Source organism: Geopseudomonas sagittaria (assembly GCF_900115715.1).
GTDB lineage: Bacteria > Pseudomonadota > Gammaproteobacteria > Pseudomonadales > Pseudomonadaceae > Geopseudomonas > Geopseudomonas sagittaria.
This window is the reverse complement of the sequence record NZ_FOXM01000002.1, coordinates 226829-284499: the sequence shown is the minus strand read 5'-3', so window position 1 is coordinate 284499 and position 57671 is coordinate 226829. Positions and strand designations below refer to the sequence as shown.

Here is a 57671-nt window from a genome sequence, read left to right as displayed (position 1 = left end):
GTCGGCGAACTCGCCTTCGTCTGCCTGCTGCTGGTCCTCGCCGCCGCCGTGGCCGTGCAGGCCTACGGTATCGCCGGTTTCAGCGGCATCAGCTCGCCGGGAGCCTTTCCCCTCGGCATCAGCGCCATCCTGCTGCTGGCCGGCGGGCGCATCCTGCTCGACACCCTGCGCCGGCCGGACTCCGGCGCCGGCAACTGGCTCGCCGCCGCGCGGCAGTTCTGCGCGCAGCATTTCCCGCGGCGCATCCTGGTGTTCACCGTGCTGGCGGTGGCCTACCTGGCGAGCATCCAGTGGGCCAGCTTCTACGTCAGCACCTTCGTGTTCCTGCTGCTGTCGATCCTCTACCTGCGCAGCGGCCGGCCGCTGCTGGCGCTGCTGACCAGTGCCCTGCTGGTGGGCCTGATCTACCTGCTGTTCACCCTCGCCTTCAGCGTCTACCTGCCTTGAGGAGCTCACCATGAGCGAAACCTTCTCCTATCTGTTGATGGCCTGGTCGGACCCGAACCTGTTGCTGCTCACCGCGCTGGGCACCTTCGCCGGCATCTACATCGGCGCGATTCCCGGCCTGTCGGTGACCATGGCGGTGTCGATCCTGGTGTCCTTCACCTTCTCCTGGGAGGTCAACAGCGCCCTGGCGCTGATCGTCGGCATCTACATCGGCGGGGTGTACGGCGGCTCGCGCAGCGCCATCCTGCTCAACATCCCCGGCGCGCCCTCCTCGGTGGCCACCGCCTTCGACGGCTACCCGCTGGCCAAGCTCGGCGAGGCCGGTCGCGCCATCGGCCTGAGCACGGTGATGTCGGTGATCGGCGGCCTGGCCGGCGTGCTGGTGCTGGCCAGCGCCGCGCCGGTGATCGGTGACATGGCGCTGAAGTTCGCCCCGCGCGACTACTTCCTGATCGCCGCCCTCGGCCTGCTGCTGGTCGGCAGCCTGGCCGAAGGCTCGCTGGCCAAGGGCGTGTTCGCCGCCGCGCTGGGTACGGTGATCGGCCTGGTCGGCATGGACCCGGTCACCGCCCAGGGCCGCTTCACCCTCGATCAGGTCGAGCTGATGGGCGGCATCCACTACGTGGTGGTGATGATCGGCCTGTTCGGCGTCGCCGAAGCCTTCTACCAGCTGCACAGCCTGGACGTGCCGGCGGTGCGCCAGCAGGTGACCAAGATCGTGCCGTCGGTGGCGATGGTGCTGAAGTTCCTGCCGCTGTCGCTGCGCACCGCGGTGATCGGCGTGCTTGTCGGCGCCCTGCCCGGCGTCGGCGGCGACATCGCCGCGCTGATGGCCTACGACCACGCCAAGCGTACGGTGAAGAAACCCAGCCGACCGTTCGGCCAGGGCGCCTACGAGGGCCTGGTGGCGCCGGAAACCGCCAACAGCGCGGCGGTCGGCGGCGCCTACGTGCCGATGCTGACCCTCGGCATCCCGGGCGATGCGGTGACCGCGGTGATCATCGGCGCGCTGGTGATCCACGGCCTCAACCCCGGCCCGATGCTGATGGTGGAAAGCCCGCACATCTTCTGGTTCACCGTGGGCAACCTGGCGCTGGCCAATATCTTCCTGCTGGTGTTCGGCCTGATGGGCATCAAGCTGTTCGCCAAGCTGGTCGAGCTGCCCAAGGCCATGCTGATCCCGCTGATCCTGGTGCTCTGCGTGGTCGGCACCTACTCGATCAACAGCAGCATGACCGAGGTGTACTGGATGCTCGGCTTCGGCCTGTTCGGCTACTTCCTCAAGGTCTTCGGCTTCCAGATGGGCCCGGTGATCCTCGGCGTGATTCTCGGCCCGATGATGGACAACTCCTGGCGCCAGGCGATGGCCTCGGTCGGCGACAACCCCGCCGAACTGCTCAGCGAACTGGTCAGCAACCCGGTGTCGCTGATCCTCAGCGTCGGCATCACCCTGATCCTGCTCGGCAAGACCCCCGTGTCGGGCTGGCTGAAGAAGAAGTGCAAGTGCACCCCGGTCACCCACTGACCCATAAACAACCGATCCGAAAACAACAACAAGCGGAGTAACTCCCATGCTCAAGAAACTGCTCGTCGGCCTCACCCTCGCCGCCAGCGCCGCCGGCTTCAGCCTCGCCGCCCATGCCGCCTACCCCGAGCGCAGCATCCAGGCGGTGATCCCCTGGGGCGCCGGCGGCGCCACCGACAACGTGATGCGCAGCCTGACCCCCTACGTGGAGAAGGAGCTGGGCGGCAAGGTGATCCTCAACAACCGCCCGGGCGGCACCGCGGTAATCGGCACCAGCTACGTGCTCGGCCAGCAGCCCAACGGCTACACCCTGCTGCTCGGCGCCGAGAACCCGCAGCTGTATCCGGTGCTCGGCCTGGCCAAGTTCGACTACAGCGCGCTCTACCCGATCAACCTGATCGGCCAGAACGTCGCGGTGATCGCCGTGCATGCCGACAGCCCGTGGAACAACATGGCCGACCTGATGGCCGCGGCCAAGGCCAACCCCGGCAGCCTGCGCATGGGCGGCGCCGGCGCCGGCGCCCTGCCGAGCACGGTGCACGCGATGATCAGCGCGGTGGACCAGCTCGAGGTGCGCGAGGTGACCTTCGGCGGCGACGGCCCCGGCATCACCGCGCTGATGGGCAAGCACATCGACTTCATGCCGCTGAGCCTGGCCGCCGCCAAGGAGCTGATCCGCACCGGCAAGCTCAAGGCGCTGGCGGTGGTGAGCACCGAGGAGATCGCCGAGCTGCCAGGCGTCGAGCCGATCAGCAAGACCCTGCCGGGGATCGCCGACTACCTGCCGTGGGGACCGTTCTGGGGCGTCTGGGTGCACAAGGACACGCCCGATGACGTCAAGCAGAAGCTGACCAGCGCCTACGCCAAGGCGGTGGCCACTCCGGAGTTTCAGGCCTTCCTGAAGAACTACGGCGCCAAGTCGCTGAACCTCAGCGGCGACGAGGCCAGCCAGTTCCTCAACCGCTGGCAGTCGGTCACCACCTGGTCGATGTACAAGGCCAAGGCGATCGAGATCGCGCCGGACAGCGTCGGCATCGCCAAGCCCTGATCCACCACCAACCGCCAGGCCCGGCACTGCGCCGGGCCTGGCGCACTCCCCTCCTCGCCAAGCCGCCCTCTCGGAGAACCACGATGCCTGCAAGTGCCCTGCCCTCTACGCTCGAATGCGATGTCCTGGTCATCGGCTCCGGCGCCGCCGGTCTGTCGGCCGCGGTGACCGCCGCCTGGCACGGCCAGCAGGTGGTACTGGTGGAGAAGGACCCCGTGTTCGGCGGCGCCACCGCCTGGTCGGGCGGCTGGATGTGGGTGCCGTGCAACCCGCTGGCGCGCCGCGCCGGGATCGTCGAGGACCCGGAGCTGCCGCGCACCTACCTGAAGCACGAGCTGGGCGACAAGTACGACGCCGCGCGCATCGACGCCTTCCTCGCGGCCGCACCGCGCATGGTCGAGTTCTTCGAGCGACACACCGCCCTGCAGTTCGCCGACGGCAACCAGATCGCCGACATCCACGGCGACAGCCCCGGCGCCGGCACCGGCGGCCGCTCGGTGATCGCCGCGCCCTACGACGGCCGCGAGGTCGGCGAGCTGATCCACCGCCTGCGCAAGACCATGCGCGAGACCTCGTTCGTGGGCATGCCGATCATGGCCGGCAAGGACCTGGCCGCGTTCATGAACGTCACCCGCTCGCCGGCGGCGTTCGTCTACGCCGGCAAGCGCTTCGGCCGCCACCTGGTCGATCTGGCCCGCCACGGCCGCGCCATGCAGCTGGTCAACGGCGTGGCGCTGGTCGCCCGCCTGGCCAAGTCGGCCGCGGATCTGGGCGTGCAACTGATCGAGTCGGCACCGGCCCGGCGCCTGCTGCTGGAGGACGGCGCGGTGCACGGCGCGATGGTGGCGACAGTCAGCGGCGAGCTGAGCATCCACGCGCGCAAGGCGGTGGTGCTGGCCGCCGGCGGCTTCCCCAACGACATCGAGCGGCGCAAGGCGCTGTTTCCGCGCACGCCCACCGGCCACGAACACCTGGCCCTGCCGCCGCTGGGCGCCTCGGGTGACGGCTTGCGCCTCGGGGAGTCGGCCGGCGGCCAGGTGGCTACCGACCTGGTCTCGCCGGTGGCCTGGGCGCCGGTATCGCTGGTCATGCACAAGGACGGCAGCAGCGGGCACTTCCCGCACATCATCGAGCGCGGCAAGCCGGGGATCATCGGCGTGCTGGCCGACGGCAGGCGCTTCGTCAATGAGGCCAACGGCTACTACGACTACACCGCAGCGATGGTCGCCGCGGTGCCGCCGGAGCAGGAGGTCGCCTCCTGGCTAGTCTGCGACCACCGCTTCCAGCGCCGCTACGGCCTGGGCATCTCGCGCCCGGCGCCGGTGCCGCTCGGCCCCTGGCTGCGCAACGGCTACCTGAAGACTGGCAAGACCATCGAGGAACTGGCGCGCGCCTGCGGCATCGACCCGGCCGGCCTCGCCGCCACCGTCGCCGACTACAACCGCCATGCGCGTAACGGCGAGGACCCGGCGTTCGGCCGCGGCTCCACCCCCTACAACCGCAAGCAGGGCGACGCCAGCCAGCAGCCCAACCCATGTGTGGCGCCCATCGAGCACGGGCCGTTCTATGCGGTGAAGGTGCAGCCCGGCTGCTTCGGCACCTTCGCCGGGCTGAAGACCAACGCTCACGCCCAGGTGCTGGATGGCGAGGGCCAGCCGATCGCCGGCCTGTACGCCGCCGGCACCGACATGGCCAGCATCATGGGCGGCCACTACCCGGCCGGCGGCATCAACCTCGGCCCGGCGGTGACCTTCGGCTACATCGCCGGCCGGCACATCGCCGGGGCCAGCGCCTGGGAGTGACGGCCCGGGCGCCAGGGCAAGCGCCTTATGACGCCTCCCGCTCCCCCGCCGGATAAGGCCACAGCACGCAGGCGACATCGGCCAGGACCTGGCCCCTGGCGAGGATTTCCTGCTCCGACCAGGCCTCGGCATCATGCAGGTCGCGGCTCAGGTTCTGCGTGCTGCACTTGAGCAGCTCCGCCTTCTTCACTTCCCACGGCGAGCGGGACAGCGTCGGGTTCAGGCTGCCGGCGACCAGCGTCAGGTTGCCCAGGGTGTGCTTGAGGCGGTCGCGCTGTTCGGTGAAGGCCTGCTTGCCTTGCGGGTTCTTGTGCAGGGCTTTCGGCACCGGCCAGTGCTCGTCCCACTTCTGCGGCAGGATGTGCTCGATGGCCAGCGCGGACGACGGGTTGTCCGGCTCGCTTTCTGCGTTGCCGAGCGCGCCGTCCAGTGCTTCCAGCACGGCACGCACCCGGTACTGCGGCCACCACTGGTACAGCGGATGGTCGAGGATCGCCCGCTTGAGGTCGGCATCGGTCGGGAAGCGCGCGCCCTCGCCTTCGCTGGCCAGCAGGAACTGCTCGACCGCACGGACGGTGATGCTGCCCTGGTTCTCCAGATGACGGATCAGGTCGAGGAACGGGCGGTGGTAGTTCTTGCTGGTCAGCCCGCAGATCATGCGGCGGAACAGGAACGACTCGAGCACGTTGAGGATCGCTTCGAACTCGTCCTCCTGCTGCGGACGCAGATGCTGGCTGCACAGCAGCAGGAGCGGCTGGATGGTCGAGGTGTCGAGCGCGTCCAGGCGGTTGAGGAAGCGCGCCAGGTGCGAGCCCGGTTCAGGGCTTGCGAACTCGCGGAAGTGTTCGGCATAGCTGCTGAGCAGCGCCAGGTGCTCGCGGGCGCTGACGGCCTCGCCGATCAGGCACGAGCGCCAGTCGTCGGTGTACTGCACGTAGTGCTTGTACTCGTCGAAGATGTGCACGAAGCGCACGTCCCGGCGCATGGCAAGGGTCAGGAAATGGCGGATGAAGACGTCGATGCGCGGCCGGCTCTCGCGGCCCTGGCGGATTTCCTCGCGCCAGAACTCGCCGTCGAATTGCGCCCAGTGCGTCCGATACAGCTCGTCGATATCGTCGCCCTCGCTCTGGGCGCGGCGGAACAGCAGGTTCTTGATCAGGTCGGCCGGCAGCAGCTGGGTGCCGCGGGCGTTGAGGGTCTCGAAGATCACCTGAGCCTCGTCGTGCTCGCCGAGCTCGATCACCACGCACTGCAGGCCCTTCTGCGCCACCGCCCAGAGCGCCTCGAGGCGATCCTCCGGATCCAGGTAGGGCCGCTCCGCGACCGGCTGCTGCAGCCAGGCACCGAGCTGCTCGTGGAAGTACAGGTAGGCGCCGACGATGCCCTGCTCGCGGTCGACGGCCTCGCCCTCCTCCTGCAACTGCGCCAGCAGCGCCTGCGGGCTGCCGGCCTGATGCACCTGGGCGTACGCCTTGCGATCGAAGTTGGTCGGCAGCAGCTTGTAGACCTCCTCCGGGTTGTCGACCATCGCCGCCCGGTTGGAAACCAGCGACTCGAAGCGCTCGAAGTAGCGCTTGCTGTCCAGGCTGCGGCACAGATCGCGCACGGCGATCAGCAGCAGCTGCAGGGTGGTGAAGCGCTGCTGGCCATCGATGACCTGCCTGAGCTGCACCCAGCCGGTGGCGTTGAACACCTGCTCGAGCACCACCGCGCCGAGGAAGTGCGGGCGCAGCATGTGGCCGCCCAGCGCCTGGTCGAGCAGACGCTCGAAGTCATCCCACAGCGGCTGCCAGTTACCCTCGCGCCGCCACACGTAGGGGCGCTGGAACAGCGGGATCTGGTAGCACACGGTGGGCTCGAAGATGCGCATCAGGGGACGGCTGTTGGCTTCCATGACCTGGTTCCTGCAGAGAGATTCGAGAATCGACTGGCCCGGATCATACACATCATTAATTGGCCTGCATCACCCCTGCGCTCGTCGGGCACGACGACCCGGCCGATGAACGGCGTGTCGACCCGGTCGGCATGGCGCCACCCCACTGGTCGTGTCGCAAGGCGCTCGATGATGCCCGGCTAGACGCGCTCGTCCGGGATGGCGAGCTCAGCGCAACGCCCAGCCCCCGGCATCGGCCGCTGCAAGCGGCGGGCCGGAGGCACGCGGAAGCGGACGAACGGACGTGCCTGCGAAAGCAGGGCCACCCCATTCTGCTAGCGTTACCGCTAATGGAACTCTTGCAGGGTCACTGGACGGCCCATGCCAAGCACGGTGCCCTGCATCTAAAACTCATGATGGATCCCGATTCCTGATTCTGGGAGGCATCCCATGAAGACATTGAATAGCCGATCGATACTGTTGAGCTGTTGTGCCGTTGCCATGATCTCGGCCGTGTCCGTCACGTCCGTGGTCATCGCGCAAACCGAAACTCCACCGCCGCTGATGGTGATGAAAGGGGTCAAGGAGGTGAAGACCCCCGAGTTCAAGCAATATCAATACGGGATGCCCTTGGACATTTCCAAGGTGGTCAAGGTCGAGTACTTCATTCCCGACCAGGCAAAGACCTTCTGCGGAGTCATTCCCGCGGCCATGACCTACCAGGATTCCAAGGGGGACATGCAGGGACTCGTCTACCTGTATCCGGAGACTTCCGGCTGCACCCACTAGGACATGAAACGCACGGCTACGACCGGCGCAGCTTCGGCTGCACCGGTCGCTGATGCGTGATTAATGCAGCACGCCACGCCACCATCACTGTGGGCAGTCTTCCCCCTGACTGACCTCCTCCTCACAGCTGGAAGCCCAGCAACTGCAGCATCCCCTCGGCCGCATCGCGGATCAGCCCCGGCGGCGTCGCCACGTAGGTGCTTGCCGTCGTTCTTTCCTGCTCGAACCACGCGGCGAAGCGGCGCACGTCCGTGCTCTGGTGAAACGCCAGCATCAGCTCGTAGTTGAGGAACAGGCTGCGGCTGTCGAAATTGGCGGAGCCGCTCAGCGCCAGCACATCGTCGATCACCGCCAGCTTGCCGTGCATCATCGCCGGCGCCAGCCAGATGCGCCCGCCAGCCGCGGCCAGCGCGCGCAGCGAGCGGCCGCGGGCCAGGTCGGACAGCCGGTGATTGGAACGCGCCGGCAGCAGCAGATCGACCACCACCCCGCGGCGCGCGGCCAGGCACAGCGCCATCAACAGGGCCGACTCGGGAACGAAGTACGGCGTGGCCAGGGCGATGCGCTGGCGGGCCCGGTAGGCCGCGGTGACCAGCAGCGCATAGACCGTGTCGTCGGCCTGGTCCGGGCCGGAGGCGACCAGCTGCGCCCCGTCGGGCACGGGCGCGGCCGGGGGCAGCTCGGCTTGCGGGGCCTGCGCGGCGACGGGCGAGCGCGCCTTGGCGAAGGCCCAGTCGCGCTCGAACAGGGCGCTGGCCTGGCCGATCAATGGCCCGCGCAGGTCGAAGCTCAGGTCGCGCCACGGCGGCGAGTCGGGTCCACCGGCGAAGTATTCCGCGGCCAGGTTGCGCCCACCGCACCACAGGCGGCTGGTGGCCAGGCCCGCGTCGGCGATCAGCAGCTTGCGATGGTTGCGCAGATTGGTCGGCGAGCGCAGTGGGGCGTGCAGCGGCGGCGCGAACAGCGCCAGCTCCCCGCCGGCGGCGGTCAGACGGCGCAGGTTCGGGCGCCGGGCCATCAGGATGCCCATGCCGTCCAGCAACAGCCGCACGCGCACGCCTGCCCGGGCTTTCTGGCAGAGCCGGTCGAGCACCGCCTCGCCGAGGCTGTCGCGGCCGATCAGGAAGGTGCACAGATCGATGGAGACTTGCGCCGCGTCGATGGTGGCCAGCAAGGCGTCGCCCGCCTGGCGACCGCCCGCATGCACGTTCAGGTCGCCGTAGCGCGCCGGCGCGGGCTGGCCGAGCGCCATGATCGTGTCGACGGCCCAACCGTCGCCACCGCTCCCCCCCGGCGGAACGGGCGCTGTGCTCGAAGACGGGCGAGACAGCTTGCGGGTGCCGAACAGCAGGAAGGCCGGCAGCGCCAGATAGGGCAGCAGCAGGATGAACAGCATCCAGGCCAGCGCCGCCACGGGATGCCGGCGCTGGCGCATCACGTGCGAGTTGATGACGTAGACAAGCACGGTCACCACGGTGATCAGCCCATCCAGCGTCAGCCAGTGGATGAGGGACATGTCGGAGAGCATGGAGCACACCTCACGATGGCGCTCCCTGAAGTGTCGTCGGTCGTGGCGGAACCGCTAGCGCGAGCCCCGCCTGCGGCTCCGCGGCTCGACGGATCGACTGCTGGCGCCTACCAGTGCTTGACCAGCAGCTGGATGCCCGCCAGCAGCATGCCGGCGCGGGCGATGCGGTAGAACCACAGGTGGTTGACCTTGTCCTGCAGCCAGACCCCCGCCCACACGCCCAGCGGCACGAAGGGCGCCAGCATCAGGCTGATCAGCAGATTGTCGCTGGAGAACTGGCCGAGCATGCCGTAGGGCACCAGCTTGACCGCGTTGGTGAGCAGGAAGAACACGTTGATGGTGGCGATGTAGCGCACCTTGTCCAGCTGCTGCGGCAGCAGGTGCATCATGATCGGCGGGCCGCCGGCGTGGGCGACGAAGCTGGTGAAGCCGGCCAGCGAGGAAAACAGCGTGCCCGTGCCCTTGGCCGGCGGCATGCCCGGCGTCGCCTTGGGCGGGCGGATCAGGTTGGCCAGCACGAAGGCCACGGCGATGCCGCCGATCAGCAGGCCGATCACCCGCTCGTTGAGCATGCCGAAGGTCAGAGAGCCGATCAGCACGCCGATCAACGCGCCGGGCAGCATGATCTTCAGGTTGGCCACGTCCCACTTGCCGTAGTAGGCGCGCAGGCCGACCAGATCGGCCACGCAGAGGATCGGCAGCATCACCGCCGCCGCCTGGGTCGGCGCCATGCCCAGCGCCAGCAGCGGCACGGCGATGCCGCCCAGGGCGCCGCCGAAGCCGCCCTTGGACAGGCCGGTGAGCAACACCGCGGGCAGGCCGAGGAGGAGAAATTCGGTCAGCGACATCGTGACAGTTCCATTCGAGGCAGAGGATGGTGGGGGGCGCGGGCCTATTTCAGCAGAGAATCGCGCGCAGCGGCGCCGGCGCTGGCCGATAACCGCACACTGCGTGCTTCAATCCAGTACCGGCCTGAGCAGCGCCTGCGCCTCGTAGAGCGGCAGCAGGTAGCGCAGGCGCATCTCCTCCAAACTCAACCGCGAGGCGTGGGTGGTGATCGACAGGGTCGCCTGCAGCCGCCCGCCGCGGCCGTACAGCGGCACCGCCAGCACGCGCATGCCCACCTCGTATTCCTGATCGACCAGCGCGTAGCCCTGCGCGGCGATCTGCGCCAGCTCGGCGCGGATCGCCGCCTCGTCGGTGCGGGTATGCGGGGTGAGCTGGCGGCGCGGCACCCGCGCGAAGTAGTCGGCCAGCTCCGCCTCGGGCAGCTGCGCCAGCCACACCCGGCCGCTGGCGGTGCAGTACAGCGGCGCCCGCGAGCCGGGACGGATCGACAGCGAGGCGATGTGGCTGTAGCGGCTGCGCACCACGTGGACAATGTCGTCGCCGTCGCGCAGGCCCACGGCGACGTGCTCCTGGGTGGTGCGCGCCACCTGCTCGACCACCGGACGCAGCATGCGCGGCAGCTGCGCCGAGTCGACGTAGGCCTGGCCGATGCGCAGCGCCTTGGCGGTCAGCCAGTACTGGCGGCCGTCGCTCTCGGCGAAACCCTCGTGGACCAGGGTCAGCAGGAAGCGCCGCACCGCGCTGGGCGTCAGTCCCGACAGCCTGGCCGCCTGCGGCACGCTCAGGCGCGGCTGCTCCTCGCTGAACAGCTGCATCAGCGCCAGGCCCTTCTGCAACCCGGCGATCAGGTCGCGCGGGTGGATCTGCGCTTGGCTCATGGACACTCCTCGGGAATTTTCGCCAGTTAGCGCGATTATCGCAGTGTCGATGCGATTAACAACCGAAACGACCGATCAGCGCGTTGTTGGCCCGGCGAGCCCCTCGCAATACTCACCGCACAACAAGCACAACAGCTGGAGGTCAGCATGATCCGCGGTTCGACCGAACTGGTAGCCATCGTCGGCTCCCCCATCGCCCAGGTGAAGTCCCCGGAAAACTTCAACACCTGGTTCGCCCAGCACGGCAAGGACCTGGCGATGATCGCCATCGACCTTGAGCAGCAGGCGCTGGACGATTTCCTCGCCACCCTGCGCGGCTGGCGCAACCTGCGCGGCTGCGTGGTCACCGTGCCCTACAAGCAGGTGCTGGCCGAGCGGCTGGACGGCGTCAGCGCCCGCGCCGCGGCGCTGCGCTCGGTCAACGTGATCCGCCGCGAGGCCGACGGCCGCCTGCTCGGCGACAACGTCGACGGCGACGGCTTCCTCAACGCCGCCCGCCAGCACGGCTTCCAGGGCCACGGCCAGCGCGCCCTGGTGGTCGGCGCCGGTGGGGTGGGCAGCGCCATCGCCTGGGCGCTGGCCGAGGCCGGGGTCGCCGAGCTGACCCTCGCCGACGTCAGCGGCGAGCGCGCCGAAGGCCTGGCGGCGCTGCTGCGCGACGCCTTCCCGCGTCTGGCCGTGCACACCGACTTCCCGTCGCTGGCCGGCTTCGACCTGGTGGTCAACGCCTCGCCGGTGGGCATGGGCGGCAGCGGCGAACTGCCGCTGCCCCTCGCCCAGCTGCAGACCCTGCGCGCCGGCGCCCTGGTGGCGGACGTGGTGACCGCGCCGGAGATCACCCCGCTGCTCGAGGTCGCCCAGCGCATGGGCTGCACGGTGCAGACCGGCGCCGAGATGGCCTTCGCCCAGCTCGGCAACCTCGGCGCCTTCATGGGCGTCACCCCGCAGCAGATCTGAGCCAGCCAGGGAGCAACCCGTCATGACCTCCGCAATCCCCTCCTCCGTTACCCCGGCCAGCGCCGTCCACGAATACGACCTGGTGGTGCTCGGCAGCGGCGCGGCCGGCTTCGCCGCCGCCACCACCGCCGCCTGCCGCGGCCTGCGCGTGCTGATCGTCGAGAAGGCCAGCACCTTCGGCGGCACCTCGGCGATCTCCGGCGGCGCCGTGTGGATCCCCGGCAGCGACCAGGCGCGCGCCGCCGGCATTCAGGATTCGCCCGAGGCGGTGCGCACCTACCTGAAGAAGGCCATCGGCGCCGGCTACGACGCCGAACTGGTCGACGCCTTCATCGAACGCGGCAGCGAGGCGCTGCGCTACCTCGAACAGCACAGCGAGCTGGCCTACGCCCTGCGTCCGCTCTCCCCCGACTACTACCCGGACGAAGACGGCGCCACCGACCGCGGCCGCGCCCTGGAGATGGTCGAGTACGACGGCCGCCGCCTCGGCGAGCGCTTCAGGGACCTGAAGGTGCCGCCGCAGGGCATGCTGCTGTTCGGCGGGATGATGGTGAACCGCGTCGACATCCAGCACTTCCTCAACTTCCGCCGCTCGCCCAGGTCACTGTGGCACTGCCTCAAGCTGATGGCGCGCTACGGCCGCGACCGCCTCCGGCACCCGCGCGGCACCCGCCTGACCGTCGGCAACGCGCTGATCGCCCGGCTGGCCACCACCGCCTTCGCCAAGGGCGTCGAGCTGTGGCTGGACTGCCAGACCGAGAGCCTGATCGTCGAGGACGGCGCGGTGCGCGGCGTGCAGCTGCGCCGCAACGGGCGCAGCGAGCGGGTGCTGGCCCGCGGCGGGGTGGTATGCGCCACCGGCGGCTTCGGCGCCGGCACCCAGGCCGCGACCGAGCGCCCGCAGAGCGCGGCGGCGCACTGGAGCATGTCGCCGGAAACCAACACCGGCGACGGCCTGCGCCTCGGCGCGGCGGTCAACGCCGCCAGCGGCAAGGACCTGGCCGCCAACTTCTTCTGGGCGCCGGTGTCGGTGCTGCGCCGCCCGGACGGCAGCCTGGAGCGCTTCCCGCACCTGGTCACCGACCGCGCCAAGCCGGGGATCATCGCCGTCGACAAGAGCGGCCGGCGCTTCGTCAACGAGTCCAACTCCTACCACTGCTTCGTCGAGGCGATGTTCCAGGGCCACGCGCCCTGCTGGCTGATCGCCGACGCCGAGGCCCTCGGCAAGTACGGCATGGGCCTGGCCCGACCGAAGCCGGTCGACAACTCGGCGCTGCTTGAGGCCGGCTACCTGCACCGCGCCGACACCCCCGAAGCGCTGGCCCGCGCCATCGGCGTCGACCCGCAGGGCCTGCGCGCCACCCTCGAACTGCACAACAGCGATGCCCGCAACGGCGTCGACCGCCAGTTCGGCAAGGGCGGCAACAGCTACAACCGCCACCTCGGCGACCCGCACCAGCAGCCCAACCCCTGCCTGGCGCCGCTGGAGAAGGCGCCGTTCTACGCCATCCGCGTCGACACCGGCGATCTGGGCTCGGCGCGCGGCCTGCGCACCGACCGCCACGCCAACGTGGTCGACCTCGACGGCGTGCCCATCCCCGGCCTGTACGCCGCCGGCAACGACATGAACTCGATCATGGACGGCACCTACCCCGGTCCGGGCATCACCCTCGGCCCCGGCATCACCTTCGGCTACATCGCCGCGACCCATATCGCCGAGCACCTGTTGCCTGCAAAAGCCTGACTTTTCGACGGAGAATCCACCATGTACTACGAACTGCGCACCTACACCATCAAGCCGACCCGCCTCGCCGAGTGGCTGGCGCTGTACCAGAGCGACGCCCTGGCGGTGCAGACCGAGCACCTCGGCCGGCTGGTCGGCTTCTTCACCACCGAGTTCGGCGAGGCCAACCAGGTGGTGCACATCTGGGCCTACGAGAGCCTCGACGACCGCGCCGCGCGGCGCGCCAGCATGGCCGCCGACCCGCGCTGGGCGGCCTTCGCGCGCAAGAACCGCGAGCTGGACGCGGTGGAGCGCCTGGAGTCGCGGCTGATGCGGCCGACCGGTTTTTCGCCGCTGCAGTGAATCCGACAGGGCAACCCAGGGCAATCGGGCCATGTCTCGGGCTGGCAGCGAATCGCCCCCCTCTCCCGCTGGCGGGAGAGGGCTGGGGTGAGGGTGGATATGCCTCGGCCTCCAGCCCTCACCCCCGGCCCCTCTCCCGAACCGGGAGAGGGGAGAAAAGCAGCACGTCCGCTGGCCGGAAAGCCCGGATTACCCCCTGACTCCATACAGCCCGACTGTCCTGCCGGGCGGCGAAGTTCCGTTACCCCACGACAACAACAAGAGGCAGAACATGCAGACGCCCGACAGAATCGAATGCGACGTGCTGGTGATCGGCTCCGGGGCTTCCGGCCTGGCCGCCGCAGTGACCGCCGCGCACCACGGCCTCAAGGTGGTGGTCGCCGAGAAGGAGGCGCAGCTCGGCGGCACCAGCGCCTGGTCCGGCGGCTGGCTGTGGATTCCGCGCAATCCGCTGGCGGTCGCCGACGGCCAGCTTGAGGAGCCCGGCGCGCCCGAACGCTACCTGTGCGAGCAGCTCGGCCGCGATGCGCTGGACGAACGCCAGCGCGCCTTCCTCGCCCACGGCCCGGCGATGGTCGAGTTCTTCCAGCGCCACACCGCCGTGCAGTTCCAGTCCGGCAGCCGCATGCCGGACATGCACGCCGGCCCCGGTGCGATACTGGGCGGCCGCTCGCTGTGCGCCCAGCCGTTCGACGGCCGCCGGCTCGGCGAATGGATCGACAAACTGCGCCCGCCGCTGGACCTGATCAGCCTGGCCGGCATGGGCATCGCCGGCGGCACGGATCTGGCCCACTTCCTCGACGCCACCCGCTCGCCGCGCTCGGCGCTGTACGCCGCCGGACGCCTGCTGCGGCATTTTCGCGACCTGCTGCGCCACGGCCGCGGTATGCACCTGGTCAACGGCAACGCCCTGGTGGCGCGCCTGCTGCGCAGCGCGCTGGACCTCAAGGTCAGCCTGCTCAGCGAAGCGCCGGTACGCCGTCTGCTGCAGCGCGACGGCCGGGTGGTCGGCGCCCTGCTCGACCAGTCCGGCACGCCCACCGAGATCCGCGCCCGCCGCGGCGTGGTACTGGCCTGCGGCGGCTTCCCCCACGACCGCGCGCGCATCGCGCAGCTGTTCGCCCACGCGCCGGACGGCACCGGCCACCATTCGGCCGCGCCAGCCTGCAACAGCGGCGACGGCCTGCACCTGGGCGAGGCGGTCGGCGGACGGGTGGCCGACGACCTGGTCCACGCCGGCGCCTGGGCGCCGGTGTCGCTGGTGCCGAGGAAAGACGGTAGCACCGGCGCCTTCCCGCACCTGATGGAGCGCGCCAAGCCCGGCTTCATCGCCGTGCGCCACGATGGTCGGCGCTTCGTCAACGAGGCCGACTCCTACCACGCCTTCATGACCGCGCTGTTCGCCGCCACCCCGCCCGGCGAGGCAGCGGAGGCCTGGCTGATCGCCGACCGCCGCGCGCGCAACCGCTACGGCATCGGCGCGGTGCGGCCGTTCCCCTTCCTCGACCGGACCTGGCAGCGCAACGGCTACTTGAAACGAGGCGACAGCCTCGCCGAGCTGGCCAATCAGTGCGGCATCGACCCGCAGCAGCTCGCCGCCAGCGTGGCGCGTTTCAACCGCCACGCCGTCCGCGGCGAGGACCCGGATTTCCAGCGCGGCGCCTCGCCCTACAACCGCGCCCAGGGCGAGGCGCGGCATGTCCCCAACCCATCGCTGGGTGCCCTGGAGCAGGGTCCGTTCTACGCCGTGAAGCTGGTGCCCGGCAGCCTCGGCACCTTCGCCGGGCTGCGCACCGACGCCTGCGCGCGGGTGCTGAACGCCGGCGGCCAGCCGATCGCCGGGCTGTTCGCGGTGGGCAACGACATGGCCAGCGTGATGGACGGCCACTACCCCAGCGGCGGCATCACCCTCGGCCCGGGGATGACCTTCGGCTATCTGGCCGGACTGGCGCTGGCCGGTTTGCGGCCAGCGACGGACGCCAATAGACCTTCGGCTATAGCCAATCCCTGCTCAGGTTAAAATGTACTAACCGGTTAGGTTTTGTTCGATAGTCGAACGGATGGGCGTTTATCGGATTGACCCCGGCCGGCGCGAATCTCACCATCTACCCCAGACCGGATGCTCCCTTGCCTGCTGCAGATCTCCATCCGGCCGAGTCAGCCGTAGCTGATCCATAACAATTTCAAGAATCGGGTAAACGCTCATGTCCAACTCCACGGCTCGCCCAGTCGTATCGCCGCAGACGTTCGCCTCGGTGCACCCCCACGCCGGTGTCGGCGAGAAGATCCGCGCCGCCCTCGCCGTCGGCAAGATGCGCTGGGGCATGCTGGCCCTGGTGTTCTTCGCCACCACCCTGAACTACATCGACCGTGCCGCCCTCGGCGTGATGCAGCCGATCCTCGCCAAGGAGATGAGCTGGTCCACCATGGACTACGCCAACATCAACTTCTGGTTCCAGGTCGGCTATGCCGTGGGCTTCCTCCTGCAGGGCCGCTTCATCGACAGGGTCGGCGTCAAGCGCGCCTTCTTCCTCGCCGTGCTGCTGTGGAGCCTGGCCACCGGCGCCCATGGCCTGGCCACCTCGGCGGTCGGCTTCATGATCTGCCGCTTCATCCTCGGCCTCACCGAGGCGGCCAACTACCCAGCCTGCGTGAAGACCACCCGCCTGTGGTTCCCGGCCGGCGAGCGCGCCCTGGCCACCGGCATCTTCAACGCCGGCACCAACGTCGGCGCCATGGTCACCCCGGCGCTGCTGCCGCTGATCCTCTCCGTGTGGGGCTGGGAAGCCGCCTTCGTCGGCATGGGCGCGCTGGGTATCGTCTGGCTGGTGTTCTGGGCGCTGAACTACTACAACCCGGAAGAGCACCCGAAGGTCAGCAAGGCCGAACTGGAGTACATCCAGAAGGACGTCGAGCCCGAGGCGACCAAGGTGCCCTTCTCGCAGATCCTGCGTCGCCGCGGCACCTGGGCCTTCGCCGTGGCCTACATGATCACCGCGCCGGTATTCTGGTTCTACCTGTACTGGCTGCCGCCGTTCCTCAACCAGCAGTACGGCCTGGGCATCAGCGTCACCCAGATGGGCATCCCGCTGATCCTGATCTGGCTGACCGCCGACTTCGGCAGCATCGGTGGCGGCATCCTGTCGTCCTTCCTGATCGGCCGCGGGGTCAACCCGATCCGTGCCCGTCTGGTGTCGCTGCTGATCTTCGCCGTGTGCATCTGCTCGGTGGTGTTCGCCGCCAAGGCCAGCGGCCTGTGGGTCGCGGTGCTGGCGATCTCCCTGGCCGTGGGCGCCCACCAGGCCTGGACCGCCAACATCTGGAGCCTGGTGATGGACTACACGCCCAAGCACCTGATGAGCACCGTGTTCGGCTTCGGCGGCATGTGCGCGGCGATTGGCGGCATGTTCATGACCCAGATCGTCGGCTACGTGCTGACCGTCACCAACAACAACTACGCCGTGCTGTTCACCATCATTCCGACCATGTACTTCCTGGCGCTGACCTGGCTGTACTTCATGGCGCCGCGCAAGCTGGAAAGCTGATCCGCCTTCCCGCAACCGCCAACACCGATGCCGCGCACCCGCGCGGCATCGGTGTTTCTGCCTGGTGGAAAGCTTCGCTTCAGAACAGCTGCATCTGCCCGTCCACCAGACGCCGGAAGTCGCTGTGCACGAAGGGCAGGATGGCATCCGCCACCGGCTGCAGCTGGCGCGTCACGTAGTGGTCGTAGTCGATGGGCGCCTGGCGGGACTCCAGGGGCTCGGGGCCGGCAGTGGTGATCACGTAGCTGATCCAGCCACCGCGCTGGTACTGCAGCGGGCGCCCGTGACGGGCGTTGAACTCGTCGGCCAGCCGCGCCGCCTTCACATGCGGCGGCACGTTGCGCTCGTAGTCGTCCAGGCGCCGGCGCAGCCGCTTGCGGTAGATCAGCAGCTCGTCCAGCTCGCCGGCCAGGGTGCGGCGCACGTAGTCGCGCACATAGTCCTCGAAGGGTTGGCGCCTGAAGATGCGCTGGTAGAGCTCCTGCTGGAACTCCCGGGCCAGCGGCGACCAGTCGGTGCGCACGGTTTCCAGGCCCTTGTAGACCATCTCCTCGCTGCCGTCGGCGCGCCGCACCAGGCCGGCGTAGCGCTTCTTGCTGCCCTCCTCGGCGCCGCGGATGGTGGGCATCAGGAAACGCCGGTAGTGGGTCTCGTACTGCAGCTCGAGGGCGCTGTCGAGGCCGAACTCGGCTGCCAGGTGCTCGCGCCACCACTGGTTGACGTGGCGCACCAGCTCGCGGCCGATGCGACTCGCCGCTTCCTCCTCGTGAGCGCCGCCCAGCCAGACGAAGGTGGAGTCGGTGTCGCCGTAGATCACCTGGTAGCCGCGCGCCTCGATCAGCTCGCGGGTGCGGCGCATGATCTCGTGCCCGCGCATGGTGATCGAGGATGCCAGGCGCGGGTCGAAGAAGCGGCAGCCGCTCGAGCCGAGCACGCCGTAGAAGGCGTTCATGATGATCTTCAGCGCCTGCGCCAGCGGCTGGTTGCCGTCGCGCTTGGCAGCGTCGCGGCCCTCCCAGACCCGCGCGACGATGGCTGGCAGGCAGTGCCGGCTGCGCGAGAAGCGCGCGCCGCGAAAGCCCGGCACCGAGTGCACGTCGTCGGGCTGGCGCAGCCCCTCGATCAGGCCGACCGGGTCGATCAGGAAGGTGCGGATGATCGACGGATACAGGCTCTTGTAGTCCAGCACCAGCACCGACTCGTAGAGACCCGGGCGCGAATCCATGACGAAACCGCCGGGACTGGCTTCCGGCAGGCGCTCGCCGAGGTTGGGCGCGACGAAGCCCAGGCGGTGCATCAGCGGCAGGTACAGGTGGGTGAAGGCCGCCACCGAGCCACCGCTGCGGTCGGCGGCCAGGCCGGTGACCGTGGCCCGTTCGAGGAGGAACGGCAGCAGCTCGGCCCTTTCGAAGATGCGCGTCACCAGCTCGCAGTCCTTGAGGTTGTAGCGCGCCAGCGCCGGCTTGTCCTCGGCGAAGCGGCGATCGATCTCCGCCATCCGCTGGTAGGGATTGTCGATCGCCTTGCCCTCGCCCAGCAGCGTTTGCGCCACGTTCTCCAGGCTGAACGAGGGGAAGTTCCAGGTCGCCGAACGCAGCGCCTCGATGCCGTCGATGATCAGCCGCCCGGCGGCCTCGGCGAAGAAGTGGCCGTTGCGGCTGCCATGCTCGCGCCAGGCCATCTCGTCGCCGCCGCGCCCCAGGCGCAGCGGCACCTGCAGGCGCTGGGCATGCTCGCGCAGCACGCGCAGGTCGAACTGCACCAGGTTCCAGCCGATGATGGCGTCGGGGTCATGCCGCGCCAGCCAGGCGTTGAGCCGCTCCAGCAGCTCGGCGCGGCTGGCGCAGTACTCCAGGTCGAAATCCAGCGCCGTCGCCTCGCCATTGGCCGGGCCGAGCATGTACACCTGGCGCTGGCCGCAGCCCTCCAGGCCGATGGAATACAGCTCGCCGCGGCTGTTGGTCTCGATGTCGAGGGAGACCAAGCGCAAGCGCGGGCGATAGTCCGACGCGGGACGGAGCTGGGCATCCAGCAGCACACCACCCTCACCCGGCGTACCGCTGAAGGACAGCGGCGCGGTGATGAAACGCTCCATCAGGAAACGCTCGGGCGGACGGATGTCGGCCTCGTAGACATCCACGCCGCCGCCACGCAGGGCCTTTTCCAGGCGCAGCAGCTGCGCGTACTGGCGGCAGTAGAGGCCGAGCACCGGACGGTGATGGAAGTCGCGCAGGCCCAGTTCGCGCAGCTCGGTATCCGCCTCGCCCTTGAGCAGCTGCTCGGCGCGCTGGCGCTGCTCGGCGGGCACGAAGGCCACCGCAGTCTGCACGGGCACGCGCACGCGGCGCGGGCCGGCGTCGGTCGCCAGCCAGAACTCGACCTCGCTGCCCGCCGGCGTGTCGCGCCAGTGCCGCGTCAGCACGAAACCCAGTTGCCCTTCCACGCCGATGACCTTGAGAAAACCCTGAGATGGGAATTCTACGTGCTCGACGGTGGTGCGGCGAACTGGTGCGGCTGCTGATGTCAGCGGTGGAGCCGGGTGCAAGGCACATCCCGGGCGGGCCGGCTGGCCGTATGTAGAAGCGAGCTCAAGCGGTCAGGGGATGCCCGCCTTCAGCCAAGAGCAGCCATGGGGCAGACCCAGTGCAATGACCGATCTCGCTCGAATGGACTTGCCAACAGTGGCTGCTCGGCACGTGGCTAAAATCGGGCGATTGAGGTGCCGCGAGCGTACTTCTTCTGCAGGATCATCGATGCTTCGTTGTAGGCAGTCTGGAAGGCTTCGCCGCCGATCCACTTCACTGCCGTGTCTTCGTCTTCATCGTGGAAGATCCCGCGATAGACGATCAGCAGGCCCATCATGAAGTCCATGGCAGCGTCTTCCGCTTCCTCAGCGACCACCAGCTCCAACACCGGGTACTGCAGGAACACCAGGCACATCGCGAGTAGGCTGATGCCTTCGCCGACTTTCATCGCCTGGAACAAGTCGTCGAAGTGCGCCGGATCGAAACCGTTCTCTTCGATGTCTTTGAAGTCGAAGGTGCTCAGGTCGATTTCGACATCATCGAATGGCTCGTTGACCAGCGGATTGGCCAGCAGCGGATGGACGACATTGGCCTTGGCTTTGCCCGATCGGTTCTGCTTGGCCTTGGCTTTGGCCTGCTGGGCACGTTTTTGCTGTTTATCCGGGGAGGCCATGGAGGCGAGTTCCTTGTTCGATGCAGCCATGTTCATGGCTCAGGGTAATCGGGCACAAATTGTATTGAGTCTTGGCCAGGTTCGTCGGCCAAGGGGGCAGATTTTTGTGCTCTAAACGTTTGCTTTCGGCCCGTTGCTACTGGCAACTTCGAGTCGAGTGCCGCCGGTCATGGCAAGCCAGCGTTGCCCCAAAAGCGGTGACTCACAGGCAACCATACCCCGGCCTGATCCTGCCTGTTCCGCACATTGTTGGGGTCCGCCATCAGTGGCATAGTGACAGCATACCGGTGTGCCCGCGCCCTCTCCTGCCGCAGGTGCCGGAGCCCCTGCCCTGACCGGCAGGCCTCTTCGCGCAGACCGTCGGCACGCGGTAGGAGGTTTGCGATGAATGACCCATCCGCCCATTACCCGGGACGCTGGTGGCACGGCTTGGCCGATGGCCGAATCCAGTGCGACCTCTGCCCGCGCGACTGCAAGCTGCGCGACGGCCAGCGTGGCGCCTGCTTCGTGCGCATGCGCGAAGGCGAGCAGGTGGTGCTGACCACCTACGGCCGCTCTTCCGGCTTCTGCATCGACCCCATCGAGAAGAAGCCGCTCAACCACTTCCTCCCCGGATCGGCGGTGCTGTCCTTCGGTACGGCAGGCTGCAACCTCGCCTGCAAGTTCTGCCAGAACTGGGATATCAGCAAATCGCGGGACATGGACCGCCTGATGGATCAGGCCAGCCCGCAGCAGATCGCCCTGGCAGCGGAGAGCTCGGGCTGTGCCAGCGTGGCCTTCACCTACAACGATCCGGTGATCTTCGCCGAATACGCCATCGATACGGCCATCGCCTGCCGCGCGCGCGGCATCCGCACGGTGGCGGTGACCTCCGGCTACATCCACGCCGAACCGCGCCGCGAGTTCTTCGCGGTGATGAACGCGGCGAATGTCGACCTCAAGGCCTTCACCGACGACTTCTACTTCAAGCTCACCGGCGCCCATCTGCAGCCGGTGCTGGATACCCTGGTCTATCTGCACCACGAGACCGACGTCTGGACGGAGATCACCACCCTGCTGATTCCGGACTACAACGATTCGGACTGGGAGATCGAGGCCCTGTGCGCCTGGGTACTCAAGGAACTGGGGCCGGATGTACCGCTGCACTTCACCGCCTTCCACCCCGACTTCAAGATGCTCGAAACCCCGCGCACCCCGCCGGCGACGCTCAGGCGCGCCCGGCAGATCGCCCTGGCGCAGGGGCTGCACTATGTCTACACGGGCAATGTGCACGATGCCGAGGGCGGCACGACCTTCTGTCCGGGCTGCGGCGCGCCGCTGATCGAGCGTGACTGGCACCGCATCCTGCATTACCGGCTGACCGCCGAGGGCCGCTGCCCGCAGTGCCACACCGCCATCGCCGGGCGCTTCGACCAGCAGGCCGGCGCGTTCGGCCAGCGCCGGATTCCGCTGCGGCTGAATCCTCAGCCCTGAGCGGATGGGCGTCCTATCGATGGGCGGCAGCGGCGCGGGAACCTCGGAAGCTACTCCCGATCTGCTGCGCTCGGCCCTGCTGCACTAAAAAATGCCTGACCTTCGCTCGCGACGAGCGTGAATAGGCTCCAAGGCTCAGCGCCGAGGCAGCGCTGCACCGGGGGACAGTTCGGCGAACGCGATCGGCCAGAACCGGCCATTGGTCACCGTATCTGCCTTGCATACACACTGCATCCAACTATGCTGAATCAATGCAGTCAACGGTCATCTGTTTCCGGCCACAAGCGGAAATTTGCCAGCGCCTACACCTTCGAAAAACTCGCGTCGGCATTAGCTCCGGAGCAACTCGCCGCTTCAATCCAGGTTGACCCATATCACCTGCATGCAACGTAGGCGTCTACGTCCATTGCACACGTGTTGCTACCGATGCCCACCTTATTGGGTGGCCTGGCACGGGCATTAACCGCGTTTGAGTCGAGAGTGGGCGATACCACAGCCGGAGAAAGTACATGGCATACGAACTGTCCACGGATGTCTTCAAGTTCGTCGCGCTCCGACCAATTCAGCTCGCGACGCCGATGGAGGACGCGCGCACCACGATTCGGGACGGCCGTGCCTTGAAGCCGGAAGGCCTGCGGAACCTGCGCGTACTGGCCCGCGAACTGACGACCATCCAGGGCGCCCTCGCCAAGTGGGCGGCACTGGATCTGGCGCCGTTGCAACACCTCGCCGACCACCATGCCCCGCTGCGCGACGCGATCACGGCGCTGGAGGATGGGCAGACGCTGGACGTCGGGGCATCGGCGGTCGTCGCAGCGATGGCGTCTGCGCGCAACATGCGCATCGCCGATGTGTGGGACGCCCTCTACATCGCCGACCGGACCGGCACGGACGCGGGCCCACGTCTGGAAACGCCCATCGCGGCGCTGCGCGTCATGCACGTGTGCGAACGTCTTGCAGCAGCGGCATCCATTCCCGCGGACGAGGCTGCGAACGCGTTGTCGGTCTCGCCGACGATCCCGCTTGTGTTCCGCCAGGCCTCCCCGGCACCGCCGCCCGCCAAGCCCGACGCCCCCCCGCCCGCTGCGCCCACGAGCGACCGCAGGGATCGACTGCGTGCCTTCGCCGATGAGATCGGAGCGACGGAACGGCTGCTGTCCAGACTCGCGACACCCGGGCTGCCCATGACGACGCATGCGTCCTGCGACGACGACGGTGCGGACAACTGGACGCGCCGACGTGCCACGTTCGGAACCACGCGTCCGATCCAGGCCGTCCTGTCGAACCGCTACTCGGCGCTGGAAGGCACCGTCCTGGACAAGCTGGGCATCGGCACGCAAGCGCCGGTGCCCGCAGCCGCGATGGCGCTGCAGACCCATTTGAACGCGTTGAACGACATGGCCTTGCCGTTGGTCGACGATGCGGAGTTCGTGGGATTCCTGCGCGAGAACAAGACCAGCCTGACACCGATCCAGTCCGTGGCCGACATCACCGCGGTGGATGACATCAGCACGTACACGCAGGCGCAGTCGCCGGGAACGGCGGACGATGTGGACGTCAGTGGACTCATTCGCCCCCTTGGCATTGGCGATCTGAAGGTCGTCAAGCAGACCCTGCTCGGCTACTACGACGGGGAAGTCGCGCACATCGAGAATGTGCTGAAAGGCGAGGCGAAGGAGCGATCGCACCGGAAGCTGGATCGCAGCGAGATCACTGCATTCAATTCCGAGGAGACGACGACCGAAACGGAGCGCAACACGCAATCGACCGATCGCTACGAGGTGAAGCGCGAAGCCGAACAGATCATCAAGGAAGACATGTCGATCAAGGCCGGCCTGACGGTTACCGCGAGCTTCGGCCCGGTGGTCACGACGGCGACGGGCGATTTCGCCTACTCGACGTCGAAGCAGCAATCGGAGAAAAGCAGCTCGAACTTCGCGCGCGAGTTGGTCGATCGCTCGGTCAGCAAGGTGCAGACCAAGGTACGCACGGAGCGCACGACCAAGACGATCTCCGAAGTGGAGGAGATCAACAAGCATGTCCTGAACAATGTCGGACAAGGGAACGCACATGTCGTCGGCATCTACCGCTGGGTCGACAAGCGCTTCCGCGCCCAGGTGTACAACTACGGCAAGCGGCTGATGCTGGAGTTCGTCGTGCCGGAGCCGGCGGCGTTCTATCGCGCCGCACAGAAGCGGGACCTCAGCGCCCTGCTCGGCATCCAGCCGCCGCCACCACTCGTCAACGACCTCGGCAAACCGCTCGGCGTCAAGGACATCACGCCGACCCTGTATCGACGGTATGTCAGCCGCTACCAGGTGGCGGGCGTCAGCGCACCGCCGCCCTTGTTCGCCTTCGTCGGCACGACGATCGCCAAGGAAGGCATGCCGCTGGCGGCGGACAAGGCCACGGCCAACACGACGAAGGAATTCACCGTTCCGGAGGGGTACGTCCTCAGCTACTACAGCGCCACGGTCACGGCCTTGTGGCGGAACCACGCCAAGATGACGGTGCAGATCGGGCGCGACGAGTACGTCGTCCTCGATCAGGTGCATCCCAACGGTGCGCCGTTGACGCACATGCTGCTGGGCGCTCCCGACGAGATCACCCTGATCGCCGGATCGGTTCCCGTCAGCGTGGGCACGTACGACATCCTCGCCTATGCCGTGAACGTCCAGGGTCTGTGCAGCCTGACGGACGAGCACCTGCTCGGGTGGCAGCACCAGACTTACGACAAGATAGTCGCCGCCTTCCAGGCGCAGCAGACCGCCTACGAACAGAAGTTGGCGCAGGCTTCCGCGGTCCAGGGCATCGTTATCGAGGGACGCAATCCGGGAAGCAACCGTGTCGTCGAGCAACTCGAACTGAAGAAGCTGTGCATCACGATGATGACCGGGCAGCATTTCGGTGATTTCAATGCCATGACCGATCCGTCCAACCAGCCGAAGAAGCACCCCGAGGTCGATGTCCTGCAAGCATTGGAAGACGGACCGATCATCCAGTTCTTCGAGCAAGCCTTCGAATGGGAGCAGATGACCTATCTGTTCTATCCATACTTCTGGGGACGCAAGCAGAACTGGGTCGATGTCAGTCAACTCACCAGCACCGACCCCCTGTTCGAACGATTCCTGTGCGCCGGTGCAGCACGCGTGCTGGTCCCGGTGCCGATGCAATACAAGGATGCCGTGCTGTTCCTGCTACAGAGCGACAAGCCCGACCTGGCCGATCGCATCTGGCGCGGCGGAGAACGGCCCACGCTGGACGACCCGCTCTATCGCTCCCTCGCCGCGGAGTTGCGGGACCAGACCGACGACCTGCAGGGCGCCACGCCCGAGGGAACGCCGTGGGAGTTCACGCTTCCCACCACGCTCGTGCATCTACAGCCCGACGGAACGCTTCCGGTGTTCCCGTAGCAGGCGGCCGGAGGACCCATGGCTTGCGGCGACATCAACTGGTGGCGCGCCCCCGATTTGAAGGGGCTGCTGGCGCGGCATGGCCAGATCGAGCATCTGATCATCCAGTTCGACTTTCTCGTGCAGTTGCTGAGAGACCCGCGCGCGGAGTTCTCGATCCCACGTGCAAGCAAGACCGAGCCCGGCAAGAGCACCGGCTACGCGGACATCGTCGCCATCGCCAGCAACGAGATCTGGGAGATCAAGCCCAAGCACCTGGAAGCAGCCGCCGTCAACGATGCAGCGCATTACGTGGGGTTCGCGAAACTCGGCTGTAGTCCGGACTGGCTGCCCGGCAAGAGTTATCGCGTGAGCGATTGGGCCAAGGCGGAATACGGTGCGGAAAACGTCGTGTACCGCGCCGAAGCCGAGGGCATGCGCTACGAACTGGTGTGCGAACAGGGCGCGCCCGGAGCCGCGATCTACCACTGGCGCGTCAACGGCAAGGAACAGGGCGCGCTCGACAACGCGATGGGCTGGGCCGTGCGCGGCAAGGTCGTCTTCGATTACTTCGGAGGCCAGAGGCCCGCCCCGATCAAAGACCAGCGCGCGCCCAACAACATCCCACCGATCAAATTCAAACCGCCCGTGCTGTCGCCGGATGCGTGCATACCCATCCTCCAGCCGCTGCTGGCGACACTGCAGAAAACCATGACGAAGACCTGCACGCAGTACGTCATGGAAGGGGGCGGCATCGCCGTGTTGCTGGAGGAGGCGGCGGTCAATGCGATCTACGGGGCGGCCAACGTCGCGCGTGCCGTCGAAAGCATGCGTGTCCAGACCAACCCGCAAGTAGAGTTCGCACGCGCGCTTCAACTCGCGCTCGGTGGGGCCGGAACGAGTTACGGCATTCCGTTTGCAATGTGGTTGCTTGGCTACGCCGTGGTCGTCGCATGCGAATTCGGTGCGCCCGCGGCCGCACCCGCCGCCACCCCTGCGGCCGGGGGGGCGGCCGCCCCGGCGGGCGCAGAACTGCTGGCCATGTACACGACTGCGATGCGAAGCATGGCGGCGCGCGTGGTCACGACTGCGAGCACCACGCTCGTGGCCGTGGCCGTGCCACGCCTCAGTCAGGCCGCTGCGGGAAAGCCCGCCGCCGTCGATCTGTTCCCCGTCAAGTTCCACCCCCTCAAGCCCCGAGAAATGGCATTGGCACGCACGGGGCAGATCTACAATCTGGGGGGGGCTGATCACTACATCGTGGGGCTGGCGAGTCCATTCGGCTGAAGCGGAAACGCCACGAGCAGCTGCCCCCGTTCAGCCGTGACAGGCTCTGCGCATAGCGTGCAGTGGCCGCGTGAGAGGCTCTCGACTGGCAAAGTCGGATGGCTACCAAGAAGTGCTAGCGCAGCAGGACAGGGCGGAGCCCCGCGCTAACTGGTTTCGCAACCGCACCACGGAGTAGGCTGACCGATGTCTGCTATGAGTCTATTCTGTTGAAAAACTCACTAGCCGAATCACAGCTCGAGCAACCTGGACACGAGAGTTCGGACAGGCTCAGCAAACTTTGCGCTGGTCGTCTGAAGGCGCGGACCGGAACTGTCAGCTTCGGGTCGGCAGCAGCCCCTCTCCCCACGGCATGCCCCGCATGCCGTGGCCAATGCCTCACCCCCTCACGTAACGCAGCACCGCCTCGCAGATCATCTCCTTGTGTCGCGCACGGGTTTCCGGCTCGCTGAAGTCGACCTGGTGGATGGTGGCGAAGGTGTGGCGGTTGGAGACGCGGAAGAAGCAGAACGAGCTGATCAGCAGGTGCAGGTCGCGCGGTTCGATGCCGGGGCGGAAGATGCCGGCGGCCACGCCGCGGTCGAGGATTTTCGCCACTTCGGCGAGGATCGATTTGTTCAGCGAGCGAATCACCTGCGACTCGGCCAGGTGCACGGCGTTGTGGATGTTCTCGATGCTGACCAGGCGGATGAAGTCGACGTTGCTGTCGTGGTGCTCGAAGGTGAATTCGACCATGCGACGGAGCGCCGCCTCCGGGTCCAGCTGGTCGAGCTTGAGCGCCGCTTCGGTGGCGCGGATGTCGCCGTAGAGCTTCTCCAGCACGGCCAGGTAGAGCTGTTCCTTGCTGGTGAAGTAGTAGTAGATCATCCGCTTGGAGACATTGGTGCGCTCGGCGATGGCATCCACCCGCGCGCCGCTCAGACCGTGTTCGGCGAACTCGGCGACGGCGGCGAGGAGGATGTCCTGGCGGGTCTTCTCCGGGTTGTTCTTGCGCGGCTGGCGCCCTTCACCGGAAGCGGCGAAGGGCTTGGGGATGGCTGACGACATGGCTGGCAAGCTCGTTGGCAAAGGTATGGTGCGATTATCTGTTGCCGCCCCGCGTGTGGGAAGCCATGCCCCGTGCATGGGCACGGCCTGACGCCATCACAGTTTGGGGCTGCGCCGCCCCGAACGCGCCTGCGCCATCGCCGAGAGGCGCACGGCGACGTTGGCCGCGCCGTAGCCGGCGTAGTCCTTGCGCTGCAGGATCTCGAAGAAGAAGCGCTCGGCGAACGGCTCGGTGTAGACGTGGAACAGCTCGCCGCCCTGGGCGTCGCGGTCGTAGAGGACGTTGAAGTAGGCCAGCTGGCTGAGGAACTCGTCGTCGAAGTCGAAGCGCGCGGCGAGGTCGTCGTAGTAGTTCATCGGGATGTCCAGCAGCGCCACCCCGGCTTCCTTGGCCTGCTCGACGGCGACGAAGATGTCGTCGCAGTCGAAGGCGATGTGGTGCACGCCGGAGCCGCGGTAGGTGGACAGCGAGTGGGCAATCGCGGTGTTGCGGTTCTCCGAGATGTTCAGCGGCAGGCGGACGCTGCCGCAGCGGCTGCGCAGGGCGCGGCTCTTGACCAGGCCGTAGGGGTCGGGGAGCACCACCTCGTCGTCGGCGGTGAAGTCGAACAGGCTCTTGTAGAACAGCACCCAGGAATCCATGCCCTCGGCCGGCAGGGCCATGGCGACGTGGTCGATGCGCTTGAGGATGCCGAGGTCGGCGCTGTCCTTGAGGTCGAAATCGGTCTCGTAGATGCTCTGGCCCTGGGCATCGCGGTCGGCCAGGTAGATCAGGCTGCCGTCCGGTGCACGCACCGCGGGGATCTCGCGCTCGTTGGGGCCGACCAGGCTGCGGTACGGCTGGCCACCGAACTGGCTGGCGCGTTCCAGCGCCTGCTTGCCGTCGCGCACGCGCAAGGCGGTGGCGCACAGCGACGGGCCGTGGGCCTCGAAGAAGCTGTGGGCGAAGGAGTACGGCTCGGCGTTGAGCACCAGGTTGATGTCGCCCTGGCGCAGCAGGCTGACGTTCTTCGAGCGGTGGCGACCGGCCTCGACGAAGCCCAGGCGGCTCAGCCACTGGCCGAGCTGGGCGCCGTGCGCCTCGTCGACGGCGAATTCGAGGAATTCGATGCCGTCGTAGCGGCTGGCCGGCGGCGGCGCGAACAGCACGCCGGGCTCCACCGGCTGATGCTGCTCTTCGAGCAGCAGGCGGGTCTTCTCCTCGAGGTAGAGCAGCGAGCGATGGCCATCCACCGCGGTGCTGCGCGGCGGCGCGGCGCGGAAGCCGTCGTTGAAGATCTCCAGCGACAGCGGGCCGCGATAGCCGCTCTTGAGGATCGGCGCGAGGAAGCCGGCCAGGTCGAAGTCGCCCTGCCCCGGGAAGCAGCGGAAATGCCGGCTCCACTCCAGCACGTCCATGTTGAGGATGGGCGCGTCGGCCATCTGTACGAAGAAGATCTTGTCGCCGGGAATCTCGGCGATGGCGCTCGGGTCGCCCTTGAGCGACAGGGTGTGGAAGCTGTCGAGCAGCACGCCCAGATTGGGGTGGTCGGCGGCGCGCACGATGTCCCACACCTGCTGCCAGGTGTTGACGTGGCGGCCCCAGGCCAGCGCCTCGTAGCCGATGCGCAGGCCGCGGGCGCCGGCGCGCTCGGCCAGCAGATGGAGGTCGTCGATGAGGATCTGCCGCTCGCCGAGGGCGTCGGCGGCGGCGTTGCTGCACACCAGCACCAGGTCGGTGCCCAGCTCCTGCATCAGGTCGAACTTGCGCTCGGCGCGGTCGAGGTTGCGCGCCAGGCGGTCGCGCCGGCAGCCCTCGAAGTCGCGGAACGGCTGGAACAGGGTGATCTCCAGGCCCAGGTCGGCCGCCAGCTTGCGCACCTCGCGCGGACTGCCGCCGTAGTAGAGCAGGTCGTTCTCGAAGATCTCCACGCCGTCGAATCCGGCGGCGGCGATGGCTTCGAGCTTTTCCGGCAGGGTGCCGCTGAGCGAGACGGTGGCGATGGAACGATGCATGCGTCCTCCTGGGATGAAGGCGGTCGGTGCAGCGCAACGGCAAGGCGGGCGCACGCCGACGGGATGGGGTGAATCGAGTATCGGGCAGCTCTCCGGCAGCGGCAATAAAAATGTACTAACCAGTTAGTTTTTCGTTCGATTATCGAACAAATCCCCTTCCAGCCAATTGACCCGCCCTCGCCGCGCCCGCCACCATGCAGCCATCCGACGGGCCGTCACGCCACGGTTTCCGCCCGGTGCAGCCGCATTTAACGACAACAACAAGATCGAAGCCGCCATGCCCCGAACCCCCGATGCCAGTCCCTGCCACCCCTGCAGGTGAATCACCCGATCTTCCCGACTGCGCTGCTCCGTGAGCCGCACGGGATCGCTCGCCCATGAAAACGGAGAACAACAACAATGATGTCCCGCACCCCTCTCGCCCTCGCCGTCGCCACCGTCGCCAGCCTGTCCGCCCTGTCCCTGCCGGCCGTGGCCGCAGGCTTCATCGAGGACAGCAAGGCTTCGCTGAACCTGCGCAACTACTACATCAACCGCGACTTCCGGCATGCCGACAGCAGCGCGCAGAGCCGCGCCGAGGAGTGGACGCAGAGCTTCATCCTCAACTTCCAGTCCGGCTACACCCCGGGGCCGGTCGGCTTCGGCGTCGATGCCCTCGGCCTGTACTCGGTGAAGCTCGACGGCGGCGAAGGCACCCGCGGCACCCAGCTGCTGCCGATCCACGACGACGGCAAGCCGGCCGACGACTTCGGCCGCCTGGCGGTGGCCGGCAAGGCCAAGCTGTCCAACACCGAGCTGAAGGTTGGCGAGATGATGCCGGTGCTGCCGATCCTGCGCTCCGACGACGGCCGTTCGCTGCCGCAGACCTTCCAGGGCGGCATGCTGACTTCCAAGGAGATCACCGGCCTGACCCTGCACGGTGGCCAGTTCCGCCAGAACAGCACGCGCAACGACGCCAGCATGGAGGACATGAACGCCTTCGGCGCCACCTCCGACCGCTTCAACTACGCCGGCGGCGAATACCGCTTCAACCAGGAGCGCACCCTGGTCGGCGTCTGGTACGCCGAGCTGCAGGACATCTACAACCAGCAGTACTTCAACCTGGTGCACAGCCAGCCGGTCGGCGACTGGACCCTGGGCGCCAACCTCGGCTACTTCATCGGCGGCGAGGACGGCAGCGAGCAGGCCGGCGAGCTGGACAACAAGACCGCCTCCGGTCTGTTCTCCGCCAAGTACGGCGCGCACACCTTTTACGTCGGCCTGCAGAAGGTCAGCGGCGACAACGCCTGGATGCGCGTCAACGGCACCAGCGGCGGCACCCTGGCCAACGACAGCTTCAACGCCAGCTTCGACAACCCCGACGAGCGCTCCGCGCAGGTGCGTTACGACTACGACTTCGCCGCCCTCGGCGTGCCCGGCCTGACCAGCATGGTGCGCTACATCAAGGGCGACGACATCGACGTCAACGCCAGCATCGACGACGGCAAGGAGTGGATCCGCGACGTCGAGCTGGCCTACGCCGTGCAGAGCGGGCCGCTGAAGTCCCTCAACGTCAAGTGGCGCACCTCGAGCATCCGCAAGAGCTGGGTGAGCAACGGCACCGACTTCGACGAGCACCGTCTGATCGTCAACTACCCGCTGAACATCTTCTGATCGTCAGCGGTACCGGCCGCTGTGGCAGCGGCGGCTGTCTCCACGGAATAGTTCGTCCCACTTCGCCCGTCCCCGTGACGGGCTTTTTTTGTCCGGGCTTCCTTGGCGGAAAACCACGACATCGCCTCCGGCACACCTGCCCGGCAAAGGTCATGGCCAGCCCCCCAGAAGCTGCGAGGAAATCCGCACGGCTCGCACAGCAGGTCAGGCCTTCCCCTGCCTGCCGGGATAACGGAGCGTCCCGGTGACGATGTGTCGGCTGCTTGCGGGTTGGCACCACCAGGCATCGACCTCCGGCAGCAGCGCCAGGAAGGCCCGGACCGCCTCAGCGGGCGTCATCGCCGCCCGGCCCCACAGCCGTGAAAGCCGCGACTGGTTCTCACCGAATGCCCTGACCGGAAATGGCCACAGGGTTCGGCCTGGCGACAGCGTACCGAGGAGCAACGCGCCGCCGCGCGCCTCCAGCTCCGCCAGCCCCTGCGGCGGCTCGATGAACAGCTGCACGCCGAACGCGGCGCTGCGCCTGCGGTTGAAGAGGATCGCGATGGTCTCCCGCCCGGTCAAAGCCTCGCGCTTGAACTCGTAGCGGATGGTATGGCGATCGAACGGGATGCCGGGAGCGCGGTAACCGGCGGCCACCAGCGCGGGTGTCAGCACTGCGGTCAACTCGGCACAGAGTTGCTGGAAGGGACTGGGCATGGCTTGAGTCACGGCTCCTGATGGCGGACCTCACGAGTCGTACGCAGGCGCCGGGTCAAGCAACCTAGCTGGCCGGCTTTTCTGCTGGCGCATAGGGCACGACCCTGTCCTGTTCGGCCGGATCGTTGCGCGCGACGATAGCCCGGGCGGCCTCGCTGGCACTGAGATTGATCGCCTCGTGCGGCACGCCAGGCGGGATGAACAGGAACTCGCCGGCCTCGCTGACGATCTCGTTCTCCAGCGCCGCTCCCCATCGCGTGAGGACGCGGCCTTCGAGCACGTAGATGCCCGTCTCGTAACCGATGTGGAGGTGCGGTTCGGCTCGCCCACCCGGCGGGATGACCACCAGGTGCATGGACAACCCCTGCGCACCGACCGTCTGCCCCGAGATGCCGACGAAATAGGGAAGATGCTGCCGGGTCATGACCTCGGTATCGGGCCTTAGCCCTTGAACCCGGTACTCGTCTGCTGCCATGGCATGTTCCTCCCGCAGCGCGAAACGCCTGGGGCCGTACTACCCCCGGCAGTTGCATCACCCGCTGCCCAGGTTCCTGGCCAGCGGGGGCATCGCTTGGCGATTTAGATCTCGACTCAGCGTATCGGTGGCGACTGGTACCCCTCTTCCCCCACCTCAAGCTCCACACGGCTGAGAATCTTCAAAGCTACCTGCTGATTGAGCTCACGCTTGACAGCGTCTTGCAGAGCCTTGATGTCTTCAGGACTTAAAACATTGGAACCTGCAACCAAGCCACGCACCATCCAGGACTCTCCTGCAAGCGCCGCATCGATGGCCTGCACATAGAAGTGTGGCTTCTCCATGATCAAGCGAGTCAGCAGGCTTTCGATCTGTGTCTGTATCTGCCGCTGCCCCTCGTCAAGAGCACCGTAGTGTGCCGCACCTAGAATCACAGGCCCCTTGGCACTCACCTCACTAGTCGAGATGCGCCGAATACCCACTCGAATATCGCTATTTTGCAGACGTTCCTGAAGGAATTTCTGAAAGTTCTCGACTCTTTCCGCACTGGGCTCACGCGGACTCTGGATGGCCATCACCAGCACCGGACCGGAATCGAGCTCAACCAGACGAATGTCGTCAAGATGTATGTGATCCTGATCCTCCATAGCCTCGCGAGCAACCTGCTCTGCCTGCTGGAGCAGGGCCATGGTGGAGGTCAGCGGGACATCACTTACCTTGCCATCGCGGTTCAGATAGGGGCGGATATTGGTCGAGCCGGCGGCGCTAATATCCTTCGTGACCTTGCAGCGCATGAACAGCTGCACTGGTCGCCCGAGCTGCGCAGAAAGATGCTCTTCGATTACCTTCACCGTTTGCGGCTCGAGAACCTGCGGGGTATCCACGGAAGCGATGATGCTCACCCCCGTCGTTGTGGGATTGAGCTCCACGCTGGTCAAGGCGGTATTGGGCAAATGAGCGAGCTGTTCGTCTAGCACGCTGTTGACTACCCGATTCACGCGCAGATCATCGATCAGAGTGAAAAGATAGCCAGTTAGCAGCATAGCAACCAGAGTCAGACTTATTACTGCCACGGGGAAACGCCGGACGAGTCCCCGCCAGCCCGAAAAAAAACCCGCTTGTTTCTCACTCATCACAAACCTCGGCCCCAACGGCTCAGAATCTATCGAATACCTCAGCACCTGGCCTGGCCTGTAAACCATCGCTATTCCCGGCTGGCGGTGAGGTTTCAGCTGGGGCTGCCGGTTCAGCTAGAGCTGCCTGCTCAGCTGGGGCTGCCGACTCAGCTGGAGCTGCCAGCTCAGCGGGAGCTGCCGACTCAGCTGGAACTGTCAGCTCAGCTGCAGCTGCCGACTCAGCTGGAGCTGCCAGCTCAGCAGGAGCTGCCGGCTCAGCGGGAACTGCCAGCTCAACGGATGCTGCCGGCTCAGCTGCGACTGGGGCTGCCGGCTCAGCTGGGCTTACGGGTGGAGCAGGCTGAGGAGCGCACTCGACCGCACCCTTGCGGGTAGCAGACAGCTGGGAAGCCGGCAGGCGCCAGATGAGCAGACCATTATCGACCCAACCCTGTATTTGGCCGTCCGGGGTGCGAATTCGGGCGTAGCCACGCTGAACATCGCTACGGAGTACTTTTTGATGGCGAGTCAAGGTGGCCAGCACTCGTGAGCCACGCTTGGGAGCACTGTAAACCTTCATACCTGGCCGACTTGCATAGTAGGGCAACTCGGCGGAAGTCGGTGCCTGGACCCGGGCCGGCTCCGAGGCCCGGGCCGGTTCCGGGGGCGGCGAAAGAAACTGTTGCCCGGTGGAACAGCCACTAATGCCAACCACGCAAACCAGCATGACCGGAAAAAGACGGATCAGGCAGAGCCTGTAGCATGGTAGGAGCATGATCCTTGGTCTCGAGAAAAGGTTATCCGAGTCTAGATGCTTGCAAGCCATCGTGTTGCCAAGGACCATCCTCGTGTACATGGGGTGCGCCGGCGATACCAGAGGCGTTCCGTCGGCTGGCGCGGTCTAGGCGGCGTCAGCAGTGCCGGCTGCCCTACAGCGGCGGCCGTCTCCACGGAATAGTTCGTCCCGCGGTGCCCATCCCCGTGACGGGCTTTTTTGTCTGGGCCGGAGCGCCATTCCAAACCAGCGGCGGCAGTCCGCCGTGGCCTGGACGTTGGTTTCCAGAGGTGCCCTGTAGTAGGGTCGACCTCCCGAACGACCAACGGCTGGGGGTTTTCCTCGGCAGCCCGGAGAGTTGGCTTTCCGTGCACATTCTTATTCGATTTCAGGGAGGAGCGTCATGGCTAGCAAAGAAGAAGTCGCCGCGTTCATTGCCGCCGAGTTTCCGCAGACCAAGTGCAGCGTGCAGGAGGTTGGCGATGGCGGTGCCACGGTGTCGCACCAGATAGGTCATGGCGAACTGCGCCCGGGCGGAACGGTTTCCGGCCCGGTGCTCATGAGCATCGCCGATGTCGCGCTGTACGTGGCGATCCTCGGCGAGATCGGCATCGTTCCCATGGCGGTAACCACCAGCCTCACCATCAACTTCCTGCGCAAACCAGCGGCGGACAAAAGTATCGTGGGCGTCTGCAAGCTGATCAAAACGGGCAGGACACTGGTGGTCGGCGAGGTCTACCTGTACTCGGAAGGCTCCCGCGACGCCGTGGCGCATGTGGTCGGGACCTATGCCATTCCGCCGCGCGAGGAATAGTCGACACCTGCCAGTTACACGTGGCGGGCATCGCCCCTGCGCGGGCATTCGATCTCGCCCAACCCCGGCCGCGCTCGCTCAGCCGCGCGTCAGGTCCGCACCTGCAGCACCACCCGGCCGCGTGGCGGGCAGGTTTCCATGAGGCGGTGGGCCTCGACGACCTGCTCGAAAGGGAACACCTGACTGATCTGCGGACGCAGCAGGCCGTCGCCGGTCAGCCGGTCGATGTCCTGCAGGGCGCGGGCTACGGCGGCGCGGTCCTGGGGGATGCCCAGTTCCTCCCTGCCGGTGAAGTTGCCGATGCAGTGGACGAAGAAGCGGATGTTCTTCTGGAACGCGGCGCAGGCCGGGAAGTGGGTGTCGTTGCCGCCCTGCAGGCCGAACAGCACCAGGCGTCCACGCGGCGCCAGGGCATCGCCGAGCAGGCTCATCTGCGGACCGCCGAGCGAGTCCATCACCACGTCGACGCCGCGGCCGTCGGTGAGCTGGTTGACCCGGGTGACCAGGTCCTGTTCCTCGGTGAGGATCACCCGCTCGGCGCCCAGTTCGAGCAGGTAGTCGCGATCCTCGGCCAGCTCGGTGGCGGCGATCACCCGGCCACCGAGGGCCTTGGCCAGCTGCACGATGTACGGCCCCCAGCACTGGCTGGCGGCGGTGACCAGCACGCTCTCGCCCGGCACCAGCTGCGCCAGCTCGACCAGGCCGAACCAGCCGGTCAGCGCCGGCAGGTAGTGCCCGCAGGCCTCCACGGCGCTCAGCAGCGGCGGATAGCGATGCAGCGACTGGCGCGGCAGCACCACCTCCTCGGCGTAGCCGGGGTAGTGGTTGGCGTTGTGCCCGGGGAAGCTGGCGACCCGGTCGCCGATCGCCAGGTCGTCGACGCCCTCGCCCACCGCCAGCACCACGCCGGCCAGCTCGTGGCCGATGCCGGCCGGCAGCTGGGCCGGCGTGCTGGCCAGGTTCTGCCGCCAGAGCACGTCGTACCAGCTAACGCCGATCGCCTCGACGCGCACCAGCACCTCGCCGGCGGCCGGCCGCGGGCACGGCCGCTCCTCGATCTTGAGTACCTCGGCCGCGCCGAACTGGTGAAACCGGATGATGCGGGACATCGCCTACCTCGCCTGCAACTTCTGTGACCCGGACTTTAGCCGGGCTCGTCCGGCGATACCACCTGCATGCGGACGATAGTCACCATGCCCGCCACTGATGGCAGCGCACCGCTCGCATATTCGCGGCCCCGGTATTAGCCTGATGCGTGCTCCACTCGAACGGAACCCCGAATGAACCGCAACGACCTGCGCCGCGTCGATCTCAACCTGTTGATCGTCTTCGAGACCCTGATGCACGAGCGCAGCGTGACCCGGGCGGCGGAAAAGCTGTTCCTCGGCCAGCCGGCGATCAGCGCCTCGCTGGCCCGCCTGCGCAGCCTGTTCGACGACCCGCTGTTCGTGCGCAGCGGCCGCAGCATGGAGCCGACCGCGCGGGCGCAGGAGATCTTCGCCCTGCTCACCCCGGCGCTGGACGCCATCTCCACCGCGGTCAGCCGCGCCGCCGACTTCGACCCGGCGACCAGCACCGCGGTGTTCCGCATCGGCCTGTCCGACGACGTCGAGTTCGGCCTGCTGCCACCGCTGATCAAGCGCCTGCGCGCCGAGGCGCCCGGCGTGGTGCTGGTGATCCGCCGCACCAACTACCTGCAGATAGCCGGCCACCTGACCTCCGGCGAGATCTCGGTGGGCGTCGCCTACACCGAGGAGCTGCCGGCCAACGCCAAGCGCAAGGTGCTGCGCCGCGCCTGGCCGCGCCTGCTGCGCGCCGACAGCGTGCCGGGGCGGCTCGGCCTCGACGAGTTCAGCGCCCGCCCGCATGCGCTGGTGTCCTTCGCCGGCGACCTGGGCGGCTACATCGACGACGAGCTGGCCAAGCTCGGCCGCCAGCGCCGGGTGGTGCTGGCCGTGCCGCAGTTCAACGGCCTGACCGCGCTGCTCGCCGGCACCGACATCGTCGCCACCGTGCCCGACTACACCGCGGCGGCGCTGACCGCCGCCGGCGGTCTGCGCGCCGAGCCGCTGCCGCTCGACTGCGGTCCCTACGAGTTGCACATGGCCTGGCGCGCCGCCCAGGACCACGACCCGGCCGAGCGCTGGCTGCGCTCGCGGATCCAGATGTTCTGCGGTGACCCCGACAGCCTGTAACCCGCGCTCCAGGACCCAGCCGCCCCGCCACCATCACTACCGCTGATAATTGCTTTCGCCCCATTCGATTCGTCGATGGGGAGGCCACGCCACAGACTTCGCTCCTATCCACAATTGCGAGCGGCGGAGTCACCCATGGCCCATTTCATCCCCCTGTCCCTGCGCCTGCCTGTGGCCCTGGTCGCCCTGCTGATGCTCGGTGCCTGCGGCCCGGCGGCGGACAGTCGCCAGGCCGCGGCGCCGGCCGAGGTCAGCGTCGCCGCCGTCATCCAACAACCGGTCACCGAGTGGGACGAGTTCACCGGGCGCCTGGAGGCGCCGGAGTCGGTGGAGGTGCGCCCGCGGGTGTCCGGCTACATCGACCGCGTGGCCTTCACCGAAGGCAGCCTGGTCAGCAAGGGCGACCTGCTGTTCCAGATCGATCCGCGCCCCTTCCAGGCCGAGGTCAAACGCCTGCAGGCGCAGCTGCAGCAGGCGCGCGCCACGCACACCCGCCTGGCCAGCGAGGCGCGCCGCGGCGAGCGCTTGCGCGCCAGCAACGCCATCTCCGCCGAGCTGGCCGAAGCCCGCACCAGCGCCGCCGCCGAGGCCCAGGCGGCGGTCGCCGCGACCCAGGCCGAACTGGACAACGCCCAGCTCAACCTCGGCTTCACCCGCGTCAGCGCGCCCATCGACGGCCGGGTCAGCCGCGCCGAGGTCACCGCCGGCAACCTGGTCAACGCCGGCCAGTCGCTGCTGACCTCGGTGGTCTCCACCGACAAGGTCTACGCCTACTTCGACGCCGACGAGCGCGCCTTCCTCAAGTACCAGGAACTGGCGCGCCAGGCCGGCGGCGACGCCCGCGGCGCCAGCCCGGTGTACCTCGGCCTGAGCGGCGAGGACGGCCATCCGCATGAAGGCCGGCTGGACTTCCTCGACAACCAGGTCAACCCGCGCACCGGCACCATCCGCGGCCGCGCGGTGTTCGACAACCGTGAGGGCCGCTTCACCCCCGGCCTGTACGCGCGGCTCAAGCTGGTCGGCAGCGCCAGCTACGCCGCCACCCTGATCCAGGACGGCGCGGTGGGCACCGACCTGGGCAAGAAGTTCGTCCTGATCCTCGGTGCAGACAACCGCGTGGCGTACCGCACCATCGAGCTGGGGCCCAAGCTGGAGGGCCTGCGCATCGTGCGCAGCGGCCTGGCCAAGGGCGAGACAATCGTGGTCAACGGCCTGCAGCGCGCCCTGCCCGGCAGCACAGTCGCACCGCAGAGCGTACCGATGGCCGACGAGGCCACCCTGACCCAGCTGGCGCGCCTGCGCCGGGCCGTCGACGGCGCCGCTGCGCCGCGCCTGGTCGAACAGACCGCCCAACCGGCCAGCGCGCCGCGCGGCTGAGGTAGAACGCCATGAATTTTTCCCAGTTCTTCATCAAGCGGCCGATCTTCGCCGCCGTGCTCTCCCTGCTGATCCTGATCGGCGGCGCCATCTCGCTGTTCCAGCTACCGATCAGCGAATACCCGGAAGTGGTGCCGCCGACCGTGGTGGTGCGCGCCAACTTCCCCGGCGCCAACCCCAAGGTGATCGGCGAGACCGTGGCCTCGCCGCTCGAGCAGGCCATCGTCGGCGTCGAGGGCATGCTCTACATGTCCTCGCAGGCCACCGCCGACGGCAAGCTGACCCTCACCATCACCTTCGCCCTCGGCACCGACCTGGACAACGCCCAGGTGCAGGTGCAGAACCGCGTGACTCGCACCCAGCCGACCCTGCCCACCGAGGTACAGCGCCTCGGCGTGACGGTGGACAAGGCCTCGCCGGACCTGACCCTGGTGGTGCACCTGACCTCGCCGGACAACCGCTACGACATGCTCTACCTGTCCAACTACGCCGCGCTCAACGTCAAGGACGAGCTGGCGCGCCTCGACGGCGTCGGCGATGTGCAGCTGTTCGGCATGGGCAACTACTCGCTGCGCGTGTGGCTCGATCCACACCAGGTGGCCTCGCGCGGCCTCACCGCCAGCGACGTGGTCGAGGCGATCCGCGAGCAGAACCGCCAGGTCGCCGCCGGTGCCCTCGGCGCGCCGCCGGCCGCTGCCGACAACAGCTTCCAGCTGTCGATCAACACCCAGGGCCGCCTGGTCAGCGAGGAGGAGTTCGAGAACATCATCGTGCGCGCTGGCGCGGACGGCGAGATCACCCGCCTCAGGGACATCGCCCGCATCGAGCTGGGCTCCAGCCAGTACGCGCTGCGCTCGCTGCTCAACAACCAGCCGGCGGTGGCCATCCCGATCTTCCAGCGCCCCGGCTCCAACGCCATCGAGATTTCCGATACGGTGCGCGCGCGGATGGCCGAGCTGAAGCAGAGCTTCCCGCAGGGCGTGGACTACGAGATCGTCTACGACCCGACCATCTTCGTGCGCGGCTCCATCGAGGCGGTGGTGCACACCCTGCTCGAAGCCATCGCCCTGGTGGTGCTGGTGGTGATCCTGTTCCTGCAGACCTGGCGCGCCTCGATCATCCCGCTGGTCGCCGTGCCCGTATCGCTGATCGGCACCTTCGCGGTGATGCACCTGCTCGGCTTCTCGCTCAACGCGCTGTCGCTGTTCGGCCTGGTGCTGGCCATCGGCATCGTGGTCGACGACGCCATCGTCGTGGTGGAGAACGTCGAGCGCAACATCGCCCTCGGCAAGAATCCGGTGGACGCCACCCGCCAGGCGATGCGCGAGGTGACCGGGCCGATCGTCGCCACCGCCCTGGTGCTGTGCGCGGTGTTCGTGCCCACCGCGTTCATCTCCGGGTTGACCGGGCAGTTCTACCAGCAGTTCGCGCTGACCATCGCCATCTCCACAGTGATCTCAGCGTTCAACTCGCTGACCCTGTCGCCGGCGCTGGCCGCCGTCCTGCTCAGGGAGCACCACGCGCCGCGCGACCGCTTCTCGCGGCTGCTCGACCGCCTGTTCGCCGGCTGGCTGTTCGCCCCGTTCAACCGCCTGTTCGAGCGCGCCAGCCACGGCTACGTCGGCACCGTGCGTCGCGTGCTGCGCGGCAGCGGCATCGCCCTGGTGCTCTACGCCGGGCTGATGGGCCTGACCTGGCTGGGCTTCGCCAGCACGCCGACCGCCTTCGTGCCGCCGCAGGACAAGCAGTACCTGGTGGCCTTCGCCCAACTGCCGGACGCCGCCACCCTCGACCGCACCGAGGCGGTGATCAAGCGCATGTCGGAGATCGCCGGCAAGCATCCGGGGGTGGAGAACACCGTGGCCTTCCCCGGCCTGTCGATCAACGGCTTCACCAACAGCCCGAACAGCGGCATCGTGTTCACCCCGCTCAAGCCGTTCGACGAGCGCAGCGATCCGTCGCTGAGCGCCGGCGCCATCGCCGCCGAGCTGAACGCGCAGTTCGCCGACATCCAGGACGCCTACATCGCCATCTTCCCGCCGCCGCCGGTGCAGGGGCTGGGCACCATCGGCGGCTTCCGCGTGCAGATCCAGGACCGCGGCAACCTCGGCTACGAGGAGCTGTACCGCCAGGTGCAGAACGTCATCGCCAAGAGCGCCGAGGTGCCGGAGCTGGCCGGGCTGTTCAGCAGCTACCAGGTCAACGTGCCGCAGATCGACGCCGACATCGACCGCGAGAAGGCCAAGACCCACGGCGTGGCGATCAGCGACATCTTCGACACCCTGCAGGTCTACCTCGGCTCGCTGTACGCCAACGACTTCAACCGCTTCGGCCGCACCTACCAGGTCAACGTCCAGGCCGACCAGCAGTTCCGCCTGGAGCCCGAGCAGATCGGCCAGCTCAAGGTGCGCAACAACCGCGGCGAGATGATCCCGCTGTCCACCTTCGTCACGGTCGCGGACAGCGCCGGCCCCGACCGGGTGATGCACTACAACGGCTTCCTCACCGCCGAGATCAACGGCGCCGCGGCGCCCGGCTACAGCTCCGGCCAGGCCGAGGCGGCGCTGGAGCGGCTGCTGCGCGCGGAGCTGCCGGGCGGCATGAGCTTCGAGTGGACCGAGCTGACCTACCAGCAGATCCTCGCCGGCAACACCGCGATCTTCGTCTTCCCGCTGTGCGTGCTGCTGGCCTTCCTGGTGCTGGCCGCCCAGTACGAGAGCTGGAGCCTGCCGCTGGCGGTGATCCTGATCGTGCCGACCGTGCTGTTCTCGGCGATCAGCGGGGTGATCCTCACCGGCGGCGACAACAACATCTTCACCCAGATCGGCCTGATCGTGCTGGTGGGCCTGGCGTGCAAGAACGCCATCCTCATCGTCGAGTTCGCCAAGGAGAAGCAGGAGGAAGGCCTGGACCGCGTGCGCGCCGTGCTGGAAGCCTGCCGCCTGCGCCTGCGGCCGATCCTGATGACCTCCATCGCCTTCATCATGGGCGTGGTGCCGCTGGTGCTGTCCTCCGGCGCCGGCGCCGAGATGCGCCATGCCATGGGCGTGGCGGTGTTCTCCGGGATGATCGGGGTGACCCTGTTCGGCCTGCTGCTGACCCCGCTGTTCTACGTGCTGATCCGCGCCTTCGTGGAGAAGCGTGAAGCCCGCAGAGCCGCCACGGCCTCGCAACCGAAGGAGTCCCACGCATGATCCACAAGGCATTTGCGCCCGCCCTGCTGGCCCTGGCCCTCTCCGCCTGCGCCGTCGGCCCGGACTACCAGGCCCCCGTTACCGAGCCGGCGCGGATCGCCAGCCAGCAACCCGGCGACTACGACCGTACGCGCTTCGAGACGGCCTGGTGGCGGCAATTCGACGATCCCACCCTGAGCCAGCTGGTGCAGCAGGCACTCGCCGACAACCGCGACCTGCGCGTGGCCTTCGCCCGCTTCAAGGCCGCCCGCGCACTGCGCGACGATGCCGCCAACGACCAGCTGCCCACCGTCACCGCACTGGCCGGCGGCGAGTTCGGCAAGGCCCAGCAGCCACCGAGCAGCGCAGAGCGGGTGCGCCAGGAGCGCTACGACCTGGGCCTGGACATGGCCTGGGAGCTCGACCTGTTCGGTCGCATCCAGCGCAGCATCGAAGCCAGCGAGGCGCAGAGCGAGGCCGCCGAGGCCGCGCTGTACCAGTTGCAGGTGAGCCTGATCGCCGAACTGGTGGAGGCCTACGGCAACCTGCGTGGCGCCCAGCTGCGCGAGCGCATCGCCCGCGACAACCTGCACAACCAGCAGGAGTCGCGCGCGCTCACCGAGCAATTGCGCGACGCCGGGGTCGGCAGCGAACTGGACGTGCTGCGCAGCGATGCGCGCCTGGCCGCCACCGAGGCCAGCCTGCCGCAGCTGCAGGCCGAGGAGGCGCGCGCCCGCCACCGCATCGCCACCCTGCTCGGCCAGCGCCCGGAGCAGCTCGACGCCGACCTGGCGCCGCAGCCGCTGCCGGTGATCGCCAAGGCCCTGCCGATCGGCGATCCCGCCGAGCTGCTGCGCCGCCGCCCGGATGTTCGCATCGCCGAGCGCCAGCTGGCCGCCGCCACCGCCAATGTCGGCGTGGCCACCGCCGACCTGTTCCCGCGGGTCAGCGTCGCCGGCTTCCTCGGCTTCACCGCCGGGCGCGGCTCGCAACTGGGCGCCGCGGATGCCCGCGCCTGGGGCGTGGCGCCGGTGATCAGCTGGGCGGCGTTCGACCTCGGCAGCGTGCGCGCCCGCCTGCGCGGCGCCGAGGCCGAGGCCGAAGGCGCCCTGGCGCAGTACGAGCAGCAGGTGCTGCTGGCCCTGGAGGAAACCGAAAACGCCTTCAGCGACTACGGCAAGCGCCAGCAACGCCTGCTCTCGCTGGTACGCCAGGCCGAAGCCAGCCGGGCCGCCGCCGAACAGGCGGCGATCCGTTATCGCGAGGGCGTGGCCGACTTCCTGGTGCTGCTGGACGCCGAACGCGAACGCCTTGCCGCCGAGGACGCCCAGGCCCAGGCCGAGATCGAGCTGTACCGCGGCATCGTCGCCATCTACAAGGCCCTCGGCGGCGGCTGGCAACCGCGCGCCTGAGGATTGGCTCTCCCCACCTTCCCCAGCCCCCGGGTGCTCTGCCCCTTGCCCGGGGGCTTTTTTACCTCGCGCCAGGTGATTCGCCACATCGCCGTTGCGCAGCCATTCGACGGCTTGCGGTGGATCGGCTGATCCAGGCGAACCTGAAGGCCGACTGCCCCGGTCGTGACAGGCAGGAAACGGCCAGGAGCGGTCAGTCATAATCGCCGCTCTCGGCCAGAGGCAGTCTGCAGCTTAGGGTCTGTACGAAAAGTCTCCGAGCGAAGGTCAGACAAGGCAAAAACAGGCGAAGAAGCGCAGCTTCAAAAATCGGTCGACGCTTAAGCAGGCTAAGGCGAACCTGACGCCTGTGATGTGGGAAGCCGTGGCATGCCTGCCTGATAGACGGAATAAAGATGCTCAACAATCAAAAACAAGCAGCATGTTAACTTGGGCCAGCAATCAGCGCTGACCTCTATGGGCGGTCCATCTTCGGCCTCCCCTTGATGTACATTAGAGTTGCGAATCGAATAAATCAGGTGAGCGAACCTGTTCATGACCGCAATGTCCGTCTGTTTTTCAAAGCGATCACTGAGCGACTTGATACCTACAGGATCATGGTCCGCCAGAACATTTCTTGGCACAATTTCAAACAACTTAGCAATAGATGCCTTCTCCTTATACCTCCAAGAAAGCTGATCCTGAAGCTTTAGGTAGAGATCGTACTCCGTATCATTGCCGCCAAAGGTCTGCTTGAGCCCGTGCATCCAACCAAAATAGTAGAGCCCCTCAATTACTCGATATATCTCAATAAATGCGTGCTTCCAATGACTTGCCGAAAGAGATAAGTATATGTTTTCGTATGGAGCATTCTGAAGCGACAGTAGACTCCGAGAAACATCAATGATCTCGGCAGGAACAAAGGGCGATCGCGCAGTTTTGAATCGCGCCGCCAAATGGCAAAGGACTGCGAATGGCGACGAAACGGACGCTTGGCTCAGCTCAAAGATACGAACATCCTCATACACCGAGACTACATCCTCCAAAGTACAAGAGAATACATCCTTGACGTCAAGTCCGTTCTCAAGCTCTTCCGGGTGAGACAAATGTTCCCGAGAAACATCAAGATACTGCCCATGCGTAAATACGAACGACAAGAAGTGCGCATGCTCAAAACTTACTTCATTTACCCCTATTTCGGTTAAAGCGCTTAAAATGGATCTAACTTCAAAGTCATGGAAGTTTCTTAGCGATAAAGCCAAAAACTTACTGCCATCCTGCACAAACTTAAAGCAGATCCCGCCGCCGGGGCCGAATACCAACTCGTCTCTGCTTGGCGAAATACCCAGCAGCGCTTTGCCAAGCTGGTCCGGCATTGGCAAAAACACGGATGCCTGATGAACTTTTTTATCAGTAGCGATAGCGATTGGTTTAACGGCAGTGCGACATAGTTGTCGCAAATCAAGCACGCTGATACCAGGGATAGAGTTCTTTATGCGATCAATCCCATACGCTGGATTATCGTCAGAAAACCCTATGCAATGTTGCCCGTCAACCTGCCAAGTCAGCAGTTCCACAAAGTACGAGAAGGATGTGGATTCTCCAATTTTCCATGCAAAGAAAGAACCATGAAAATTGATGGCGTCATCAAAATTAATTAGCGCGCCGTTTTTTGCCTTGCTAATCCGCGCCCTAACGTCATCCTTCGTAACGCGCGGAGGCAACGGAATATCAAGCTCCTTAACCAAAAAGAAGAAGAACGCATCGATGTATTCGCAAGCATCCACATCGCGCTCCTGGCAAGACACAGTCATCCTTTGCGCCAAGGCGTCGCCGCGATCCAATCGATACAAAACAACGTAACGCTCGTTATTCGCGCACAAAGGGACCAATAGCCCCATATCACCTATAATAACTGGGCGAGCAGCATCGAAATTTAAATGCTCAAGCAAACCTGCTGCTTGCATTCGCTCAGCCGACACTGGAGCTGTACCAAGCTTACTCTTCGCTTCTGCAAATGCCAGCCGAGATAGCTTGCTGGTAGCAGCAGATATGTAAGAATCCCACTGAATACCCATATCAATATGCGTGCCAGCATGCTTTGAAATTCCGGAGATCCTCACCATCTTCAAAAAGAACACCGAAAGCTTTTTCAAAATATTCTCGTTCGAAGCGACCAACCTGAGATGCTGCCACCCGATGCGCAGTGATCCTCTCCTCCAAGTCCTCAAGACAGAGCACCTCTTCCTTCTCATTCGGCGTTGTCGCGTCTTGAATGGAGTCAATGAGACGCTCAAGATTGATTTTTACCAATTGAAATTTTTCAGGTAAGGCATCCCAATCGGTCTCTGTGCCAGGCTTGCCGAAAAGATATATTGCAAGCGCTGAGATGAACCCCGCTTTTGGCGGGAACGCTCGGAAAACCTCTTTGCCGCTTGAGTACCGATTCAACGTTTCACTAAGAGCTGACTCTGCCTCGAAAGTAGAGAAGGCAAGGTTCAATTTGCTTAGAAGCAAAATAGCTTCACTAAAATACCGCATAATATCGACGTGAGACGAAGATTCAATCATATCCAGCCGGACAAAGTCCTGTGCGATCCGATCCTTAAGATTGAGCTCCCGCTTCCTCGAAGAAAAAATGAGAAGAAGCTCTACGACGTCCTCAGATTCGTATTCGCTGGCCGAAAGCCCTGATCGCCGTCCAGAGTCCTTCGACAGAAATCTAATTGTGCCTGCAACTGAAGCCTCCACTTTTTCTAGAAGGGGCCTATAGATAGCCTCGAGCTGTCGCGCTATATCCCATGGAACCTGACCCGTATTCAGTACCAGCATTCTGTAGATCAAATTATTAGCGCTATCCGAGATCCAAAACTCGACACGCAAATCACTAACTCCAGCAAAGCCAAATTCTCGCGAGGCCTCTAGGATCGCAGTAGTCCGCTGCATGCCATCGATAATCGATAGCCTCGAAAGATCTACGCCATCAACCAAGGCCAGCATATCCTCCCTACTGTTTAGGCAACCGGTCTGCGCGCCGTAATCCTCCGAGTCAACCAGAACCCCGACCACCAAAGGTGGCAATGAGGCGCCTTTCGATATATCCGCCACCATCCTTTCACGAATTATCTTCGCCGTTTTTGTCTTAAGAGCAGCGCGTTGACCCGGGAGTCCACCCTGTTCATCCTTATAAATTCTTCCCACAAGTCTTATGTAGCTTTCAGCGGGCATATCAATTATTACAGAGGTGCATCCATTTCCAGGTTGAGCTATTTTATGAAACATCTTATATATCCGTATTCGAATAAGTATGTTTTTGGCGCAATCATTGGTGAAGGCCAGCGGAAGATCTTTCCATGTGCGCCAAAGCGCCCGCTTGCAGTTCTATTCTAGAGGAAAGCAAGCTTGAGGAGCGTGAGAAATGGGGACGGATTTATTTACCGGTTCACTGACCGCTCTTGGCCGATTTCTGCCGGTCATCACCGGCGGCTTTGGGCCGGCCGCTTCCGGCAAAGACGGTCAGCTTTGACGCAGCTCCAACCATTTTTGAACGCCTGCAACCGCCTCCATCCAGAGTTGGATGCCTCCACCTATTCCGGGAGCGCCTCACGCATCGCGCAACAGGTCGTGGGCATCGAGCAGGCGCCAGGCGATCTCCGGGTGCTTGGCCAAGCCGCGGCGGATCGCCGCCGGGATCGACTGGCGGGTTCTGCGGCACAGTCCGGGCTGTTCTTCGAGCTGAATGACAATGCCGCGCATGCTGCGCACTTCGTTGAAGCCGGGGGCGATGTGCAGGCGGATGCCCAGCTGTTCGTACATCCGCCGCTGCAGGTGCTCGAGGTCGTGCAGGCTGTCGAGATTTTCCAGGCGTTCCAACAGGCGCCTTTCCTCCTGGCGGGTCAGGCGCAGGATGCGCAGATCGGCGCCGTCTGCGGCCAGCAGGCGTTCGCGCCCGCAGATGCAGGCCCCGGGCGGACAGGGTTGGCGGATCGGGAACGGGATGGTCATGGTTTCGATCATAGCGGCCCGTGCGCGCGGTTGCCCAGCCGGGCCCTAGCGCACGGAATCGGCCATGCCGGCAGTGCCGGAGAGATCGTCCCGGTCCCCCGCGTGGCGGTCACTGCACAGTCGTTTGCGCCGCGGCCAGCCGGCTGGCCAGGAACTCGATCAGCACCCGGACGCGGTGCGGCACGTAGCGGTTGCTCGCCAGCACCGCGTAGATGCCCAGCGGCGGCGGCGCGAACTCCTCGAGCAGCACCTCCAGTCGTCCCGCCGCGAGCGCATCGGCGACGATGAAATCCGGATGCATGGTGATCCCCAGTCCCTGCACGGCCGCCGCGGCCAGCACGTCGCCGTTGTTGGCCTGCATTCGCCAGGGCAGCTGGAAGGATTGCGGCTGGCCATCCACGACGAAGGTCCAGGGGCGATTGTTGGCCTTGGGCGAGTAGCCGAGGCAGGCATGGCCGGCGAGATCGTCAGGGTGCCGGGGCCGGCCATGGCGGGCCAGGTAGTCCGGCGCCGCGACGGTAATCAGCTGGCTGCTGCCCAGCCGGCGCACGATCGCCCCCGCCTCGGGCTGGGCGGTGATGCGGATCGCCAGGTCGATGCCCTCCTCGATCAGGTTCAGCTGCCGGTCGCTGAAGTCCATCGCCAGCCTGATCTCCGGGTAGGTCTCGGAGAACTCCAGCAGCAGCGGCACCAGCCGGCGCAGGCCGTAGGTCAGAGGAAGGCTGACGCGCAGCGGGCCGCGCGGGGTCAGGCGCTCCTCCATCATCCCGGCCTCGGCCTCCTCCACCAGCTCGAGGATCACCCGGCACTTTTCCAGGTAGCTGCTACCCGCCGAGGTCAGCGACAGCCGCCGCGTGCTGCGCACCATCAGCTTGCTGCCCAGGTGCTCCTCCAGCGCGGCGATCTGCCGGGTGACCACCGAGCGGTCCACGCCGAGCTGGCTGGCGGCCGCCGAGAAGCTGCCCAGCTCGGCGACGCGAACGAACAGTTGCATGGCATCGAGTCGATTCATTGTTGATTTTCCGGTCAACAGAGAGTTCCTGATTGTCGCCTATTTCACATCAGTGCCAAGGCTTAAAGTTCACCCATCGCCGCTGCCGGCCTCGCCAGGCAGCCCGGCCCCACCGTCTTGAGCAGGAGATCGACATGCTGGAAATCAGGCCTTCCGCCCAGCGCGGCGTCGCCAACTTCGGCTGGCTGCACTCGCAGCACAGCTTTTCCTTCGGCAGCTACTACGACCCGCAGCAGGTGGGCTTCTCCGACCTGCTGGTGATCAACGAGGACCGCGTGCGCCAGGGCCGCGGCTTCGACACCCACCCGCACCGCGACATGGAGATCTTCTCCTACGTGCTCGAAGGCGCGCTGGAGCACAAGGACTCGATGGGCAGCGGTTCGGTGATCCGCCCCGGCGATGTGCAGATGATGAGCGCCGGCACCGGCGTGCGCCACAGCGAGTACAACGCCTCCCGCGAGGAGCTGGTGCACTTCCTGCAGATCTGGATCGTGCCGAACCGCAAGGGCGTCACGCCGCGCTACCAGCAGCAGCACTTCGACGCCGCCGAGAAGCGCGGCCGCCTGCGCCTGATCATCTCGCCGGACGGCGCCGAGGGCTCGCTGTCTGTCCATCAGGACGCCCGCGTCTACGCCGGCCTGTTCGACGGTGCCGAGCAGCAGCGCTTCGAGCTGCCGGCCAACCGTTTCGCCTACATCCATGTGGCGCGTGGCGCGCTGACCGTCAACGGCCAGCGTTTGCAAGCCGGCGACGGTGCCCGCCTGCGCAACGTGCGCGAAATCGACTTCAGCGCCGGCGACGACGCCGAGGTGCTGCTGTTCGACCTGCGCCCCGTCGAACTGCCGCTGTATTGACCCCCCACACCACTCATCCGAGGAAAACGACCATGAAGATCCTGCAAATCAACGCCAGCGCCCGCTCCACCGGCGCCAACTCCACCCGCCTGGCCGACGCCATCACCGCCCGCCTGCAGGCGCAGAACCCGCAAGCCGTGGTCGAGCTGCGCGACCTGGCCAGCCATCCGCACCCGGTACTCGACGAGGCGGCCCTGGGCGCGCTGTTCACCCCGGCCGAGCAGCGCACTGCCGAGCAGGCGGCCCGCGTCGCCCTGGATGACGCGCTGATCGCCCAGGTGCAGGCGGTCGACGTCATCGTCCTCGGCGTGCCGATGTACAACTTCGGCGTGCCGGTGCAGCTGAAGACCTGGATCGACGCCATCGCCCGTGCCGGGGTGACCTTCCGCTACACCGAGAACGGCCCGCAGGGTCTGCTGCAGGGCAAGAAGGTCTACGTGGCCCTGGCCCGCGGCGGCCTGTACCGCGACACCCCGAGCGACTCGCAGGTGCCGTACCTGAAGAGCGTGCTGGCCTTCCTCGGCATGACCGATGTCGAGTTCGTCTACGCCGAGGGCCTGGCGATGGGCGCAGAAGGTGCCGACAAAGCGTTCGCCGCCGCCCAGGCGCGCATCGGTGAGCTGATCGGCTGATCGATCTCCGATACGACAAGCTGAAGCGAAATTACGAGAGCATGGTAGCCATGGCCCGCGGGTTCCTATGGCTACCGATGTTAAACGTCAACAGGCCCTAGGTAGCCCTACGCAACAGCTCCTGGCGAATCTTCCCGATGGCCCCCATGGGGTTGAGCCCCTTGGGACAGACCCACGAGCAGTTGCCGATGCTTCGGCAGCGAAACAGGCTGAACGGGTCTTCCAGCCGTTCGAGTCGTTCCTCCTTGGCCTGATCCCGGCTGTCGGTGATGAACCGCCAGGCCTGCAGCAAGCCGGCCGGGCCGACGTACTTTTCCGGATTCCACCACCAGGACGGGCATTGCGATGAGCAGCAACCACAGAGGATGCACTCGTACAGCCCGTCGAGTCTGGCGCGCTCCTCGGGAGACTGCAGACGCTCGATAGCTGGCGCGGGCTCGTTGTTGATCAGCCAGGGCTTGATGCTCTGGTACTGCTGGAAGAACAGACTCTGGTCGACCACCAGGTCGCGGATGACCGGCATTCCGGGCAGGGGCCTGATGATCAGCGTGTTGCCCTTACCCAGCGCCTCGGATACCGGTGTGATGCAGGCCAGACGATTCTTGCCGTTGATGTTCATGCCATCCGAACCGCAGACACCCTCGCGGCAGGAGCGCCGGTAGACCAGCGTCGGATCCGCTTCGTGCAGCGACTCCAGCGCATCCAGGACCATGCGGGATCTGAACTCCTCGGGCAGCGACAGCGACTGCATCCGGGGCTGCAGATCCTGCTCCGGGTGGTAGCGATAGACCTGGACCTCGATCATGACCCGCTTCTCCTCCAGTTTTCATGGTGGACCTGGCGAGCTACCTCTCCTTTGGCACAACGCCATCAGGGAGCTCTCCGGCCTGCTCACAACACCGACCGTCGGTGGAACCCGCAGGTGCGGCGCACAAGCCGCTGGCCGGGGCCTGCCCCAAGTGAGTGTGCGCATGCAGACGTCCGGCCTGATGGTCGACCTGCTCACCGATGGCGAACTGGCGATTGGACGAGCGCACTACCTTGGCTTCACCACAGGCGCTGCGCACAGTGTAGGTGTTCTCGCTGAGCTCGGTGCCTTCCTGCACGTCCCGACCGGTCAGTCAGCCTATGGCGCGCAATCTCCTCCCGCAGGCAGATCCACACCCTGTCGTGGCCCACGACGTAATCGAGAGAGCGCACTAGGGCCATGGCGCGCGCGGGATGGCCGCTAGGCCCGGCCCGCTCATCATCTTCGGTCGCTGCCCCCCAGCCCATCACTGGTAGATTGACTGCAACCTGTCCCTCGCCAGCCTGCCCGGGAGCATGCGCCATGCCGCACCGCGAGCAACGCCCCGTCACCCTCGACCTGTTCGGCGATCTGCCGGACGAGCTGCCGCGCGAGGAGCGCCTCGGGCCGCAGGCCCTGCTGCTGCGCGGCTTCGCCCTGCCCTTCGTCGACGCGCTGCTGCCGGCGCTGGCGGCGGTCGAGGCGGCGGCGCCGTTCCGGATCATGCTCACCCCCGGCGGCCAGTCGATGTCGGTGGCGCTGACCAACTGCGGGGAGCTGGGCTGGATCAGCGACCGCGGCGGCTATCGCTACAGCCCGCTCGATCCGCTGAGCGGGCAGCCGTGGCCGGCGCTGCCGGAGGCGTTCGGCCGTCTGGCGCGCGAGGCCGCGGCCACCGCGGGCTTCGCCGATTTCGCGCCGGACGCCTGTCTGGTCAACCGCTACCTGCCGGGCACGCGCATGAGCCTGCATCAGGACCGCGACGAGCACAGCTTCGAACACCCCATCGTCTCGGTGTCGCTGGGCATCCCGGCGCTGTTCCTGTTCGGCGGCCACGCGCGGCGCGATCCGGCGCAGCGGGTGCCGCTGCTGCACGGCGACGTGGTGGTGTGGGGCGGCGCGGACCGCCTGCGCTTTCACGGCATCCTGCCGATCAAGGAGGCGGTGCATCCGCTGCTCGGCGCGCAGCGGATCAATTTCACTTTGCGCCGGGCCGGCTGAGCCCGGACTCAGCGCGGGCTGAGCCCCATCGCCCGGTCGATCCGGTCGAGCAGGCGCATGCTCGGCAGGCAGGCGGCAAAGGAGGATTCGGGCGTGCGGCCCTCGCGGATCGCGGCGAGGAATTCGGCGTCCTGGCGGGCGAAGCTGCTGCCCTCGGGCACCGGCTGGATGATGCCCTCGTGGTCCTTCAGCTCGTCGCGGTAGGCGTGCAGGGTGTCCTCCTCGCCGATGTAGCGGTAGTGGCCGCCGAACGGGCCGCGGTTGTTGAACGACAGCACCAGCGTGGCCATCGCGCCGCTGCGCGCGCGCAGGCCGATGTTCATGTCCATCGGGATGCCCAGCTCGGGATGGCGCGGGCCGGCGCTGCCCCACACCTCCAGCTCGAAGTCATCGAGCAGCCAGGCGAACAGGTCGACGCTGTGGCAGGCGTGGTGCCAGAGCAGGCAGTCGGTCCAGCTGCGCGGCTGGCCGAACATGTTGCGGTTGTCGCGGCGCAGGAAGTACGTCTCCGCCACCAGATGCTGCAGGTGGAATTCGCCGGCGGCGATGCGCCGCTTCAGCTCGACGTGCGGCGCGCTGAAGCGCCGGGTGTGGGCGACCATGCACACCTTGTCGGTCGCTGCGGCCTCGGCGCCGAGGCGCTCGGCGTCGGCGAGATTGAGGCTCATGGGGATCTCGGCCAGCACGTGCTTGCCGGCGGCGATGGCCGCGCTGGCCTGCTCGGCATGCAGCGCACTGGGGCTGGCGAGGATCACCGCGTCGATGTCGTCGCGCGCGAGACACGACTGATAGTCGAGCGAATGCTCCGGGATACCCCACTGCGCGGCGAAGGCCGCGGTGTCGGCGGCCACCCCGCCGGCGACGCAGACCACCTCGGCGCCGCCGATCTCCTGCAGGGCCTGCAGGTGGATGCCGGCGATGGCGCCTTCGCCGGCGATCAGGATGCGGATCGGCTGGTTGTGCATGGAAGTCTCCGAATCAGGCGTGACGACGGGCCTGCAGCCAGGCGCTGCCCAGGCCACTCAGGGCGATCACGCCCATGCCGAGCAGGGCGCCGGAGTCCGGCGCGTGGTCGAACAGCAGGAAGCCATAGAGCACGGCAAAGAAGATCTGCAGGTAGCTGAACGGCGCCAGCAGCACCGGCGAGCTGTACTGGAAGGCCACGGTCAGCAGCATGTGCCCAGTCACCGCGATCAGCCCGAGGGAGATCATCCCCAAGAGCTGCGGCCAGGCCGGCAGGCCGGTCCAGAACAGCGGCAACAGAAGGGTCAGGCAGAGGAAGCCGACCAGCCCGGTGATCAGGTTGGTGGCTGCGGCGCTGTCGCGGCTGCCGATGCGCCGGGTGAGCAGCTGGAAGATCGCATAGCTGCAGGCCGAGGCCACCGGCAGCAGCATCGCCGGGGTCAGCAGGCCGCCGCCGGGGCGCACGATGATCAGCACGCCGGCGAAGCCGACCGCTACCAGCAGCCACTGGGCCAGGCTGGCGCGCTCGCCGAGCATGGGGATGGCCAGCAGGATGACCAGCAGCGGGGTGAGAAAGTGCACCGCGGTGGCCTCGCCGATCGGCAGGTAGCGCAGGGCGAACAGGAAGAACAGGCTGATCGACAGCAGCGACAGGCCACGCAAGACCTGCAAGCCCGGGCAGTTGACCTTGAGCACTCGCAGGCCGTGGCGCGGCAGCTGCCAGGCGGCGAGCAGGCAGGTCTGCGCCAGGTAGCGCACCCAGAGGATCATCAGCACGCTGTTGAACGCGGTGAGGTATTTCGACAGGCTGTCCAGCGAAGCGAAGGCGAACACCGCGGCGCAGGTCAGCAGGATGCCCTTGAGCGGGCGGGACATGGTCATCCGGGAAAGGGGTTCCTGGTCAGGTAGGCAGGGAGTGCTGTCCCGTCCGGGTGGACGGGGCAGCAGCAGCGGGCAATGTTAACTTATTAACCATACGTTCCACCGCCCCGGCCACCGCCCCCGCCTCCGTCACTCCAGCGACTCGACGCCCAGCTCGTTCCACACTTCCTCGGCGAGGTGGAAGGTGGCGTTGGCCGCCGGGATGCCGCAGTAGATGGCGCTCTGCAGCAGCACTTCCTTGATCTCGTCACGGGTCACGCCGTTGTTGCGCGCGGCGCGCAGGTGCAGCTTGAGCTCGCCCTCGCGGTTCATGCCGATCAGCATGGCGATGGTGATCAGGCTGCGGGTATGGCGCGGCAGGCCGGGACGGGTCCAGATGTCGCCCCAGGCGTGGCGGGTGATCATCTCCTGGAACTCGCCGTTGAACTCGGTGATGTTCTTCAGGCTGCGGTCGACATGGGCATCGCCGAGCACCGCGCGGCGCACCTGCATGCCGGCTTCGTAGCGGTCTTTTTCGTCCATTGCTGGCTCCGTGAGAGGCTCGGCCGGCTCGCTCGTGGCGGCTGGCCTGATGATTATGGGGTGGGCGCCCGGTTGCGGCGCTCTGCCCGCTCATGCGGGATTGGCCTTTCCGTAGGGTGGACAACGCGCGAAGCGCTTGTCCACCAAGGGCCACGGTGGGCAAGGCTGCGCCGTTGCCCACCCTACGTCTGACTTACTTCCTGAGGAACGCCAGCACCGCCTGGCTGAAGGCGTCGCCGGCCTCGACGCTGGACAGGTGTGCAGCGTGGAACTCGACCAGCTCGGCGCCCTTGATGCGCTCCTGCATGAAGCGGCCGTGCTCGGGGGTGGTCACCGCATCGAAGCGGCCGCAGACGATCAGGGTCGGTGCGGTGATCGCGCCGAGCTGCTCGCGGTAGTCGGCGTCGCGCACCGCGGCGCAGTTGGCGGCGTAGCCCTGCGGCGAGGTCTGCGCCAGCATGCCGACGATCGGCTCGGCCTTGGCCGGCTGGGCGGCGGCGAATTCGGCGGTGAACCAGCGGGCGATGGAAGCGTCGCGCAGGTCACGCATGGCCTGCTGGCCGCCGGCCAGCACGGTGTCGATGCGGGTGTTCCACACCTCGTCAGTGCCGATCTTGGCGGCGGTGTTGCACAGCACCAGCTTGTCCAGGCGCGCGCCGGCGTTGATGCCCAGCCATTGGCCGATCAGGCCGCCCATGGACAGGCCGCAGAAGGAGAACCGTTGGATGTCCAGCGCGTCGAGCAGCGCCAGCACGTCGCTGCCGAGCTGCTCGATGCTGTACGGGCCCTCGCTCACCAGCGAGGCGCCGTGGCCGCGGGTGTCGAAGCGCAGCACGCGGAACTGTTCGGCGAAGGCCGGAATCTGCGCGTCCCACATGTGCAGGTCGGTGCCCAGCGAGTTGGACAGCACCAGCACCGGTGCGCCGGCAGGACCGTCGATCTGGTAGTTCAGGGCGCCATCGGCGAGTTGCACGGTCGGCATGGAAGACTCCTTAGCGGTGGGTGGCGCGGTGTTCGGCCACGGCACGGGCGACCCAGCTCTGCGCCAGGCCGAGGTAATGGGCGGGATCGAGCAGACGATCCAGTTCAGTAGCGGACAGCTCGGCGCTCACTTCGGCGTTGGCACCGAGCACGTCACGCAGGTGGCGGCTTTCGTTGACCGCCTGGCGGCAGCACTGCTCGACCAGGTGGTGGGCGCGCTCGCGACCGATGCGCTGGGCCAGGGCGATGCTCACCGCCTCGGCCAGCACCAGGCCGCGGGTCAGGTCGAGGTTCTCGCGCATGCGCGCGGCATCCACTTCCAGCCCCGGCAGCAGCAGGCGCGCCTGTTGCAGGGCGCCGGACAGCAGGCAGCACAGTTCGGGCAGGGTTTCCCACTCGGCATGCCAGAGGCCGAGGCTGCGTTCGTGCTCCTGCGGCATGGCCGACAGCATGGTGGCGACCAGCCCCGGCGCGCGGGTGGCGGCGCCGATCAGCACGGCGGCGCCGACCGGGTTGCGCTTGTGCGGCATGGTCGAGGAGCCGCCCTTGCCCGGCGCGGACGGCTCGAAGGCCTCGCCGACGTCGGTCTGCATCAGCAGGCTGAGGTCGCGGCCGAGCTTGCCGAGGGTGCCGGCAAGCAGGCCGAGCCAGCCGGCGAATTCGACCAGACGGTCGCGCTGGGTGTGCCAGGGCTGCTCGGGCAGGGTCAGGTCCAGTTCGCGGGCCAGTGCCTCGGACACCGGCAGGGCCTGCTCGCCGAGCGCGGCCAGGGTGCCGGCGGCGCCGCCGAACTGCAGCACCAGCAGGCGCGGCTTGAGTTCGGCCAGGCGCTGACGCTGGCGGGTGACCGCGCCGAGCAGGCCGGCGAGCTTCATGCCGAGGGTCACCGGGGTGGCGTGCTGCAGCCAGGTGCGCCCGGCCAGCGGCGTGGCGGCGTGGCGCTCGGCCTGGGCGGCGAGGTCGTCGGCCAGCGCGGCCAGCTCGGTTTCGAAGATGTCGATGGCGGCGCGCAGTTGCAGCACCAGGCCGCTGTCCATGGCGTCCTGGCTGGTGGCGCCGAGGTGCACGTAGCGCTCGGCCTCCGCGTCGACGGCGGCGATCTGCCGGCCGAGGGCCTTGACCAGCGGAATCGCCGAGTTGCCGGCGCTGGCGATGGCGGTGGCCAGCGCGGGAATATCGTAGAGCTCGGCGCGGCAGGCCCCGGCGATGGGCGCTACGGCGGAAGCCGGGATCAGCCCGACCGCCGCCTCGGCACGCGCCAGCGCAGCCTCGAAATCGAGCATGCCCTGCAAGCGGCCCTGGTCGCAGAACACCGCGCGCATCGGCGCGCTGGTGAAGTAGGCATCGAACAGTTGGTTGCTCAAGACGGTGTCATCCTGTGAGCGATGGGATAAGACCAAGGTTGGCAGCGCGGCGCGGCGGGGTCCAGCGTAGCCGTAGGGTGGGAAACTGCCGAAGGCATTTCCCACCATTGGCGCGGGGTGTGGTGGAAGATCGCTGCGCGAGTCTTCCACCCTACGCCACTCCCCTGCTCCGCGTCAGACGCGCTCGATGGCCAGCGCCAGACCCTGGCCGACACCGATGCACATGGTGGCCAGCCCCAGCTTGCCGCCGGATTTCTCCAGCTGATGCAGGGCGGTCAGCACCAGGCGCGCGCCGCTCATGCCCAGCGGGTGGCCGAGGGCGATGGCGCCGCCGTTCGGGTTGACCCGCGCGTCGTCGTCGGCGATGCCCAGCTCGCGCATGCAGGCCAGACCCTGGGCGGCGAAGGCTTCGTTCAGCTCGATCACGTCGAAGTCGGCGACCGCCAGGTTCAGGCGCTCGCAGAGCTTCTGCACCGCCGGCACCGGGCCGATGCCCATGATGCGCGGCTCGACGCCGGCGGCAGCCATGCCGAGCACCTTGGCGCGCGGCTTGAGGCCGTACTTGGCCACCGCTTCGGCGGAGGCGAGGATCATCGCGGCGGCGCCGTCGTTGATGCCTGAGGCGTTGCCGGCGGTGACGCTCTTGCCCTCGCCGTTGACCGGCTTGAGCTTGGCCAGGGCCTCAATGGTGGTGTCCGGGCGCGGATGCTCGTCGGTATCAACGACGGTGTCGCCCTTCTTGCCCTTGATCACCACCGGGACGATTTCCTCGGCGTAGTAGCCCTCGGCCTGGGCGCGGCCGGCGCGCTGCTGGCTGCGCAGGGCGAAGGCGTCCTGGTCGGCGCGCGAGATGCCGAAGTCCTCGGCCACGTTGTCGGCGGTCTGCGGCATGGCCTCGACGCCGTACTGGGCCTTGAGCAGCGGGTTGACGAAGCGCCATCCCATGGTGGTGTCTTCGATCTTCTGGCTGCGGCCGAAGGCGCTATCGGCCTTGCCCATCACATAGGGCGCGCGGCTCATCGACTCGACGCCGCCGGCGATGGCCAGCTCCATCTCGCCGCT

The 57671-nt window shown here is 66.8% G+C and carries 44 protein-coding genes and 2 pseudogenes (2 of these 46 running past the window's edge); 22 read left to right on the top strand and 24 right to left on the bottom strand.

The genetic code is table 11. The features are described from left to right. From BM297_RS03580 to BM297_RS03565, 4 genes are all read left to right on the top strand, one after another. Window positions 1–447 carry the 3' portion of a tripartite tricarboxylate transporter TctB family protein gene (locus BM297_RS03580; protein WP_092428356.1) on the top strand. It extends 27 nt beyond the left edge of the window, so the window shows 447 of its 474 coding nt (coding positions 28–474); its start codon lies off the left edge, out of view; the stop codon is at window positions 445–447. A 10-nt stretch (window positions 448–457) separates the two neighbouring features. Next, window positions 458–1972, top strand: a complete 1515-nt coding sequence (locus tag BM297_RS03575) for a tripartite tricarboxylate transporter permease (protein ID WP_092428354.1) — start codon at window positions 458–460, stop codon at window positions 1970–1972. A 46-nt stretch (window positions 1973–2018) separates the two neighbouring features. Next, entirely contained in the window at window positions 2019–3020 is a 1002-nt protein-coding gene (locus BM297_RS03570; protein WP_092428352.1) for a tripartite tricarboxylate transporter substrate binding protein, read from the top strand. 83 nt (window positions 3021–3103) lie between these two features. Continuing rightward, on the top strand, window positions 3104–4822 hold the full coding sequence (locus tag BM297_RS03565; protein WP_092428350.1) for an FAD-dependent oxidoreductase: 1719 nt from the start codon (window positions 3104–3106) through the stop codon (window positions 4820–4822). A gap of 25 nt (window positions 4823–4847) precedes the next feature. On the opposite strand, the gene BM297_RS03560 is transcribed toward BM297_RS03565, so the two are convergent. Then, window positions 4848–6716 (bottom strand): DUF262 domain-containing protein, encoded by a 1869-nt coding sequence (locus tag BM297_RS03560; RefSeq protein WP_092428348.1) that lies wholly within the window; start codon window positions 6714–6716, stop codon window positions 4848–4850. 429 nt (window positions 6717–7145) lie between these two features. Here BM297_RS03560 and BM297_RS03550 point away from each other — a divergent pair, with 429 nt between their 5' ends. Next, complete coding sequence (locus BM297_RS03550; protein ID WP_245768194.1) at window positions 7146–7484, top strand: DUF2790 domain-containing protein; 339 nt, start codon at window positions 7146–7148, stop codon at window positions 7482–7484. Window positions 7485–7605: 121 nt separating this feature from the next. On the opposite strand, the gene BM297_RS03545 is transcribed toward BM297_RS03550, so the two are convergent. The 3 genes from BM297_RS03545 to BM297_RS03535 all read right to left on the bottom strand — a co-directional run bounded on the left by BM297_RS03545 (window position 7606) and on the right by BM297_RS03535 (window position 10739). Next, window positions 7606–9012, bottom strand: a complete 1407-nt coding sequence (locus BM297_RS03545) for a phospholipase D-like domain-containing protein (RefSeq protein WP_217648236.1) — start codon at window positions 9010–9012, stop codon at window positions 7606–7608. A 107-nt stretch (window positions 9013–9119) separates the two neighbouring features. Next, a complete protein-coding gene (locus BM297_RS03540; RefSeq protein WP_092428342.1) occupies window positions 9120–9860 on the bottom strand; it encodes a sulfite exporter TauE/SafE family protein in 741 nt (246 codons plus the stop codon). Between the two features lie 108 nt (window positions 9861–9968). After that, the gene (locus BM297_RS03535) at window positions 9969–10739 is read right to left on the bottom strand and encodes an IclR family transcriptional regulator domain-containing protein (protein WP_092428340.1); all 771 of its coding nucleotides are present in this window, start codon (window positions 10737–10739) and stop codon (window positions 9969–9971) included. A gap of 147 nt (window positions 10740–10886) precedes the next feature. On the opposite strand from BM297_RS03535, the gene BM297_RS03530 reads away from it, so the two are divergent. From BM297_RS03530 to BM297_RS03510, 5 genes and pseudogenes are all read left to right on the top strand, one after another. Beyond that, window positions 10887–11696 carry a shikimate dehydrogenase family protein gene (locus BM297_RS03530; RefSeq protein WP_092428338.1) on the top strand — a complete coding sequence of 270 codons (810 nt, stop codon included), beginning with the start codon at window positions 10887–10889 and terminating at the stop codon, window positions 11694–11696. Window positions 11697–11718: 22 nt separating this feature from the next. Further along, window positions 11719–13474: pseudogene (locus BM297_RS03525) on the top strand (FAD-dependent oxidoreductase); the annotation flags it as partial. Continuing rightward, complete coding sequence (locus BM297_RS03520) at window positions 13462–13782, top strand: NIPSNAP family protein (RefSeq protein WP_092428334.1); 321 nt, start codon at window positions 13462–13464, stop codon at window positions 13780–13782. The pseudogene BM297_RS03525 and the gene BM297_RS03520, both read left to right, overlap by 13 nt. A gap of 271 nt (window positions 13783–14053) precedes the next feature. Then, on the top strand, window positions 14054–15802 hold the full coding sequence (locus tag BM297_RS03515) for an FAD-dependent oxidoreductase (protein ID WP_092428332.1): 1749 nt from the start codon (window positions 14054–14056) through the stop codon (window positions 15800–15802). A 184-nt stretch (window positions 15803–15986) separates the two neighbouring features. Beyond that, window positions 15987–17327 carry an MFS transporter gene (locus BM297_RS03510; RefSeq protein ID WP_245768193.1) on the top strand — a complete coding sequence of 447 codons (1341 nt, stop codon included), beginning with the start codon at window positions 15987–15989 and terminating at the stop codon, window positions 17325–17327. A gap of 79 nt (window positions 17328–17406) precedes the next feature. Here the strand turns inward: BM297_RS03510 and BM297_RS03505 are convergent, their stop codons facing one another. Together BM297_RS03505 and BM297_RS03500 are read right to left on the bottom strand one after the other, a co-directional pair. Beyond that, window positions 17407–19770, bottom strand: a complete 2364-nt coding sequence (locus tag BM297_RS03505; RefSeq protein ID WP_092428330.1) for a DNA polymerase II — start codon at window positions 19768–19770, stop codon at window positions 17407–17409. 257 nt (window positions 19771–20027) lie between these two features. Then, window positions 20028–20525 carry a hypothetical protein gene (locus tag BM297_RS03500; protein ID WP_092428328.1) on the bottom strand — a complete coding sequence of 166 codons (498 nt, stop codon included), beginning with the start codon at window positions 20523–20525 and terminating at the stop codon, window positions 20028–20030. A 384-nt stretch (window positions 20526–20909) separates the two neighbouring features. Between BM297_RS03500 and amrS the strand changes: the two genes are divergently transcribed. From amrS to BM297_RS03485, 3 genes are all read left to right on the top strand, one after another. Next, window positions 20910–21998: an AmmeMemoRadiSam system radical SAM enzyme gene (gene amrS, locus BM297_RS03495; protein ID WP_092428326.1), complete on the top strand. Its 1089-nt coding sequence runs from the start codon at window positions 20910–20912 to the stop codon at window positions 21996–21998. Between the two features lie 509 nt (window positions 21999–22507). Continuing rightward, complete coding sequence (locus BM297_RS03490) at window positions 22508–25411, top strand: hypothetical protein (protein ID WP_092428324.1); 2904 nt, start codon at window positions 22508–22510, stop codon at window positions 25409–25411. Between the two features lie 18 nt (window positions 25412–25429). Beyond that, window positions 25430–26677, top strand: a complete 1248-nt coding sequence (locus tag BM297_RS03485; RefSeq protein WP_092428322.1) for a hypothetical protein — start codon at window positions 25430–25432, stop codon at window positions 26675–26677. Window positions 26678–27055: 378 nt separating this feature from the next. Here BM297_RS03485 and BM297_RS03480 read toward each other — a convergent pair whose 3' ends face one another. After that, a complete protein-coding gene (locus BM297_RS03480; RefSeq protein ID WP_092428320.1) occupies window positions 27056–27724 on the bottom strand; it encodes a TetR/AcrR family transcriptional regulator in 669 nt (222 codons plus the stop codon). Window positions 27725–27820: 96 nt separating this feature from the next. Beyond that, a complete protein-coding gene (gene quiC / locus BM297_RS03475) occupies window positions 27821–29719 on the bottom strand; it encodes a 3-dehydroshikimate dehydratase QuiC (RefSeq protein ID WP_092428318.1) in 1899 nt (632 codons plus the stop codon). A gap of 399 nt (window positions 29720–30118) precedes the next feature. Between quiC and BM297_RS03470 the strand changes: the two genes are divergently transcribed. Next, a complete protein-coding gene (locus tag BM297_RS03470) occupies window positions 30119–31372 on the top strand; it encodes an OprD family porin (RefSeq protein ID WP_394328004.1) in 1254 nt (417 codons plus the stop codon). A gap of 204 nt (window positions 31373–31576) precedes the next feature. Here the strand turns inward: BM297_RS03470 and BM297_RS03465 are convergent, their stop codons facing one another. From BM297_RS03465 to BM297_RS03455, 3 genes are all read right to left on the bottom strand, one after another. Further along, entirely contained in the window at window positions 31577–32071 is a 495-nt protein-coding gene (locus tag BM297_RS03465) for a hypothetical protein (RefSeq protein WP_092428316.1), read from the bottom strand. A gap of 64 nt (window positions 32072–32135) precedes the next feature. After that, entirely contained in the window at window positions 32136–32546 is a 411-nt protein-coding gene (locus BM297_RS03460; RefSeq protein ID WP_092428314.1) for a cupin domain-containing protein, read from the bottom strand. Window positions 32547–32662: 116 nt separating this feature from the next. Next, the gene (locus BM297_RS03455) at window positions 32663–33679 is read right to left on the bottom strand and encodes a hypothetical protein (protein ID WP_139231012.1); all 1017 of its coding nucleotides are present in this window, start codon (window positions 33677–33679) and stop codon (window positions 32663–32665) included. Between the two features lie 1160 nt (window positions 33680–34839). Between BM297_RS03455 and BM297_RS03445 the strand changes: the two genes are divergently transcribed. After that, a complete protein-coding gene (locus BM297_RS03445) occupies window positions 34840–35250 on the top strand; it encodes a PaaI family thioesterase (RefSeq protein ID WP_092428310.1) in 411 nt (136 codons plus the stop codon). A gap of 89 nt (window positions 35251–35339) precedes the next feature. Here BM297_RS03445 and BM297_RS03440 read toward each other — a convergent pair whose 3' ends face one another. After that, window positions 35340–36359 carry a zinc-dependent alcohol dehydrogenase family protein gene (locus tag BM297_RS03440; RefSeq protein ID WP_092428308.1) on the bottom strand — a complete coding sequence of 340 codons (1020 nt, stop codon included), beginning with the start codon at window positions 36357–36359 and terminating at the stop codon, window positions 35340–35342. Between the two features lie 171 nt (window positions 36360–36530). On the opposite strand from BM297_RS03440, the gene BM297_RS03435 reads away from it, so the two are divergent. The 4 genes from BM297_RS03435 (at window position 36531) to BM297_RS03420 (ending at window position 43407) form a co-directional block, all read left to right on the top strand. Then, window positions 36531–37445 (top strand): LysR family transcriptional regulator, encoded by a 915-nt coding sequence (locus tag BM297_RS03435; protein ID WP_092428306.1) that lies wholly within the window; start codon window positions 36531–36533, stop codon window positions 37443–37445. A 135-nt stretch (window positions 37446–37580) separates the two neighbouring features. Then, on the top strand, window positions 37581–38822 hold the full coding sequence (gene mexE / locus BM297_RS03430) for a multidrug efflux RND transporter periplasmic adaptor subunit MexE (RefSeq protein ID WP_092428304.1): 1242 nt from the start codon (window positions 37581–37583) through the stop codon (window positions 38820–38822). A gap of 11 nt (window positions 38823–38833) precedes the next feature. After that, window positions 38834–42016 (top strand): efflux RND transporter permease subunit, encoded by a 3183-nt coding sequence (locus tag BM297_RS03425; protein ID WP_092428302.1) that lies wholly within the window; start codon window positions 38834–38836, stop codon window positions 42014–42016. Beyond that, window positions 42013–43407 carry an efflux transporter outer membrane subunit gene (locus tag BM297_RS03420; protein ID WP_092428300.1) on the top strand — a complete coding sequence of 465 codons (1395 nt, stop codon included), beginning with the start codon at window positions 42013–42015 and terminating at the stop codon, window positions 43405–43407. Before BM297_RS03425 ends, BM297_RS03420 begins: the two co-directional genes overlap by 4 nt. Window positions 43408–43736: 329 nt before the next feature. Here the strand turns inward: BM297_RS03420 and BM297_RS21420 are convergent, their stop codons facing one another. From BM297_RS21420 to BM297_RS03400, 4 genes are all read right to left on the bottom strand, one after another. Continuing rightward, on the bottom strand, window positions 43737–45542 hold the full coding sequence (locus BM297_RS21420) for a hypothetical protein (RefSeq protein WP_139231011.1): 1806 nt from the start codon (window positions 45540–45542) through the stop codon (window positions 43737–43739). Next, window positions 45466–46668 carry a hypothetical protein gene (locus BM297_RS21415; protein ID WP_139231010.1) on the bottom strand — a complete coding sequence of 401 codons (1203 nt, stop codon included), beginning with the start codon at window positions 46666–46668 and terminating at the stop codon, window positions 45466–45468. The genes BM297_RS21420 and BM297_RS21415 overlap by 77 nt, the downstream gene beginning before the upstream one ends. A gap of 321 nt (window positions 46669–46989) precedes the next feature. After that, complete coding sequence (locus tag BM297_RS03405; RefSeq protein ID WP_092428635.1) at window positions 46990–47391, bottom strand: hypothetical protein; 402 nt, start codon at window positions 47389–47391, stop codon at window positions 46990–46992. Between the two features lie 109 nt (window positions 47392–47500). After that, window positions 47501–48403 (bottom strand): LysR family transcriptional regulator, encoded by a 903-nt coding sequence (locus BM297_RS03400; RefSeq protein WP_092428294.1) that lies wholly within the window; start codon window positions 48401–48403, stop codon window positions 47501–47503. 134 nt (window positions 48404–48537) lie between these two features. Here BM297_RS03400 and BM297_RS03395 point away from each other — a divergent pair, with 134 nt between their 5' ends. Beyond that, complete coding sequence (locus BM297_RS03395) at window positions 48538–49257, top strand: pirin family protein (protein WP_092428292.1); 720 nt, start codon at window positions 48538–48540, stop codon at window positions 49255–49257. 32 nt (window positions 49258–49289) lie between these two features. Beyond that, a complete protein-coding gene (locus BM297_RS03390) occupies window positions 49290–49889 on the top strand; it encodes an FMN-dependent NADH-azoreductase (RefSeq protein WP_092428290.1) in 600 nt (199 codons plus the stop codon). Between the two features lie 97 nt (window positions 49890–49986). Here the strand turns inward: BM297_RS03390 and BM297_RS03385 are convergent, their stop codons facing one another. Together BM297_RS03385 and BM297_RS22040 are read right to left on the bottom strand one after the other, a co-directional pair. Further along, on the bottom strand, window positions 49987–50694 hold the full coding sequence (locus tag BM297_RS03385; protein ID WP_092428288.1) for a succinate dehydrogenase iron-sulfur subunit: 708 nt from the start codon (window positions 50692–50694) through the stop codon (window positions 49987–49989). Between the two features lie 242 nt (window positions 50695–50936). After that, window positions 50937–51157: pseudogene (locus tag BM297_RS22040) on the bottom strand (hypothetical protein); the annotation flags it as partial. Between the two features lie 62 nt (window positions 51158–51219). Between BM297_RS22040 and alkB the strand changes: the two are divergent. Continuing rightward, window positions 51220–51897, top strand: a complete 678-nt coding sequence (gene alkB, locus BM297_RS03380; RefSeq protein WP_092428286.1) for a DNA oxidative demethylase AlkB — start codon at window positions 51220–51222, stop codon at window positions 51895–51897. Between the two features lie 8 nt (window positions 51898–51905). Here alkB and BM297_RS03375 read toward each other — a convergent pair whose 3' ends face one another. The 6 genes from BM297_RS03375 to pcaF form a co-directional block, all read right to left on the bottom strand. Further along, window positions 51906–52862, bottom strand: coding sequence for a Gfo/Idh/MocA family oxidoreductase (locus tag BM297_RS03375; protein WP_092428284.1), 957 nt, complete (start codon window positions 52860–52862; stop codon window positions 51906–51908). Between the two features lie 13 nt (window positions 52863–52875). Then, window positions 52876–53742: a DMT family transporter gene (locus BM297_RS03370; RefSeq protein ID WP_092428282.1), complete on the bottom strand. Its 867-nt coding sequence runs from the start codon at window positions 53740–53742 to the stop codon at window positions 52876–52878. A 129-nt stretch (window positions 53743–53871) separates the two neighbouring features. Continuing rightward, entirely contained in the window at window positions 53872–54264 is a 393-nt protein-coding gene (gene pcaC, locus BM297_RS03365) for a 4-carboxymuconolactone decarboxylase (RefSeq protein WP_092428280.1), read from the bottom strand. Between the two features lie 193 nt (window positions 54265–54457). After that, window positions 54458–55246: a 3-oxoadipate enol-lactonase gene (gene pcaD / locus BM297_RS03360; protein WP_092428278.1), complete on the bottom strand. Its 789-nt coding sequence runs from the start codon at window positions 55244–55246 to the stop codon at window positions 54458–54460. Between the two features lie 10 nt (window positions 55247–55256). Then, complete coding sequence (locus BM297_RS03355; RefSeq protein ID WP_092428276.1) at window positions 55257–56609, bottom strand: 3-carboxy-cis,cis-muconate cycloisomerase; 1353 nt, start codon at window positions 56607–56609, stop codon at window positions 55257–55259. A gap of 174 nt (window positions 56610–56783) precedes the next feature. After that, window positions 56784–57671, bottom strand: the 3' portion of a protein-coding gene (pcaF, locus tag BM297_RS03350) for a 3-oxoadipyl-CoA thiolase (protein ID WP_092428274.1). Its footprint extends 318 nt past the window's final position; 888 of the gene's 1206 nt are visible here — the last part of the coding sequence; the start codon falls outside the window, past its right edge; the stop codon is at window positions 56784–56786.

Bases quoted from the DNA above. Each gene is read 5' to 3' on its own strand.
- BM297_RS03470 (WP_394328004.1), top strand. From the start codon at position 30,119: ATGATGTCCCGCACCCCTCTCGCCCTCGCCGTCGCCACCGTCGCCAGC.
- BM297_RS03515 (WP_092428332.1), top strand. From the start codon at position 14,054: ATGCAGACGCCCGACAGAATCGAATGCGACGTGCTGGTGATCGGCTCC.
- BM297_RS03370 (WP_092428282.1), bottom strand. From the start codon at position 53,742: ATGACCATGTCCCGCCCGCTCAAGGGCATCCTGCTGACCTGCGCCGCG.
- BM297_RS03545 (WP_217648236.1), bottom strand. From the start codon at position 9,012: ATGCTCTCCGACATGTCCCTCATCCACTGGCTGACGCTGGATGGGCTG.
- BM297_RS03435 (WP_092428306.1), top strand. From the start codon at position 36,531: ATGAACCGCAACGACCTGCGCCGCGTCGATCTCAACCTGTTGATCGTC.
- pcaD (WP_092428278.1), bottom strand. From the start codon at position 55,246: ATGCCGACCGTGCAACTCGCCGATGGCGCCCTGAACTACCAGATCGAC.
- BM297_RS03540 (WP_092428342.1), bottom strand. From the start codon at position 9,860: ATGTCGCTGACCGAATTTCTCCTCCTCGGCCTGCCCGCGGTGTTGCTC.
- BM297_RS03440 (WP_092428308.1), bottom strand. From the start codon at position 36,359: ATGTCCCGCATCATCCGGTTTCACCAGTTCGGCGCGGCCGAGGTACTC.
- mexE (WP_092428304.1), top strand. From the start codon at position 37,581: ATGGCCCATTTCATCCCCCTGTCCCTGCGCCTGCCTGTGGCCCTGGTC.
- BM297_RS03375 (WP_092428284.1), bottom strand. From the start codon at position 52,862: ATGCACAACCAGCCGATCCGCATCCTGATCGCCGGCGAAGGCGCCATC.
- BM297_RS03510 (WP_245768193.1), top strand. From the start codon at position 15,987: ATGTCCAACTCCACGGCTCGCCCAGTCGTATCGCCGCAGACGTTCGCC.
- BM297_RS03395 (WP_092428292.1), top strand. From the start codon at position 48,538: ATGCTGGAAATCAGGCCTTCCGCCCAGCGCGGCGTCGCCAACTTCGGC.
- BM297_RS03405 (WP_092428635.1), bottom strand. From the start codon at position 47,391: ATGACCATCCCGTTCCCGATCCGCCAACCCTGTCCGCCCGGGGCCTGC.
- BM297_RS03560 (WP_092428348.1), bottom strand. From the start codon at position 6,716: ATGGAAGCCAACAGCCGTCCCCTGATGCGCATCTTCGAGCCCACCGTG.
- BM297_RS03455 (WP_139231012.1), bottom strand. From the start codon at position 33,679: ATGAGTGAGAAACAAGCGGGTTTTTTTTCGGGCTGGCGGGGACTCGTC.
- BM297_RS03385 (WP_092428288.1), bottom strand. From the start codon at position 50,694: ATGATCGAGGTCCAGGTCTATCGCTACCACCCGGAGCAGGATCTGCAG.
- BM297_RS03390 (WP_092428290.1), top strand. From the start codon at position 49,290: ATGAAGATCCTGCAAATCAACGCCAGCGCCCGCTCCACCGGCGCCAAC.
- BM297_RS03490 (WP_092428324.1), top strand. From the start codon at position 22,508: ATGGCATACGAACTGTCCACGGATGTCTTCAAGTTCGTCGCGCTCCGA.
- pcaC (WP_092428280.1), bottom strand. From the start codon at position 54,264: ATGGACGAAAAAGACCGCTACGAAGCCGGCATGCAGGTGCGCCGCGCG.
- BM297_RS03535 (WP_092428340.1), bottom strand. From the start codon at position 10,739: ATGAGCCAAGCGCAGATCCACCCGCGCGACCTGATCGCCGGGTTGCAG.
- BM297_RS03465 (WP_092428316.1), bottom strand. From the start codon at position 32,071: ATGCCCAGTCCCTTCCAGCAACTCTGTGCCGAGTTGACCGCAGTGCTG.
- BM297_RS03570 (WP_092428352.1), top strand. From the start codon at position 2,019: ATGCTCAAGAAACTGCTCGTCGGCCTCACCCTCGCCGCCAGCGCCGCC.
- BM297_RS03550 (WP_245768194.1), top strand. From the start codon at position 7,146: ATGAAGACATTGAATAGCCGATCGATACTGTTGAGCTGTTGTGCCGTT.
- BM297_RS03565 (WP_092428350.1), top strand. From the start codon at position 3,104: ATGCCTGCAAGTGCCCTGCCCTCTACGCTCGAATGCGATGTCCTGGTC.
- BM297_RS03500 (WP_092428328.1), bottom strand. From the start codon at position 20,525: ATGGCCTCCCCGGATAAACAGCAAAAACGTGCCCAGCAGGCCAAAGCC.
- BM297_RS03400 (WP_092428294.1), bottom strand. From the start codon at position 48,403: ATGAATCGACTCGATGCCATGCAACTGTTCGTTCGCGTCGCCGAGCTG.
- amrS (WP_092428326.1), top strand. From the start codon at position 20,910: ATGAATGACCCATCCGCCCATTACCCGGGACGCTGGTGGCACGGCTTG.
- BM297_RS03520 (WP_092428334.1), top strand. From the start codon at position 13,462: ATGTACTACGAACTGCGCACCTACACCATCAAGCCGACCCGCCTCGCC.
- BM297_RS03530 (WP_092428338.1), top strand. From the start codon at position 10,887: ATGATCCGCGGTTCGACCGAACTGGTAGCCATCGTCGGCTCCCCCATC.
- quiC (WP_092428318.1), bottom strand. From the start codon at position 29,719: ATGCATCGTTCCATCGCCACCGTCTCGCTCAGCGGCACCCTGCCGGAA.
- BM297_RS03485 (WP_092428322.1), top strand. From the start codon at position 25,430: ATGGCTTGCGGCGACATCAACTGGTGGCGCGCCCCCGATTTGAAGGGG.
- BM297_RS03420 (WP_092428300.1), top strand. From the start codon at position 42,013: ATGATCCACAAGGCATTTGCGCCCGCCCTGCTGGCCCTGGCCCTCTCC.
- BM297_RS03460 (WP_092428314.1), bottom strand. From the start codon at position 32,546: ATGGCAGCAGACGAGTACCGGGTTCAAGGGCTAAGGCCCGATACCGAG.
- BM297_RS03425 (WP_092428302.1), top strand. From the start codon at position 38,834: ATGAATTTTTCCCAGTTCTTCATCAAGCGGCCGATCTTCGCCGCCGTG.
- BM297_RS03445 (WP_092428310.1), top strand. From the start codon at position 34,840: ATGGCTAGCAAAGAAGAAGTCGCCGCGTTCATTGCCGCCGAGTTTCCG.
- BM297_RS03480 (WP_092428320.1), bottom strand. From the start codon at position 27,724: ATGTCGTCAGCCATCCCCAAGCCCTTCGCCGCTTCCGGTGAAGGGCGC.
- BM297_RS03575 (WP_092428354.1), top strand. From the start codon at position 458: ATGAGCGAAACCTTCTCCTATCTGTTGATGGCCTGGTCGGACCCGAAC.
- alkB (WP_092428286.1), top strand. From the start codon at position 51,220: ATGCCGCACCGCGAGCAACGCCCCGTCACCCTCGACCTGTTCGGCGAT.
- BM297_RS21415 (WP_139231010.1), bottom strand. From the start codon at position 46,668: ATGTTTCATAAAATAGCTCAACCTGGAAATGGATGCACCTCTGTAATA.